Consider the following 55,271-nt stretch of genomic DNA (forward strand, 5'->3'; position numbering starts at 1 on the left):
CGGTCGTCGGTGCGGCCCTGCGGCGGGCGCATCAGGGTGGGCTCACTGCCGGTGATGCCGGAGATGGCCCGTGCGGTGCGGCGCAGTTCGTCGCGGATCTGCGCATCGGAGACATCAGTCAGTACCGCGTGCGTCCAGGTGTGGTCCCCGATCTCGTGACCGTCCCGGGCGATCCGCCGCACCACCTCGGGGAACTTGTGGATGCGTCGACCCTCGAGGAAGAACGTCGACGGCGCCTTGTACTGCTTGAGGAGGTCCATGAGCCGGTCGGTGGGTTCGCCCGGGTTGCCGTCGAAGGTGAGCGCGATGCACTTGGCCTTCCGGCAGTCCACCTGCCCCGACGGTACGACCGCTCCGGCTGCCACGTGGGCACGCGCGTCGCGCGGGGACAACGTCTCCATCCTGTTCGCATGGACGGCTATGGCGATGGTCGCTGTCACGGCTGCCACCACGGCCAGCGTCAGGAGTATGAGCATCCGAGGCCGTTTTCTGAGGATCTTCACACGAAGGAGAAGATTTCCTCATCGCACGGGTTGCCCGGCGGCACCGATAGTGACGTAGCACACATGTACGGAACGCGTACACGCGGAGGTGCGCGGCCGTCCCCTGCGCGGCCGCTCGGCGACGCTGCCAGGTGTCCGCGGCTCGTTCAGAAGCCGGGCGGCGGCGTCAGGCCGTACCTCGAGATGATGTCCGGCAGCCAGGTCGGCCGTCCGAACTCCAGGCCGTACTTCGCCGCGAGCACCTCCACCGCATCCTCCGTCGACGGCGGGCCGTCGCTGAGCATGTCGACCATCTCGCGGAAGCAGTGCTCGAAGCCGGCCGGGCTGATGATCTCGATCATCCGCGCCGGAGCGGCGCCCGCGTTCCACATCGTGTGCAGCTCCCCGCGCGGTTTGGTGATGTAGCCGCCGGGACCCAGGACGGTTTCACGGTCGCCGGAGCGGAATCCGATCTCGCCCTCGGTCACGATCGAGTACTCGTCCTCCCGGGTGTGCAGATGCGGAGGCACCAACGCCCCTACCGGGAAGGGGTGTTCAACGACCGAGAGCGCGCCGTCGGTGTCGTCGCCCCACAGCTTGAAGACGACCCCGATGGAACCGAGGAAACCCTCGGCCCCCTCGCCTGGGCGGACGATCGTGAGTGGCGGGGCCGAGGGCTCTGTCATGGTGATCACTCCTCGTGCATTTTGGAGATACACTGGTGTTCTCTTAAAAAGTCTCCATCGCGAAGCTCGAGGCGTCAAGATTTGAGTGAACAGAAGCGTTCGTCGAAATCGCGCGGTTACGAGATGCGTAAGCGTGCCGAGGATGTGGAGCGGACACGGCAGCGCATCGTCGAGGCCACCGTGCATCTTCACGGCACCGCGGGCCCGGCGTCGACGAGCATCTCGGCGATCGCCGAGCGCGCCGGCGTCACCCGGCTGACCGTCTACCGGCACTTCCCGGATGAGACAGCGCTGTTCGAGGCATGCACGGGGCACTGGCTGTCAATGCACCGGACCCCACAGCCCATGGAGTGGGGCACGATCGAGAACCCCCTCCAAAGGCTGACGGCCGGGCTCGCCGACATCTACCGCTTCTACGGCGAAGGTGAGCAGATGCTGACGCTGGGCCTCCGCGACCAGCATGCCGTACCCGAGCCGATCCGTGCCGCCTGGGAGAACATGACCAGGCAGTACGTCGATGTCCTGGTCCAGGCCTGGCCACAAGCCGACGACTCCGTCGTCCTGCGGGCGGTGATCGGCCATGCAGCAGCCTTCTCGACCTGGCGTTCGCTGTGCCGGGAACAAGGGCTCACGAACGACACGGCGGTCGAGGTCATGGTCACGCTGGCGGAGAGGGCCGGTGGGTCGAGGTCATGGTCGCGCTGACGGAGTGGGCCGGTGGGTCGAGGTCATGGTCACGCTGACGGAGAGGGCCGGTGGGTCGAGGTCATGGTCGCGCTGACGGAGTGGGCCGGTGGCCGGACCCTCGGTCGGCGACACACCGGGTTGCCCTGGATCAGGCGTGCTGCTTCTGCCCGTACAGGTCGACGGTGACGTGCGGGGCGAGGGCGTGCAGGAAGTCGGCGGCGTCGAAGATCTCGCCCGCGGAGACGACCCCGAGGGTCTTGATGCGGTCGGACAGGACGCGTTCGAGGGCCTCCGCGACGAGGGGCGCGGTGACGGCATAGATGTCCTGACCGCGGGCTGCGGCACGGCGTTCGGCTCCTGCGGAACGGACCACGACGTCCACGAGGAAGGTCTGGTCGGAACGCCCGTTCTGGTCCGTGGCCGACGGGGCCGGTGTGTCGGGGTCGGCGATGTCCTGGACGGCCTGGGTGGTCATGTAGGTGGTCACGTCGGGGATGGCGAGATGCTGGGCGACGGTGACGACGTCCGCCATCGTGAACTCCCCGATCACCGGCCGCGATCCCACCGGTTCCGGGAAGTTCCACTGCCCAGTGGGCGCGGCGTCGTCGCGGTGCTCCCACTGTCCGCCGCGGTAGCGCAGGCGCCGCGCACCGCGTCGTTCGCGGGAGACCGAGCCGGAGCGTCGGGTGCCGGCGGTGGGGTGCCAGCTGCTGAGCGCGTAGGCGATGTGTGCCTCGTCGGCCTCGGTCCAGTCGCCCATCGCCGCCGTGACCAGCAGATCGCCCAGGCCGCCGAAGAAGGCCATGGCCGGCACGATCACCGCTGCCGCGTCCCGGGCCTGTTCGCGGTAGTGGGCGAAGGTGTCGAGGTTGGCCTCGAGTTCGGCGGCCACGTCCAGGTACGGAATCTTGGCACGGAGTGCGGCCTCGATCACCGGGCCGGTGGTCGAGGCGAAGGGGCCGGCGCAGTTGATGACCGCCACGGTTCCCGCCAGGGCCCGGTCCAGCGACGTCGCGTCGTCGACCGACGCAGCCCTGGATTCCAGCCCGTGCTCACGGGCCAACTCGTCCAGGGCCTGCCGGTTGCGCCCGGACAGTACCGGGACGAATCCGCGCGCGGTCAGCTCCGCGACCACGAACCGCCCGGTGTGCCCGTACGCGCCGAACACCGCCACCAGCTGACCTGACTCCATGAACCGCTCCCCTGTGCGCAGCTGCCCGCTGCGGAGTCGGTCCGCCGCGGTCTGACCCCCACATCCTGTCGCTCGGCCAACGCTCCGCGAGAGTGTCGGAAACGACATGCCGCGTACAGTTTCGGACATGCCCGCTGTTGCGCTGGCCGTCACCGACGGCATGCTCCACTACGAACTGTCCGTGGCCGTCGAGGTCTTCGGCTCCGATCTGACCCACGTCGTCGATCCCTGGTACGACTTCACCCTCTGTGGGACTGCCCCGGTACGCATCGGCCGCTTCCACCTGGAGCCCGACCACGGACTCGACCACCTCGCGCACGCCGACACGGTGATCGTCCCCGGCTGGGCCGACACCGACATCGCTCCGCCCACCGAACTGGTCGACGCTGTGCGCGCGGCACACGCGGCCGGCGCCCGCGTGGCCTCACTGTGCACCGGCGCCTTCGTCCTGGGTGCGGCAGGGCTGCTCGACGGCAGGCGTGCCACGACGCACTGGGCGCACACGCGGGAACTGGCCCGACGCCACCCGACAGTCACCGTCGACCCGGATGTCCTCTACGTCGACAACGGTGACGTCCTGACCTCCGCGGGCAAGGCTGCCGCCATGGACCTGTGCCTGCACCTGGTCCGTCTGGACCACGGATCGGCGAACGCGAACAAGATCGCCCGGCGCCTGGTCATCCCGCCCCATCGCGAGGGCGGGCAGGCCCAGTTCATCGCCACCCCGCTCCCCGCTCCGGGCAACCACCCGTTGAACGAGCTTTTCCCCTGGGCCCTGGAACGGCTGAACGAGCCGTTGACCGTGGAAGACCTGGCCCGTCAGGCCCGCATGAGCACACGTCACCTCGGCCGCCACTTCAGGCACGTCACCGGCATCACGCCTCTGCAGTGGCTCCACGCCCAGCGCATCCGTCACGCCCAGGAACTGCTGGAGACCACTGACGCCACCGTGGACACCATTGCCGCAGCCACGGGCATGGGCACCGCCACGACCCTGCGCCGCCACTTCCACCGCAGCGTCGGCGTCCCACCCGACACCTACCGCCGCACCTTCCGCCCCTGAGAGGCAACAACTCCCAGCCTCCGGCCGCCCACCAGCCGTAGACGAGCGTCTCATGTCCTTACAGTTGAACTTGAGCATCCAGTCGAACGCTCGACTTCGCCGGTCTCGACTGTGAGGACGACGTCTTCATCGGCTTTCAACGGGTCGACGGCTACCGAGCACCGCAGTGGCCCGGACAGACCGTTCCTCAGCAGCTGCACATCTGCTTCAAGGTCAAGCAGGGACTGGACCAGGTCGAAACCCGGTTGCTCGAGCTCGGCGCGGGCAGACCGGACCATCAGCCGCACGGCGACAAAGCACGCGTTCTCACCGATCCCGTCGGGCACCCGTGTTGCAGCGTGGGGTGACGTTCCCCCTCGCGAGGGATTGCAGGCGTCGAGTTCCTGGAGGAGCGCTAACGGCGGATCGCCGAGATCAGTCCGCCGGGCCGCTCCTCGCGCTGGGGTGGAGTGCTGAGGGGACGGCCATAGGCGGCAGCGCACTCGCGCAGAGTGTGGGGCTGGGCCTCCCAACCGTGCCCGGCCAGCCAGCCCACCGGGTTGTCGGGCATCTCCGAGACCCACATCGACGCCGCAGATCCCGGCGCGGCGTCCGCGCCGAAACGGTCGATCACGCCGCGCGAACCCAACGTCAGCCCCATCCGACTGCCCGCCGCAGACCGCGCACCGACCCGGGACAGCAGCAGGTCCACGGCATCCTCGGGCAGATAGATCAGCAGTCCTTCGGCGATCCACACGGTCGGCAACGCAGGGTCATGCCCTGCTGCGGCCAGCGCGTCAGGCCAGTCGTCACGCAGATCCACGGCTACGGCGATCCGCTCGCAGCGTGCGACGGCCCGTTCCTGGCTCAGCACCGAGGCCTTGAAGTCCAGTGGCGCGGCGGTGTCGACCTCGAACAGCCGGGTGCCGGTGGGCCAGTCCATCCGGAAGGCGCGGCTGTCCATCCCGGCCCCGAGCAGCACGACCTGCCGGACACCGGACGCGGAGGCCTCCCGCAACAGGTCGTCGAGGAACTTCGTCCTGATGACGATGGAGAACGACACCGCCAGCCGACGGCGTCGGGCGGCCTCGTCGTCGGGCAGCGGCGGAGAGGAGGGCCACAGGCCACCGGCAGTCGCGAAGGCCTGTGCCAGCGGGTCGCGGAACAGCGCGTTCTCCCGCTCGGTCTCCAACGCCCGCACCCTGGCCACCCCGACCGCCGTGGCCCACACTCCCGACGGCTGCACCCGCTCCTGCTCATCAGTCACCGCGCCAGCCTAAGCGTTGCGCCGCAACGGCCGGCCAGTGAGCCGGTGGAGCCACCGGTGTCAGGCCAACTGCCAGGGGAAAACCAAGATGCCCGTGGCCGCTCCCGTATTCGACAATGGTGCATGCTGATCGACCACTGGCCCCTTGTGGGACTTCGTCTGCGCACCCCGCGTCTGGAGTTACGACTGCCCAGCGAGGGTGAGCTCGCCGAGTTGGGTGAGCTTGCGGCAGGTGGCGTCCACGAGCCGGACCGCATGCCCTTTCTCGTACCGTGGACCGACCTGCCTCCAGCCGCCCGGGCCCGCTCGGTGGTGCAGCACCACTGGTTGCGCAGGGGGAACTGGTCACCGGAGAACTGGACCCTGAACCTCGTCGTCTTCGAAACCGGCCAGGTCGTCGGCCTGCAGACCATCACCGCCCGGGACTTTGCCGTGCTCCGGCAGGTGAACACCGCCTCCTGGCTCGGAACACGATTCCAGCGGCAGGGAATCGGTACCGAGATGCGTGCCGCTGTGCTTCACCTGGCCTTCGCCGGACTGAACGCCCTCGATGCGATGTCGGGCGCTCTTGAGGAGAACCCGTCCTCGTTCTCCGTCTCCATGAAGCTCGGTTACGAGCTCGACGGTGTCGAGCGACATGTGGTGCGCGGCCAGCCGGCGATCATGCGGCGGTTGAGGCTGACGCGCGCCCACTGGGAGACACACCGGCAGGTTCCGGTCTCGGTCACCGGGCTGTCCCCCTGTCTCCCCATGTTCGGCTTGTCCGACGACAGCCTCCCGGGCCACCGACAGGCGTGCTCGTGACCCGGCCGCACGACTCCGGCAGGCGGCCAACCCGCAGGTCGACCGCGCTGGCGGCCTTCAGATCAGGGGCACAGACCGATGTCGGAGTTGTAGCTGATGTCGATCGAGCCACTCCAGGTCATGCACTGTCCGGGCGCGGGCAGGTCCTTGTACACCGGGCCGGCGTAGGTCGTGTAGGAGCCGGCGTCCCTGGCCGGTGTGCTGCTGGTCGGCCAGGTGTCCAAGGTGACCTCCATGAACACACGGGCGCCGGGCTTGTTGCGCACCGTCACGGCGCACCACTGCTTGTCCGCGGCGCTGTAGGCCACGTAGGTGGTGGCGGCCACGGTCGTCTGCGAGGACTTGATCGGAGTCGACGTGAAGACCTCGTACCCCTTCCCGCACGCTCCGTTGTAGGCCCCGGCCGTGGCGGCCGAAGCCGGTGCGGTCGCGGCGAGCGTGCCACCCAGGGCCAGGACGGCAAGAGCGCCGGCGGTGACTGCCTTGTGACGGATCGACTTCATGATGTTCCCCCTGTTGGTCCTACGACGGGACGGTCGGTCGTCGCCGCCCACGCAGAGTGAGACCGGGCAGGGGTGTCGGCAGTTGTAGGGTTCCTTGTCGCGGTCCTGTCACCGGTGTCACAGGGTTCGTTACGGCAACGCCCAGGTCAGCATGGGGAACACCGAACTCACCTTCACATGAGCGCAGTTGCTTCCTTGTACTCGTGATCCAGCATCGCGTAGACGTACTCGCTGCCCCAGCGGTCTCCGTCGAGGTCGTTGTCGATCAGATGTGCCTCGCGACGCATGCCCAGCCGCTCACACACACGCACCGATCCGGTGTTGAGCACATCGAGCCGCGCGAAGATCCGGTGGACCCGCAGCCGGTCGAAGGCCAGCGACATCACGGTACGCGCCGCCTCGGTGGCGTAACCACGCCCGGAATGCTGCGGGTTGACGATCCAGCCGATCTCGGCCTGCCGGGCGGCAGCACTGCTGAGGGTGAGGACCACCTCGCCGATCACACCTGGCCCGTCCACCCGGCACACGGCCAGCAGTAGCGCATCGCCGTCGGCCTTCCAGTCGGTCCCGCCGGCTCGTACGGCGATCGACTCGGCGCACGCCTGCCGGGTGAGCGGCGGGCGATAGAGGTAGAGCGCGACCTCCGGCAGGGACTGGTACGCGTACCGGTCATCGACGTCGTCCGGCGTGAACGTGCGCAGGACCAGGCGCTGGGTCGCAATGCTCGACGGCACCTGCCGCGAGACGTCCGACATCAAGTCCCCCCCCGTGTCATTGATCCGACGGGCCACAGTATTTGATCTCATGGCGATCAGCAGGAACATTTCTGTCACGCGCGCGGCCACTCACTCGGTGAAGTTGCGCCCCGACGGGTTCCCGACGGGTTCCACCAGCGAGAGCCCGATTCCGAGGGCCAGTTGGTCCCGTGATCGAGGATCATGACCGGCGTCCGGTTCACCTGGGGCAAGCACGCCTGGATCCCGAACAGCGGAGGCAGGTACATCCTCAGAGGTACGGCCGCCACGCACGGAGGCGGTTAGAGACTGCGGCCGGACCGGGCGCGTCCTGACACAGTCAGAGACCGGCGGGCTGCTCCCACCACACCAGGTTGGCGGCCGCCTGGGCCGTCGGCTCGACGATCTCCCAGCCCTCAGCGATGAGCCCCTCGTCGATCCGCCAGATGTCGACGACCGCGATCTCCGGTCCACCGTTGGGCAGTTGTCGCCGCGAGTGCATCACGACGTGATCGCCGTCGGCGAGCAGGTGGTAGATCTCGACCCGCATCTCGGCGAGCGGAACCAGTGCCGCCTGTACGGCGGCGAGCCATTCCTCCTTGGTCGAGGCTGTCGAGTCCGGCCTGTGGTGGACGAAGTCGTCACTCAGCAACGGTGCGAGCGCGTCGACGCTGCCCGTCTCGATGAGCTTCGTCAACGCCCCTTGCACGACAGCCTTGTTGTCCGTGGTCATGGACGCAGTGTTTCCGTGGTTCCACCAGCTGTCGATGACATCGGATTTCATGGCGTGCGGCTCAGCGATGAGTACCCTCCCTGAATGTGCAGACAGTTGGGGAGCTTCTACGGCAGTGGCGGCACCGCCGACGCCTGAGCCAACTGGCCCTCCCACTCGCCGCCGACGTCTCGGCTCGTCACGTCAGCCTGGTCGAGACGGGCAGGTCGAACCCGAGCGCGGACATGGTCCTCCGGCTAGCGGACCAGCTCGATGTACCGCTGCGTGATCGCAACCAGCTGTTGCTCGCGGCCGGCTTCGCACCCCGGTACGCCGAGCGGCCGCTCGATGACGGAGCCCTGTCTGCGGCCCGGGACGCGGTGGCCAGAGTGCTCCGGGCGCATGAGCCGTACCCGGCGGTGGCCTTCGATCGCCGGTGGAACATAGTGATGACCAACCGTGCGGTCGACCCGTTCTTCGCGGAGGTCGATCCCGACCTGCTCCAGCCGCCGATCAACCTCGTACGACTGGGGCTGGACCCGCGAGGCTTCGCCGCGCTGGTCGTGAACCTGTCCGACGTACGTGCGGTGTTCCGGTCTCGCATACGGCGTCAGCTCGCCGTCGCCCCCGACGCCGAACTCACCGCGCTCTACGAGGAACTGCTGGCGCCCGACTCCGAGGACGCGTTGAACGCGACGGTCGAGTCCGATGTCCTGATCCCCATGATCCTTCGTTTCGACGGACAAGAGCTGCGCCTGTTCTCGACCATCACCACGTTCGGCACTCCGACGGACATCACGCTGGACGAGGTCGCGATCGAGTCGTACTACCCGGCGGACGCGGAGAGCGCCGCGTACTTCGAGAGACGGTCCTGCTAGGCGCCGAGCGTGTGGTGAGCCCACCGCCACTCTCTCGCATCACCCACTGAAGGCAGTCCTCGGGTCAAGGCACCTGCGGCATCCACAAGTTGCACAGAATCTGGTGTCCGAGGGCTTGCCGGATCCTCAGCATCAACATTTAAATCAAGACGTGAACTAAGCCGTGGGCCGCACCCGCGCACGTTCGGCAACCCCCCGCACCGCACAGCACTCCCCGCACGGCCTTTCGTGACCACCCTTCATTCACCCCCAGGGGAACATGGCATGGGCCTCAGATCTCTCGGTGTCGCGCTCGCCAGTACGGCGGCGCTGATCACCCTTCCAGTCGTCGCACCACCACCGGCCCTCGCGGCCGACGCCAACCTGTCCCAGGGCAGGACAGCCACATCGTCCTCGACGGAGAACGCGGCAACTCCCGCCACAGCCGCGGTCGACGGCGACACAGCCACCCGCTGGTCCTCGGCCGCAAGCGACGACCAGTGGCTCCAGGTCGACCTCGGGGCCACGGCCTCGGTCAGCCAGGTCGTCCTGAACTGGGAAGCGGCCTACGCCGCCGACTACAAGATCCAGGTGTCGGCGGACGCCCGCACCTGGAGCGATCTTCGGACCGTGAACGGCGGGGACGGCGGCACCGACACCCTCACCGTCTCCGGCCAAGGCCGCTACGTTCGCATGCAGGGCATCCACCGAGCCACCCCGTGGGGATACTCGCTCTGGGAGTTCCAGGTCTTCGGAACCCCCGGCACCACCCAGCCCGCCGCCTGCTCCACCACCAACTCGGCGCAGGGCAAGGCCGCTTCGGCGTCCTCGACCGAGAACGCCGGCACTCCGGCGTCCGCGGCGTTCGACGGCAACGACGCCACCCGCTGGTCCAGCCAGGCCGCGGACCCGCAGTGGCTGCGCGTCGACCTGGGCTCGTCCCAGGACATCTGCAAGATCGACCTGAACTGGGAGGCCGCGTACGGCAAGGACTTCCAGCTCCAGGCGTCCGCCGACGGCCAGACCTGGAACACCCTCAGGACCGTCACAGGTGCGGCCGGAGGACGCGTCTCCTACGACGTCAGCGGCACGGGGCGCTACGTCCGCGTTCTCGGTACTGCCCGTGCGACCGCCTGGGGCTACTCGCTGTGGGAAGTCGCCGTCCACACCACGTCCGGCGGCACCGGTGGCCCGGTCCAGGGCGGCGGTGACCTGGGCCCGAACGTGATCGTCGTCGACCCCTCCATGCCCAACTTCCAGCAGAAGTTCGACCAGGTTTTCGCCCAGCAGGAGTCCGCGCAGTTCGGGTCCGGTCGCTACCAGTTCCTCCTCAAGCCGGGCACCTACAACGGCATCAACGCCCAACTCGGCTTCTACACCTCGATCTCAGGGCTCGGACTGAACCCCGACGACACCCAGATCAACGGCGACATCACCGTGGACGCGGGCTGGTTCAACGGCAACGCGACGCAGAACTTCTGGCGTTCGGCGGAGAACCTCGCGATCACCCCGTCCAACGGCACCGACCGCTGGGCCGTCGCCCAGGCAGCGCCCTTCCGCCGTATCCACGTCAAGGGCGGCCTCAACCTGGCACCCAACGGCTACGGTTGGGCCTCCGGCGGCTACATCGCCGACTCCAAGATCGACGGCACAGTGGGGCCGTACTCGCAGCAGCAGTGGTACACCCGTGACAGCTCGGTCGGCGGCTGGACCAACGGCGTGTGGAACATGACGTTCACCGGGGTCCAGGGCGCGCCCGCGACCAACTTCGACACCGGCCCGTACACCACCCTCGACACGACGCCGATCTCCCGCGAGAAGCCGTTCCTCTACCTCGACGGCAGCGCCTACAAGGTCTTCGTCCCGGCCAAGCGCACCAACGCCCGCGGCGTCTCCTGGCCCGCGAACGCCGGGACCTCGCTGCCGCTCGACCAGTTCTACGTCGTCAAGCCCGGAGCGACCGCGGCCACCATCAACACCGCACTGGCCCAGGGCCTCAACCTGCTCTTCACCCCCGGCGTCTACCACCTCGACCAGACGATCGAGGTCACCCGGCCCGACACCGTGGTGCTCGGGCTGGGCCTGGCCACGCTCGTGCCCGACGGTGGCGTCGACGCGCTGCACGTCGCGGACGTCGACGGCGTCCGGCTCGCCGGATTCCTCATCGACGCCGGCGCGACGCGGTCCGACACCCTGCTCCGGATCGGGCCGGCCGGTGCGGCAGCGGACCATTCCGCCAACCCGACCACCATGCAGGACGTGTTCATCCGCATCGGCGGCGCGGGTCCCGGCCTCGCGACCAACTCCGTCGTGGTCAACAGCGACGACGTCGTCATCGACCACACCTGGATCTGGCGCGCCGACCACGGCGAAGGCGTCGGCTGGGAGACCAACCGGGCGGACTACGGACTCGTGGTGAACGGCGACGACGTGCTCACCACCGGCCTGTTCGTCGAACACTTCAACAAGTACGACGTCCTCTGGAACGGCGAGCGCGGCCGCACCGTCTTCTTCCAGAACGAGAAGGCCTACGACGCCCCCAACGCCGCCGCCATCACCCACGACGGCATCGTCGGCTACGCCGCGTACAAGGTCGCCGACACGGTCGCCGTCCACGAGGCCTGGGGCCTGGGCAGCTACTGCAACTACACCTCGGACCCCTCCATCGTGCAGCGCCACGGCTTCCAGGTGCCCGTCAAGCCCGGCGTCAAGCTGCACAGCGTCCAGGTGATCTCCCTCGGCGGCAAGGGCCAGTACGCCCACGTCGTCAACGACACCGGTGCGCCCACCTCCGGCACCGACACCATCCCGTCCAAGATCACCCAGTTCCCGTGACAGCCGTGACAGCCGTGACAGCCGTGACAGGGAGTCGTTGAGCCGGGTCGCCACCGATCGGACAACGGCCTCGACGTGCTGCGGACCGCGCTCGCGGTCCGCAGCTTCGCCCTTGTCCTGTCCCGCAGAGATTTCTCCACAGAGCGGACGGCGTCGGCGGCGGAACCCCTCCGAGCCGCCCGGCCGACCCGTCGGGCCTCGGGCCTCGGGCCTCGGGCCTCGGGCCTCGGGCCTCGGGCAGCCTTCGCCGCGTTCGGCAAATTGCCGCCACCAGTTTGACAGAAAGCCCTTCCATCGGTCTCTCGGCTTGCCAGTCTCTGTCTGCACACGCGGATGTCATGTCCGCGATCGTCACTTCGCTCTTCGCCACGGAGACCCCATGCCTAGAACCACCAGCAGAAGCTTCCGGCTCGTCAGAGCCGTCGCCGTCACGGGAAGCGGCGCCGCTCTCGCCGTCTCCCTGACAGGCAGCGCTTCCGCGGGCGTGCTGCAGAACCTGCCCGAGAACGCCACTGCGTTCCAGAAGAACTTCGAGCCCGTGTACGACTACGACACGGACTCCTGCTACCCGGCCGCCGCCATCGACGCGAACGGGAACCTCAACGGCGGCCTGAAGCCGACCGGCCCCATCACCGGCGAGTGCCGCGGTGGCCACCTCGGCAACGCCAACACGTACTCGCGGGCCAAGTGCAACAACGGCTGGTGCGGGATCATCTACGCCAGCTACTTCGAGAAGGACGAGGCCTCTCCGGGCATCGGCCACCGCCACGACTGGGAGTGCATGGTCGTGTGGGTCCAGCAAGGCGCGGGCACGCCGTCGTACCTGTCGGCCTCCCGGCACGGCGGCTTCAGCACCCACCCGATCGCCGACGTTCCGATGAGCGGCCAGCGGGTCATGGCCGTCTACCACAAGGACGGAGCCAGCACCCACGCGTTCCGCTTCGCCAAGTGGGGCGAGACGGCCGAGAACGACACGGGCGCCTGGCACCAGGAGAACCTGCTCACCTGGGACAACCTCGCACCCAACCTCCGCACCGTCCTGAACGGCTCGGACTGGGGCGACGCCAACCTGCCGCTCCAGGACTCGAAGTTCAACGACACGCTCAACAGGGCCAAGCCGAGCGAGATCCCGTTCGATCCGTACGCGTGACGGTCAGGGGCGCCGCGTACGCGTGATCCGCGGGCCGGCAGGACGCCGATACGCGGGGCGGGAAGGCCGCTGCCCCGCGTGTCGGGGCGGCGGCCGACGACCAGGGTGCCGGACGCCCCGAGACGGTGCGGCCCCGTCGCCACCCGCCACCCTGGCACCCGGCGCCCGGCGCCCGGCACCAAGCCTTGGGACACGTTTTACGCGAAGCATGCAACTGCCACCGACGTGATCGCTGTCTGATAGGGAGATGGGCCCTTCAGGGCCGAGGAGCGAGCAGACCGGGGCAGTTCGTGGGACGGCGCAAGACCAGCATATGGATCGCATTCGTCACAGGGGTGACGCTGATGGGCGCGAGCGCCTGCGGCGCAGGCGGCAGCGACAAGGCGAGCGGGGACGACGCTAAGGCGTCGACGCAGCCGAGTGCGAGCGCCTCTCCGTCACCGACCAAGCCCGCGGGCCCGCCGATGCTACTGGAGACGATCACTCCGCAGACGGGGACCACCGTCGGCGTGGCCATGCCCATCTCGGTGATCTTCACGAACCCCGTGGCGGCCAAGGCACGGGCCACCGTCGAGAAGCACATGAAGGTGAGCGCCTCGCAGCCGGTGCTCGGCGCCTGGCACTGGATGGGCGACCAGCGCGCCGACTGGCGCCCGAAGACGTACTGGCCCTCCGGCACGACGGTGAAGATCGACGCGGACATGACGGGCGTCAGCAACGGCAACGGACGCTACGGCGTCCACAGCTACACGCACACGTTCAAGATCGGTGACGACGTGCGCGCGGACGTCTCGGTGACCGGCCACACCATGAAGGTCACCCGGAACGGCGCGCCGGTACGCACCTTGTCGATCAACGCGGGCAGCGCGGAGTTCCCCACCTGGGACGGCACCATGGCCGTCATCGACAAGCAGGAGAAGGTCCACATGACCTCCTGCAGCGTCGGAATCAGCTGCGACAAGGGCAGCCCGAACTACTACGACCTGACCCTGCCCTGGGACATCCACCTCACCCAGTCCGGCACCTACGTCCACTACTCGACCGGCGACCCGAACCCGGGCAGCGGCAGCGCCCGCGGCTCGCACGGCTGCGTCCACCTCTCCCTGGCCGACGCCAAGTGGTTCTACGGCCAGGTCAAGCAGGGCGACCCCATCACCATCACCGGTTCGCCGCGTGGCAAGGCACCGGCCGACAACGGCTACGCCGACTTCAACCTGGACTGGCCGCAGTGGCTCGCGGGCAGCGGCTCAGGCGAGACGACGACCGCCGCTCTCTGATCGGCGTCGGCGTCGGCGTCGGCAGTGCGGGGGCTCCCCGGTCCGGTCCAGGACACGAACCGGGGAGCGACTCTCCCCGTAAGCCCCTCTCGGGTCTAATGTCGGTCAAATGACCACAGACGATGCGAACCGGCGATGGACACGATCCATGCCCGATGCCTACGAGCGTCACCTCGTGCCGGTCTTCTTTCGCCCCTTCGCCGTCGACCTGGCCACCAGGGCGGCGGCGCTGCGGCCACGCACGGTGCTGGAGCTCGCCGCCGGGACCGGCGCGCTGACCTCGGCCCTGCTCACCGCCGTGCCCATGGCTTCCGTCGTGGCGACCGACCTCAACGAATCGATGGTCACCGCGGGATCGGCGCGCGAGCCCCGAGCGCAGTGGCGGCAGGCGGACGCCCAGGAACTGCCGTTCGAGGACGGTGAATTCGACCTCGTGCTGTGCCAGTTCGGGGCGATGTTCTTCCCCGACAGGCCCGCGGCCTACGCCGAGGTGCGAAGGGTCATGGCCCCGCAGGGGACTTTCCTGTTCAACAGCTGGGGTCCACTGGCCTCGCACGGGTTCGGGGCCGCCTTCCAGGCCGCCTTGGAAGATGCCATGCCGGATTCGGCTCCCCCGTTCCTTAGGAACGTGCCCCACGGCTACACCGACCCTGCCGCAGTCGCCGCCGACCTGGCAGCCGCCGGCCTGACGCTGGCCGCGACCGAGGAGGTGACACTGAAGGGCACCGCGGAGTCGGCCGCGTCCGTCGCGAACGGCTTGCTCACAGGGACACCGGTGAGCGCGGCACTGGAGGGCCACGAAGACGCGCAGGCCATCCAGGCCGCCGTCACTCAGGGAATGACGGCCCGTCTCGGCACGGGGTCGGTGACGGCGCCGATGACGGCGACGGTGTATCTGGCGCAATGAGGAGTATGACCGCTATGGGCGGGGCAGGCGGCCCAACACTGCACGGAACCTCTCCCGCCCTGACGCGACGCTCGCGTCCCACAGGCCTGAGACGTCACCGCTCAGTGAGAGGGACTGGAGCCGTTGTTCCTCGGCAAGAAACTCGGCACCCGCCATGTTCTGATCCAGCATCCCCATCGCGGTGAGTGCCGCATGGCCGCAGGACACGGCGTCAGCCGCGCTTCCCGAGCCGTGAGCCGACAAGGCGTACCGCAGGCAGAGGACAGCGAAGAAGGCGTAGGTGTCGGCGACACCGGTGATCCCGTCCTCGTGCGGCTGAAGTTCGGGAAACCGCTCCAACAGGCGTATGCGTTCGACGGCGTCCGCTAGCGGCCGATCGGCATGCCAAAGATCGCGCACGGACGCCGCATACCGGTCCAGGTCGGCTTCCCGTCCATGTGATCCCGCCCGGAGGCCCACGAACAGTGGCGCCATACGTTCGACGCAGGCGGCGACGTAAAGGCGGATCGTCTCGGCTCCCCGGTCATGAAGTGCCTGCGCGACGTCCCCCTCCACCAAGCTCTCCACGTGCTACCCCAACCCAGTTCGAACAGACCAACAGGCTACACAGCAGCCTGAGAGCCACAGCTTGACGAAGTAGGACCTCGGGGTGCCCGAATAGCCCCCTTCACCAGGCTGACCTCTGGCCTGTTCGGCAAGTTGGTCAGCCCCCTGCGGCCCGAGGCCACGTACTCCGTGCAACGGCGCCGGAGTCTCATCGTCGGCTAGGGAGTCGTCGTCGGCGACACCGAGTAGCCCGCCCGCTGGGCCATGGAGCGGTAGGTCATCCCGCCCGTCTGCGCCCTCAGCGCGCGCAACTCGGACGCGAACCGCTGCACCGGTCCCGCCGCCGGATCCACCGGCATCTCACGGCGTCCCGCCACCTCTGCCCCCCGTTTGTTGTTAGGCCGCCAGAACGGTACTGCCGAACAATGCCCCAGCCGGTGAAGTCGGTGATCAGCGCGACCCCGATCCGGGGCCCGTCCGATCCAAGAGGACTCTGCTCACGCATGGAACCCCCCACTACCGGCACCGCATCACCGCGTCCGTCATCGCCCGTTGCCGCACGATCACTTGGAGCCCTCGCGGTGGCGGGCCAGGCGCGGCTGGGGTGGCTGGACGCCTTGCGTGGTGTGGCCGCGCTCGTCGTGGTGTTCGACCACTCGTCGTACACCTTCATGCCGGACTTCCGGCAGGACCTGATGCCGCACTTCAATACCAGTCGCTACGGCATCATGGTGTTCTTCCTGGTGAGCGGCTACATCGTCCCCCACTCCCTGGAGCGGCGGGGGTGCGTCCGCACCTTCTGGGTCGGGCGGATCTTCCGGGTGTACCCGTTGTGGGCTGCGGTCGTCAGCGCGCTGCTGGCCCTGCACGCCCTCGGCGTCGCGGACCTTCGCGACCTCGGATCACACAGCACCGCGACCGTGGTGATCGCCCATGTCACCATGCTCCAGGAGCTGTTGGGCACACCCAGTGTGCTGCTCGTGCTCTGGACGCTCTCCTACGAGATGTCCTTCTACCTCCTGGTCGTCGGCCTCTTCACGGTCCGTCTCCAACGGCGATCGGCGGCCGTCGCCGTCCTCCTGGCCGTGCTCGCCGCGGGCAGTGTGACGGCCGGGGTCACGCTGCATCCCTCCGCCCTCTCCGTCGGATTCGGCACCGGCCCGGTGGTCGCGTTCGCCGCGATCGCCATGGGAGCGGCTCTGGTCTGTGCCGGCGCCGAGACCGCCGTGTTCCGGGTGTTCGGTGGCATGCTGGGCGGAGTGCTGGCGCTCGTGCTCGTCGCGTTCAACGGCACGGTCCCGCTGTGGGAGGGCCTGGTGATTCTCGCCGTGATGTTCCTGGGGACCACCGTCCACCGTGCGGAGGCCGGTCAGTGCAGCTGGGTCTTCGCTGTCGGTACCGCCCTCATCGTGAGCGTCTGTGCTGTGGGGAGTGCGTACTGGTGGGGCGACGGCGACCACTTCACGAGGCGCGGCTGGATGACGGCCTTCCTGCTGGCCGTGATCACTTTCGGCGCCGGAACGGCCGTACGCAACGGATGCCTGCCGCGTGTTCTGACCGGGCTGGGAACCATCAGCTACTCGGTCTACCTTGTCCATCCGGTCCTGCTGACCGTCGTCGACAGTACGGTCGGGCGACGGCGTCACGACAGTCCCGTACTGGAGGCGGCGTTCTTCGTCGTCCTGCTGCCCGTGTGTCTGCTCACCTATTGCTGGATCGAGGCACCGAGCCAGGAGTGGGGGCGCGGGCTGGCACGCCGTCTGATCCGTCGCAGGCCTGTTGCGGAGAACGAAGTACTCATGCCGTGAGGTCGGTCGATCGGCGTACGGGGTCGATCAGTTGCGCGTGGTGGTCGGTGGGCCGGTGACGGTGGTGAGGTGGAGCTTGGTCTCGTCCTCGCTGCCGGGCTCGGCGGTCATGATGACGATCTTGAGTTCGGAGTCGCCGTCGGTCAGGACGTCGCAGTCGACCATGACCGGGCCCACCGACGGGTGGTCGATCGTCTTGCGGTCCTCGCGGTGCGCGGCCACCGCTCCCGTGGCCCACAGCTCGGCGAACCGCTCGTTGCCCGCGATCAGTTCACGGATCAGCGTGGCCAAGCGCCTGTCCTGCGGGAACCGGCCGGTGGCGCGGCGCAGGTCGGAGACGACGGCGGCATCGGTGGCGTCGCGGTCCGCCTCGGCCACCGGCCACTGCGCGAGGTGGGCTGGGCCGGCGTCCACCGGGAACCTGTCGCGGGCGAAGTTGCGCAGCCGGGGCGGCGAGGCCGCCGGGTCGCCCAGCAGGGCAGCCCACGGACGGTTCCACCACACCAGGTGCCAGTCCGCCGCGAAGACGGCTGCGGCCACGTCTGCGAGGCGGGTGAGCACCCGCTGGACGCCGGGCGGAAGATGGTCGGAGATCGTCCCGTCCACCGGCGCTACGAGCTGGGCGAGACGGTACAGGTGGTCCCGCTCGGCAGCGGACAGTTGCAGGGCGCGCGCGAGGGACGCCACCACCGACGCCGAGGGTGTCGTGGCCCGTCCCTGTTCCAGGCGCACGATGTAGTCGACCGACACTCCTGCGAGGTCAGCCAGCTCCTCGCGCCGCAGTCCGGCGGCCCGGCGCCCGCGGGCCACCGGCAGTCCGGCGGCCGACGGGGGCAGCCGGTCGCGCCATGTGCGGATGGTCGTGCCCAGTCCGGTTCCGGGTGTCGTCGACATGATCTCCATCCTCTTGCACACCGACTCGTGTGTGCAGGGACGAGGGTGGTACTGGTTGTCCTACCGTCGAGGCGTCCCTGGCCCGGCGCCCTCGTCGGGGCCAGCATCGAACGCATGACGATCACCTTCATCACCGGAGCCAACAAGGGGCTCGGCCGCGAGACAGCCCGTCGCCTGATCGAGTGCGGCCACACCGTGCTCGTCGGGGCACGCAACCGGGAGCAGGGCGAGGAGGCCGCCGCCGCGCTCGGCGCACGTCACGTCCCCATCGACGTGACCGACGACGCCTCTGTGGCCGCCGCGGCCGCGAATGTCGCCGCGCACGAGGGCAGGATCGACGTCCTGATCAACAACGCCGGTGTGCACGGCCCCGTCGGCGATCCCGGTGACCTCACCGCCGCGGACGCTCTCGCCGTCCTCGACGTGAACGTCATCGGTGTCGTCCGCACCACCAGCGCGTTCCTGCCGCTGCTGCGCCGTTCGGACGACCCCGTGATCGTCAACGTCAGCAGCGGCATGGGCTCCCTCGCCCTCACCCACGGCCCCGGCCGGCCCGAGTCGCGCGTCGTCGCGCCGCTGTACACGTCCTCGAAGGCGGCGCTGACGATGCTGACCACGCAGTACGCCAAGGGGCTCAGAGGGATCCGCGTCAACGCCGCCGACCCCGGCTACACCGCGACCGACCTCAACGGTCACAGCGGCCCCCAAACCGTCACGGAGGGCACGGACGCGATCGTCGCCCTCGCGACGGAGGGGCCTGGGGCGGGGACCGGGCGCTTCGTCTCACGCGATGAGGAGATCGCCTGGTCCTGATACCGGCTGGGCGGGGCCGGGCCTGGCCGAGGGCTTGGCAAGCTGGGCGGGCTGGGCGGGCTAGGCGGGCTAGGCGGGCTAGGCGGGCTGGGCGAAACTTTGGCGGTCTGCTGGTCCGGCTCTCTCAGTTTGCGCACCTGCAGCCATGTCGTGGTCACGGACCGGCAGGGCATCGTCCTGGCCGACTCCGGGCCGGCCGGCCGGCCGCGTCGGCGTCAGCGTCGCCGCCGAGCCGGACATCGCCCGCGCCCTGCGCAACCGGCGCACCGTGACCACCACGACCGACAGCAGCGGCCGTGACGTCCTGTCCGCGACCATGCCCGGCGCATCGGGCACCACCGTCCGCAGAACACTGCGTCTGACGTACCCACTGGACCAGGTCGACGCGCGGGTGCACCGCATCTGGGGCGCTCTCGCCCTGACCGGGGCCTGCATCCTCGCCGCGGTCGCCCTGGCGGCGGTCGCCCTGGCCCGCTGGATCACCCGCCCCCTGCGCACACTGGAAGCAGCGACCACCCAGCTCGCCGAGGACGCCTGACCAACCCGCCCGACGACACCACCGGGCCGCCCGAACTGCGCCGTCTCGCCGCGTCCTTCACGCACACCGCGACGCGGCTCCAGCACCTGCTCAAGGCACAGCAGGCGTTCGCCTCGGAAGCCTCCCACCAGCTGAAGACCCCCCTCACGGGACTGCGGCTACGGCTGGAGAACTTCGAGCCCTACCTCGATGCGCGTGCCCACCCGAGCCTGGAAGAGGCGGTGGGCGAAGTCGAACGCCTCGGCCGCATGGTGCAGGGCCCGCTCGCTCTGGCCCGTCTGGAGAACACGGCGACCACCCCCGAGCCCGTCGACATGGACACCGTCCTCACCGACCGGGTCGCGATCTGGGAACCGCTCGCCGCCGAGCAGTATGTGGCGCTCGACATCACCGGGCCGCCCACAGGCCAGGTGTGGGCCATCCCCGGCGCGTTGGAGCAGATCATCGACAACCTCCTCGCCAACGCCCTCCGCGTCTCCCCGCCCGGCACAAGCATCACCCTGCACCGCATCCCGGGCACCGAACTGCACATCGTCGACCAGGGCCCGGGGATGAGCGCGGCGGATCGCGAGCGGGTCTTCGACCGCTTCTGGCGCTCCTCCGACTCCCACCACGACGGCACCGGCCTGGGGCTGCCCATCGTCCGCCACCTCGTCGACGCGTCCGGCGGCGCGGTCACCCTCCGCCCCGGCCCGGGCACCGGCCTCGCCGCCCGCATCCGCCTACGCCCCGTCGCCGCGGGACCGCGAGCAGCGCGTGCGGGCGGGGAGGACTTCGGGTCCCGTCGATCCATCGGCATGGGGATCTGACGACTCGTGGAGCCGCATATGAAACGCTGCTTCTACTTGCTCAATTCAGCGTTTCCCCAGGCAGCGTAACCAGCGTTGCTGCACAGCCCCATGTCCCCCTCGGCGAACACCATGTTGAGCTTGAGCTCAATAGCCCCCGAAACATCGACCGGCTTGGGGACCGCGGCCTTGAACTTTGTTGCGCGGTACTGTTCACCAACTTGCTTGCCATCGACATAGATCCGAAAGTAAACAACTGCATCGGAATCCGTATCCGAGGTCAGCCCCAAGGTCGTATTGAATTCACGCCAATCCCCCTTCAAGGCATAGGTGACGTCCTCCTCCTTTTCACACCCGCCGATCCCCGTGTAGATACTGTTCGTGAAATCGGTTCCAGCAAGATTTACGCTCCCGCTGGAGATGGAGCCGTCTGTTCTGTCCTCATCCATCTCGGACAGATATTGCTTTGCTTGACCGAGGGAGTCTGTCGGCAAGGGCGAATCGCTACTGTTCTCGCCGCCCTCTCCCGACACTCCCTCAACATTTTGACTGGAAGTAGGGGGTACTGGAGAAAGCTCGGTCGGTGACGCGGAGCCACTCGGCGTCCGCGAGGGCGAAGCCGCAGAGGAGGGTTTGGAGTCATCCAGGAAGCGTGGAACGACAACTCCGAGAAAACCAATAAGCGCAACGACAACAGCAAAACATCCCGCAATAATGGCAGCCATGTGCTGCTTCCACCATGGATCAGGGTTCTGGCTGGCAGGAGGGTCAGGTGGAGGATTCGTCACGTCTTTTACCTTGCCACTTCGGAACTGAGACTCCTTCAGATTGGTCGCGACAGTACGCGCCCCTAGAGCGCGGTGATCCAGAATCACGGGCGCCGTTACAAGGCCGTTACGTCGGGGCAGTCGCCACACCCCCAAGAGTGACAGGACGAACAGACTGATCATTTGTGCGATCGAGCACCTTGAAGTCGAGTTTCGGGCTAAGGGTTGTCTTGAGAATGCGGCGCGCTCAGTCGCCGCTACGGTGGTCCGGGTGTGGCGAGTACGCGTTTTTGGGGGGGGACCCACCTGGCAACATGCCTTGCTCAGGTCGCCCACAGCGGTCGATCATTCACGGATGAGACCCGAAGTTCAGGCCTTCGTCGCCGGCGGACCTCTGCCCGACCGGGATGCCGACGAGGAGGAGATCGACCGGCGAGTCAAACAACTCGAAGCCATCTCCGGGCCTGTCACATCCGATGAGGCGCATGCTTTGGCTGGCTGCTTCGGCCCCGACGACTGCTACGGCGTCGCCTGGTCACTGCTGCACCTGATCGCGACCAGCCCGGGGCCGGTGCCGCCGGTGCCGCCACCCGGCACCGCTTCCGGCGAATGGCATCGCACGCTCTACAACCGCTGGGGAGCAACACTTGACGCGTCAGGGCCCTGAGGTGTGTGGATAGCCCCGCTTACTGGGATGAGCCCCGCGCTGGCTCGGCAACCGCAGCGACCACGGCCGCCGCCGCAACGTGCCGTTGCCACACCGCTCCCGCACCACGCAAGGCCCTTGTCACGCCAGGGAGATGACCAGATCAGAGCCTTGTGCCCCACCCTTCAGGCAACGGCGCAGAACCCCGCCAGACTCTACGCACAGGCCGCCGGAGTCCTCCCAGCCGGTACGAACTGCATCGTCGGCATCCCCGCGGCGTCGAAGTCGGCGGTGTTCGCGTCGATCAGAGTCATGTAGCCGGCCAGTCGCTGGCTGTCTCGCGAGGGCGGTTCCCCTTTGACCTGCCCAGTGCCGGGGAACACGGTGTCCAACACCCACCAACGGCCGCCGAAGCGGACCCACTTGACGCCGCAATGGGTGTAGATGTCGTACGGATACGGCGTGTGCAGCTCGGGCTTTGGCGGCCCCTGTTGCCACTTGCCCTCGGCGACCGTACGGGCGGGCAGAGTGGGGCCCGTGCTGTCGCCTCGTTCGTCCGACGATGACGAGCAGCCCGAGAGCAACAAGCCGGCACACAGGAACAGGGCGGCCGCTTGGCGATACACCTTCATGTACCTGAGACGCCGTGGGTACGTGTTCCGTTCGGTCCCCGCCAGTACGCGACCGGGTCAGTCGCCCCGGACGAGGTCCTTGCCGTAGCAGATGTCGATGTACGGGCCCGTGCAGTAGGCCGGGATCTCCTGGTAGCCGTGGCGGACGTACAGCGAGCGGGCTTCGACCAGGTCGAGGCGGGTGTTGAGGACCATCCGGGCGGCGCCGAGCAGGCGTGCCTCACGCTCCAGCAGTTCCAGCAGGAGGCCGGCGCCCTTCTTGCCCCGGTAGGCGGGACGCAGGTAGACGCGGGTGAGTTCGGTGCGCTCGGAATCCAGCATCAGCAGTCCACCGCAGGCGGCGGCCTCGCCGTCGAAGCGACCCACGACGAACTGGCCCGTGGGCGGCCTGAGCAACTCCACGCCGTCGTTGGCCAGGCCTTGGTCGATCTCCTCGCCGGTCGCGCGTCGTTTCCAGTAGCGGCTGGCGACTTCGTCGTAGTAGTCGCGGCGCAGGCTGGTCGCGTCCACTGTGTCGACGGCTTCGGGAGCGAGCTGCCAGGTGGTCATGGGAGATCTATAGCCGAGGTGCACCTGCTCCACCTATTGATTTTCGGCGGCAGAGCAACTGCCGGCGATCGAGCATCGACCACATACAAGGTGTGCGCCCCTGACTGGGGAGCATCAGCCGTACGCAACCACGATGCACGCGGGTCACAATGGCCGTAGGAGATCTTGCCGTACGCCCAAAGCCTGCGGCGGACAAGGAGATTGCGTCATGTCGATGATCCGGCTCACGGTACCGGCAGGTTCCCTCACTCCGGAGGGTCGCAAGACCGTTCAGCGCGAGCTGGCCGACGCGCTGCTGCGTTGCGAGGGAGCGCCCGACGCGGCCTTCTTCCGGGCCCAGTTGTGGAGTTACCTCGTCGAACTTCCGGACGGGGCGCAGACCACCGCCGCGGACGACTCCCCGCGTTTCCTCGTCGATGTGACGGTCCCTCAGCTCGTCCTCTCCGAGGAGGGCAGGGCCCGTCTCGTGGCGGAGGCCACCGCAGTCGTGTTGTCCGCCGCCGGACTGCCCCAGGCCGAAGCGCCGCGTGTCTGGGTACTGGTGCACGAGCAGCCCGACGGCACCTGGGGTGCGGGAGGCTCGATCGTCCGGCACGCCGATCTCGTGGCCCTGGCGCAGCAGCAGCACGCGGCCGAGTGACATGACGCTTCAGTTCTTCCGGAGGTAGAGGTCACGCAGCAGGGAGATCTCCGCGCCGTGATGGATCAACTCCCTGTTGACGTGCAGGATCCTGTTCTCCATGGGAAACCGCTCGGGACCCGCCGTGGGCGGAGCGTCCAGGGCGGCGTCCGAGAGGGCGCGGACCCCGGCGTTCCAGCTGCCGTACATCTCGTCGAGCTGTTTCAGCGCCTCGTCGGCGGTTCCCGCGTAGGCGAAGGTCCGGCTGTCGACGTCCTGGCCGCCGAAGTACCAGCCGACCCGATAGCCCAGACACGAGACGATGATGTGCGCGAGCCGCCAGGCAATCGTGGTCACCGGCGCCGGCTCCGGGGCGGGGGACTCGAAGTCCATCGTCCACTCCCCCGGACCTGACGGCTCCGATCCGGCCGACGTGTCCCGTGGACGGATGCTCCAGCAGCCGCGCACCGGCTCCCAGAAGTACTCCTCGTCGGTGAGACCGTCCAGCCGGGGCCGCAGGTTCTTGTGCCAGTGCCAGTCCAACTGCTCGGCGAGCCGCTCGCTTCTTGTCATTTCCGCACACTATCTCCGAGGGCGGCCTGGCTACTCGGTCGGTCCGCGGAGTCGCTCCACTCGGTGGTCAACCTGCGACCCTGTGCGGAGCGCCATGATGCATCACGTTCTGAATGATGCATCATCCACCTATCATGTCCGCATTCGAGCCCCCTGTGATCGGAGCCCGATGAACGCGCTGCCTCTTGCCGGGATCACGGTGGTGGCCTGTGAACAGGCCGTGGCCGCGCCGCTGGCGACCCGTCAGCTGGCCGATCTCGGGGCCCGGGTCATCAAGGTGGAGAGGCCGGGCACCGGAGACTTCGCGCGTGGTTACGACGAGACGGTCCGGGGCATGTCGAGCCACTTCGTGTGGCTCAACCGGTCGAAGGAGAGCATCACCCTCGACCTGAAGCACCCGGAAGCCGCGGCGGTGATGGAGCGCCTGATCGGCCGGGCCGACGTGTTCATCCAGAACTTCGCGCCCGGCGCGGCGGAGCGCCTCGGCCTCGGCGCCGAGGAACTCCGTGCCCGCCACCCCCGGCTGATCACCTGTTCCGTCTCGGGATACGGAAGCAGTGGGCCGTACCGCGACGCGAAGGCCTACGACCTGCTCATCCAGGCCGAGGCGGGCCTGCTGTCGGTGACCGGCAGCGAGGACGCGCCAGCCAAGACCGGCATCCCCACGGCCGACATCAGCGCGGGCATGTACGCCTTCTCGGGAATTCTCGCCGCGTTGTACGAACGAGAGCGCACCGGCCGCGGCAGCGCGGTGGAGGTCAACCTCCTCGACTCGCTGGTGGAGTGGATGGGATACCCCTTCTATTACACCGAGTACGGCGGCACTCCCCCGGTGCGCGCGGGGACCAGCCATGCCGCCATCGCCCCGTACGGCACGTTCACGGCCGGAGACGGCACCGAGATCGTCCTCGCCGTGCAGAACGAACGCGAGTGGGTGTCCTTCTGCCGGACCGTGCTCGATCGCCCCGGACTCGCGACCGACGAGCGGTTCCACAACGGCAGCCAACGGGTCGCGAACCGCGGCGCTCTGGAGGAACACATCGCCGAAGTCCTCTCGGGCCTGACCGGCGAACAGCTCGAACAGCGCCTGGCCGAAGGGCGGATCGCCCATGCCCGGCAACGAGACGTCGCCGAGCTCAGCACGCACCCACAGCTCCTGGCACGCGACCGCCTCGCCGAAGTGCAGTCGCCTGTCGGTCCGTTCACCGCCGTACGTCCGGCCATCGGCCTGCATGGACGTACGGCACGGATGGACCCGGTCCCCGCGCTCGGCGAGCACACGGACGCCGTTCTCGAGGAGCTGGGCTTTGACCGTTCGACGCGGGCCCGGTTGCTTCACAGGTCAGCCGACCGCAGGGACGCGCAGTGAATCGACCCGCACCTGTCGGCCGGCGTCAGCTGTGGTGGTCACCTCGTCAAGGCGGCCACCACAGAACTGATGTATTCATCAGGACTGCAATCTCCATCGCCCGGCGGTTACAATCGGCGCATGTCTACGTCAGCCCCGTCCACCAACCGCTTCGAGCGGCGCCGCGCCGAGACCCGCAGGGCTCTCGTCCGGGCGGCCCGGCAGATACTCGCCGAGACCGGGGACACCAGCGCCAGTATCCAGGCGATCGCGGAGCGCGCCGACGTGGGCTTCGGCTCCTTCTACAACCACTTCGACTCCAAGGCGGACCTGTTCGACGCGGCGGTGGTGGACGCCTTGGAGGAGTACGGCCAGAACTTCGACGAGCGCCTCGCGGGCATCGAGGACCCCGCGGAACTCGTCGCGGGGGGCTTCCGGCTCAGCGCCCTCATGGCCGACTCGCACCCCGAGCTGATGCAGGTCCTGCGGCGCCGCGGCCTCGGCCACATCCACTCCGACAACGGAATGGTGCGCCGAGCCGTGCGCGACATCCAGGCCGGAATCGCCTCCGGCCGCTTCGACACCGTCGATCCGGTCGTCGCGCTGACCGCACTGGGCGGAACCCTGCTGTCCCTGGTGGAAATGAGGTTCGCCCGCCCCGACCTGGACGGCGAGAAGGCCGCGGTGAACCTCGCCGAGATGGTCCTGCGCATGCTGGGCGTGCCACCGGACGACGCCCACGAGGTCGCCCGGCGCCCCCTCCCCGCGCCCGCCCCGCCGGCCACCCCCGCGCAGCCCGCCTGAAGGTGACCGACCGGCTGGTGAAGGCGTCCGGTCGCCTTCCCTGTGGTGGTCGGCGAGGCCTGCCGCCCGGGTTGCCGAAGCCCACGAACCGCCGGCTCCGATCTCCTCGAGGAGCCGACCGTCTTGGTCAGCCCGCTCCGTCACCCGTGTGCGGCGAAGTACCGTGCGATGCCCGCGATTCCTTCGCCCACGGCTCGCTCGACGATCGGCGCGAGGGCCTCCGGGAGGATCTCCTGGCTGTAGACCACGCGTGAACCGCTCGCATCGGGGAGCACGTCGATGGTGCCCAGGTGGAAGTCGATGGGCTGGGGCATGCCCTCGACGAACCGGTACTGGAAGCGGCGCAGGGCGTCGTCCTTGGTGACCACGAGGGATGTCAGGGTGCCGTCGGATGTGGTCAGGTGGCGGTGCGTCCCGTCGAAGTGCGCCTCCTGCACGGCCGGGAACCACTGCGGAATCAGGCTGACGTCGGTCAGCACGGCCCAGACGCGGTCGGGGTCCTGTGCGACGCGGGTGTCGAAGCGGAACGTTGCCATGGCAACTCCTTGATGGTGGTGGACGGTTGCGGTCAAGTGCCGTGCGCGGCAGGTTCAGAAGGGGTAGCAGGCGTGCTCGGTGGAGAGGGTGATCCAGCGGGTGTTGGAGAAGGCCTCGATGCCCCAACGTCCGCCGAAGCGGCCGTAACCGGAGGCCGCGAAGCCGCCGAAGGGGGCCTGCGGTTCGTCCCCCACCGACTGGTCGTTCACGTGCGCGATGCCGGTGCGGATACGGCGTGCCACCTTCAGGCCGTGGGTGGCGTTCTCGGTGAGGATGCCGCAACTGAGGCCGTGTTCGGTGTCGTTGGCCAGGGCCACCGCCTCGTCGTCGTCCGTGAAGGCCCTGATGGCGACGAGGGGGCCGAAGGCCTCGGTGTGGTGCAGTTCCGCGTGCTCGGGCAGGTCGGTCAGGACGGTGGCCGGGTGCAGGGCGCCCTCCGGCGTGGTGCCACCGGTCAGGACGCGGGCGCCCTTGCCGACGGCGTCCGTGACCAGGGCGGCGACCCGGCGGGCGGCGGCTTCGTCGACCAGCGGGCCGACGACCGTGGTGGGCAGGTTCGGGTCGCCGCTCGGGAGTCCCGCGGCCTTCGCGGTGAAGCGCCGGGTGAACTCGTCGACGAGCGAGGTGTGCACCAGGATGCGGTCGGCGCACATGCAAATCTGCCCCGAGTTCATGAAGGCGGCGAACGCGGCGGCGTTCACGGCGTGGTCGAGGTCGGCGTCCTCCAGCACGATCACGGAGTTCTTGCCGCCGAGTTCGAGCACGGCCGGCTTGAGGTGCTCGGCGGCAAGGGTGCCGATGACGCGTCCGACGCCGGTGGAGCCGGTGAAGTTGACGGCACGCACCCTCGAATCCGCAATCAGCTCTCGCGCGACGACCGCGGCGTCCGCCTTGTCGTTGGTGATGACGTTGAGGACGCCGTCGGGCAGGCCCGCGTCGCGCAGCACGTCGGCGACGAACAGGCCGCAGGCGATCGGGGCGTCCTCACTGGCCTTGACGACGACGGTGTTGCCGACCGCGAGGGGGGCCGCCACCGCACGGGTACCGAGAATGACCGGCGCGTTCCACGGGGCGAACGCCGCCACGACACCGAGGGGTTCACGGACGGCTAGGCTCAGTCCGCCCGGCTCCCGGGTGGTGAGCACGTCCCCGCGTGGGGCGGTGATCGCGGCGGCCGCCTCGCGCAGGATGCCGGCAGCCACCTCGACATTGAACAGGGCCCAGCCCCGGGTCGCGCCCACCTCTCCGGCCATCAACTCCACGACCTGCTCGGCGCGTTCGTCCACGAGGTCCGCCGCGCGCAGGAAGACGGTCCGCCGGGCGAAGGGCTCCAGCGCCGCCCACTCGGTTAAGGCGGCGTCCGCCGCGTCCACCGCGGCCCGCACGTCCTCGGGTCCGGCCGCGGCGACCCTGGCGTAGGGCCTGCCGGTCCAGGGGCTGATGTCGGCGGTGGTCCGCCCGGAGACGGCCGGGGTCTCCTTGCCGCCGATCAGAAGGTCACGGTCAGGTGGCACGGGGGCGTCTCCTTGTGCTGCTCGGGTCGGTACACGTCCTGCGGTTCAGGCGCCGATCATGTTGAAGCCGCCGTCGGCGTTGAGGTAGGCGCCGGTCATGTGGGCGGCGTCGTCGGTGGCGAGGAAGAGGGCGGTGCCCGCGAGTTCGGCGGGGCCCGGGATGCGGCCCATCGGGGTCTTGGTGATCATGTCCTCGCGGCGGCCGGCCTTCCAGTCAGCGCGGCTGAGGAGCATCTCCGTCTCGATGAAGCCGGGGGCGAAGGTGTTGACCCGCACGGTGGGGGCGAACGCCTGGGCGTAGGACTTGGTGATGCCGAGGATGCCGTACTTCGCGGCGGCGTACTGCGGGGCGCGGGCGCTGCCGCGCACGATCACGGTGGAGCCGATGTTGACGATCGCGCCGTGGCCCTGCTCCAGCATCCGGGAGCCGAACTCGTGGACGCACAGCATCGTTCCCTTGATGTCCACGGCGAGGACGTGGTCGATGGACTCCTCGGTCACGTCCCGCCAGGACATCTGGTCGCCCGCCACGTCACCGACGTTGTTGACCAGCACGTCCAGGCCGCCGAGACGGTGGAACACCTCCTCGGCCATGCGGATGACGTCGGCGTGGACGGCGATGTCGGCCTGCACCGTGAAGGCCTCGCCGCCGGCCTCCCTGACGCGGGTGGCCGTCTTCTCGGCTCCGGCGGCGGAGCTGCGGTAGTGGACGGCGACCCGGGCGCCCTCCTGGGCGGCACGGACGGCTATCTCGACGCCGTAGCCGGTGCCGGCACCGGTGACCAGGACCGAACGGCCTTCGAAGCGGCGGGGGATGCTCTGTTCTGCCATGGGAGGTCCCTTCAAGGGTGTACGGCTCAGGGATGTACGGCCGTGAAGCGCTGGCGGATCTCGCCGACGCCTTCGACGCGGCTGACGAGTTCGTCGCTCTCGGTGAGGTAGCGGGGCGGGTCCATCCGGTTGCCGACCCCGGCCGGGGTTCCGGTGAAGATCAGGTCGCCCGGGAAGAGCGGCACGACGGCCGACAGGCGGGCGATGAGCTCGGGCACCGGGAAGATCATGGACTTGGTGCGGTCGTGCTGGACGGCCTCGCCGTTGAGCAGTCCGGTGATCTCCAGGTCGTCGGGGTCGTCGAACTCGTCCGGGGTGACCAGGACCGGGCCGATGGGACCAAAGCCGGGGAAGGACTTTCCCAGGCTGAACTGGGCGGGCTTTCCCTGGAGTTGGGTGACGCGTTCGGAGAGGTCCTGGCCGACCGTGAGACCGGCGACGGCCTCCCAGGCCCGGTCCTCGCTCACCCGGTACGTGTCCTGCCCGATGACGGCGACGAGTTCGGCCTCCCAGTCCACCTTGCCGTGCGGGAGTGCGACGGTGGTGTGCGGGCCGGTGATGCAGGCCGGGAACTTGGTGAACACGAGAGGTTCGTCGGGCGGAGTGAAGCCCGCTTCGGCGGCGTGCGGCGGGTAGTTGAGGGCGATGGCGAACACCTGCCGTGGGCGCGGTACCGGTGCGCCGAGTGCGGCGGGGTCGACCGGGATGTCGTAGGCCGAGTCGGGCAGTCCTGCCGCCCACTCGCGGAGTCGGGCCCAGTCCGCCAGCAGGAGCATCGGGTCGACGGGCAACCGTCCTTTCGAGGCCCATCGGGTGTCCGCGGCCCGGTCGCCGCGGATCACGACGGCTCGCTCGTCGATGACGCCGAACCTCACCAGTCCACCTTCTTCGGTACGGGCGTGCCGTGGCCCTGCTCCCAGCTGACGATGGGGTTGCGCAGCACCCCGAGGCGCTCGACCTCGGCCTCGACGACGTCACCGGGCTTGAGGTACATGTCCGGGTCGCCGCTGAAGCCGGCCACGCCCTGCACGGTGCCGGTGGTGACCAGGTCGCCCGCGCTGTAGCCCTGCGGGGAGTGGTAGGCGACCAGGTGCGGGATGGGCACCGACATCCGGTTCGTGTTCGACTTCTGCCGCACCACCCCGTTGACCCGCAGCTCCATGTCGAGGTTCTGCGCGTCGGGGATCTCGTCGGCGGTCACGATGTACGGGCCGACGGGGCAGAAGGTGTCGATGGCCTTGCAGAAGGAGAAGACGCCCGACTCCATCTCGCGGCGCTGGATGTCGCGCGCGGTGATGTCGTTGAAGACGACGTACCCGGCGATGTGGTCGGGCGCGTCGTCCACCCCGAAGAACTTGCCGGGTCTGCCGATGACGACGGCGATCTCCAGCTCGTAGTCGAGTTCGCTCGTCAGGTGCTCCGGGTGGATCACCGGTTCGTCGGGGCCGACGATCGCGTCGACGTTCTGGAAGAACACGATGCCCTTGTGCATGGGGTGCGACCAGTCGACGTTCTTCGACTCGTCCTCGTGCTCACGGAAGTTGCCGGAGGTGTGGAAGAACTTCTTCGGCACGATCGGCGCGCGCAGCGTCACGTCGTCCAGGCCCAGGCGCTCCCCCGTCTCCGGCACCCGGCCGTCCCGCTCGAAGTACTCCCGCGTACTGGCCGCTTCAAGTGGAAGCACCAGCCGCTCGTCGAGTTCGAGCCTTCCTACGCGTCCGTCGTCGAACGTGACCAGCTTCATGATGTCCCGCTTTCGGTCTGGGGTGGGGCGCTGAGGTCTGCGGGTGCTTCTCCCGCGAAGACCCGCAACTGGAGGGCGAGCAGGGCGTAGTAGCCGACCAGGGCCGTGAGTTCGAAGAGTCCTCGTTCTCCCCACTCGGCCACGGCGTGGTAGTACTCCCGGTCGTCGAGGACACCGGTGCGGGTCAGCGCGAGCGCCGCGCGGATCGCGGCGCGCTCGGCAGGGTCCGAGAGGGCCGGCAGTTCGCCTGCGCGCAGCGCGTTCAGCTCGGCGTCGGTGAGGCCGCAGGAGCGGCCGACCGCCTCGTGGGCCTCTCGCTCGAAGGAACTGTTCCAGTGGGCGGCGACGACCAGGATCGCCATCTCGCGCACCCGGTCGGTCAGGAGCGACGCGTAGCGCACGGCCGCCCCCACCTCCTGTACGGCCATGCCGACCGGCGGGCTGAGCAGCATGGCGTTGAAGGGGCCGTGCAGTCGGCCCTTTTCGTCGGTGAGCGGGAACGCCTGTGGTCCTGCGGCCCGGGGACCGCCCGTGATGGCGCGGTACACCTCTGCCTGCTGCTCGTCGAGTTCACCGGGCAGGCGGCCGGCGACGCGTGCGGGCATCCGCACTCCCTTCCGGGTTCGGCCAAGGGGGGCAGGGCGTCACACGAGCGTGCGGCCGCCGTCCACGTAGAGCACCTGGCCGGTGATGTACGCGGCGCGGGCGGAGGCGAGGAACAGCACGGCTCCGACCACGTCCTGCGGCCGGCCCAGGCGTCCGGCGGGGACCAGGGCGGTCATCTCCTCCCGCATACCGGGCTTCGCTAGGTAGGCGCGGGTCAGTTCGGTCTCCGTGTAGCCCGGGGCGACGGCGTTCACCGTGACGCCGTCCGTGGCCCATTCCCGCGCCATGACCTTCACCAGCTGGTCCAGGCCGCCTTTCGAGGCGGCGTACGGGCCGTGATGGCGGTGGGCGAGCAGGGAGGAGACGGAGGAGAAGAACACCATGCTGCCGTGTCCGGACTCGCGCATCAGCCGGCCCGCGGCGCGTCCCGTCCAGAACGCGGTCGACAGGTTCAGGGTCAGGATGCGGTCCCACACCTCGTCGGGCGTGTCCACCACGGGACGCCGGTCGTTCGTGCCCACGGCGTGCACCAGCACGTCCAGGCCGCCGAGTTCGGCGGCCGCCGTGGCGACCGCCCGCTCACAGGCATCGGACGAGGTCAGGTCCATGGACAGGGTCCGTACGACGGCGGCCGCGCAGACCGGATCGTCGCGCAGGGCCTTGAGGCGGGCCTCGTCGGCGTCGACGACCGTCAGCCGGGCACCGGCCTCCGCCAGGCCCCGGACGCAGGCGGTGCCCAGTCCGCCGGCTCCCATGACGAGTACGCCGCGTCCCTCCAGGCCCAGCCAGCCGAACGGCGCACTCGGTGTCGGAGCGGCCATCACACCGGCTCGAATCCGGCCGCGGCAGCCATCCGCCGGTAGTCGGTCCCGATGTCCTGGAGGCACCCCTGGAGCATGTGGTCCGCCAGCCCGTTCCCGCTCTCGCTGAGACCGCCGTCGTGGATCGACACGGCCCTGCGGGCCTTGACCTCGCGGGCGTAGTCGATGACTTCGCCCGTCTTGGACCACGGGCCGTGCACGGGCAGCAGGAGGGTGTCCACGGGGCGGGCGGGCACGGTGAAGGCGTCGCCCGGGTGGAAGACGGTGGCGTCGCCGTCTCCCACGAGGAAGCCGGTGTTGGTGACCTGCGGCAGGTCGGGATGGACCACGGCGTGCAGTTCCCCGTGCGCCTCGACGGCGATGCCCTCGACGGCGAAGGTGTCCCCGTCGCCGACCGCGGTGACCCGACTGCCGCCGAGCCCGGTGAGCTGCGCGGCCACGGACCGGTCGGCCCAGATCCGCAGGCCGGGGTCGGCTTCGGCCGCCGCGCGCAGGAGGGGCTCGGCGAAGTGGTCCGCGTGCTCGTGGGTCACGAGCACGGCGTGGGCGCCGTCGAGGGCGTGCGGGTCGGTGTAACTGCCGGGGTCGACGACGATGACGACACCGTCCTGCTCCAGCCGGACGCAGGCGTGGCCGCACCTGGTGATGCGCATGGCGTGCTCACTTTCCCAGTTCGTCGGCGGGCACCCAGGTGCCGTGGAAACCGTAGCGGAGCCGGAAGGGGATCTTCACGGTGGCGATCGGGCCGGCGGCGATGTCGAGGGCGTCCAGGACGACCAGGTCGTGCCGCATCTGGTCGCGCCGGCCGACCAGCGCCAGCAGATAACCCTCGCCCTCGGCGGCATCCGCCGACTTGGGCACGAACACGGGCTCCTCGGGCGCGGAGTGCTCGCCGGGGGTCCAGAAGGCCGTCGCGCCGGTGGTGTCGTCGCGGTGGATGAGGGAGTTGAACGGCGGGCCCATGGGGCCGATCGGGGCCATCGGCACATCGGGGTGCATGCCGCCGACCCAGGAGTGCCGGTTCTTCTCCATCAGCACGCGGGGGTCGACCCGGGGCATGTCGCCGGGCGAGGAGAGGAGCTTCTCGCTGCGGTAGGTGTCGGTGGCGTCGTCCCAGTGGGCCGCGCCCTGGGTGAGGTCGAACGTCCAGCGGTGCAGGAACGGCGGCTGTTCGGGCAGGTAGCCGGCGGTCGTCTTGGGGAACTGGGAGAACCAGCCGGACTTGGTGGTGAAGTGGTCGCCGACGAGGGTGTCGCCGTCCGTCCAGGCGTTCAGGGTGTGGGTCTCCAGGAGCCGCTCGCTCGCGAACCACTTGATGCCGCTCACGCCCTCGTCACGCGGAATGATCGCGACGTAGGTCTCCCGGTTCGGGTCCCAGACGAAGTACTGCTCCTCCGTCTTCAGCTGCTCCGCATCGGTCACCATGGGCGAGATCGTGAAGACCAGGTGGTCCCGGGTGACCAGCCAGTCGTGCACCATCGACGCGTACGGCACCTCGAAGGTCTGGGTCCGGGTGACCTTGCCGTCCGCGGCGATCTCGTGGATGTGGATCTGTGTGTCCGGCAGTCCGCTCGCGTTGTAGGCGAAGGCCATCAGCTGGCCGGTGCGCGGATCGTGCTTGGGGTGCACGGTGAAGGTGCGGCCCGGGATCTGGCCCGAGAAGTCGTAGATGCCCTTCGTCTCCAGCGTGACCGGATCCAGCTCGTACGGGAGGGCCGCTTCCTTGAGTGCGAGCAGCTTGCCCGCGTGCCAGATGATCGCGGTGTTGGCGTTGCTGTCGTCGATTCCGGCGACGGAGGGGTCGTCGGTGTAGGGGTTGCGGTAGGCGCCGAACAGGGCTTTGCGCGCCTGGCGTTCGAGCTGGAAGCGCCGGGTGCGGACGTAGCGGGTCCTGAGATCCGCGTGGCCGTTGTCGAACCGCACCATGTGGATCATGCCGTCGCCGTTGATGTACACGTCGTTCGCGAACCGCGGCGGGTACTGGGTGTCCGCGGCGGCACGGTAGAAGGCGCCGTTCAGTTCGGGGGGTATACGGCCCTCGACCTCGAGGTCGTAGACGTCGGCCTCGATCCGCGAGGGGGCGAAGAACCCCTGGAAGTGCCGCGTGTCCGGGAACTGCATGGTGTCCGGAGGCGGCTGGGTGCTGACGGGCTCCCTTCCAGGCATCCCGTCGGACTGCGTCGTTGCAGTGGCCATGGCTCTCTTCCCTGTGGCAAGGTCGGATCAAGCGAAGAATGTGATGGATTCCCCGGGCGACGGCGTCACGAATTCCGCTGAACGGGAGGGGACGGCGCCCTGTGCTGGCCATCATGGCCAGGCGACACCTTCGGCGTCCAACACTGAAACACGCACGAAATGATCGGAGAATGCGATGGATCTGCGGCAGATGGAGTACGCGGTGGCCATCGCCGACGAGCTCAACTTCACCCGGGCCGCGGCACGCTGCCGCATCGGGCAGTCCGGGCTCAGCCACCAGATCACCCAGCTCGAGAGGGAGGTCGGGGCGCTGCTCTTCGAGCGGACGAGTCGCAGCGTCCGCGTGACGCATGCCGGGCAGATCTACGTCGCCTGCGCGCGGCGGGTGCTGAGAGCGGTCCAGGAGATGCACGCCGAGATCTCCGCACTCGACGGGCCGGTGCGGGGACGGCTGCGGATCGGCTCGGTGACGCTCACGGCGGGGAACATCGACCAGCTCGGTCTGCTGCGGGAGTTCCAGGAGGCCTATCCCGCGGTCGAGGTCACGCTCTTCGACTCCGACGGGGTGCGCGCCACCTCCCAGCTCCTCACCGGTGAACTGGAGGTCGCCGTGGTCGCCGTGCACGAGCACCAGTTGCCCCCGGGCATCGCGTACCACCTGCTGAGCGTGGTGCCGCTGGTGGCCGTCGTGGGCCGTCGGCACCGGCTGCGGGGGGCCGGCGTCATCGGCCTGGCCGAGCTGGCCGACGAGCGCTTCCTCGAATGCGTTCCCGACACGGGCCTGCGCGCGCAGGTGGATGCCGCGTTCGACCGGGCGCGGGCCCGTCGGCGAGGTGTCTGCGCGCTGCGCAGCGCGGGTGATCTCGTCTCGCTGGCGTTCGAGGACATCGGGGTGACCGTCGTACCCCGTCCGGCGGCGGACGCGATGGTCCCGGCGGATCACGCCGACTGCGTCCTGCGGCTCGACGATCCGCAGGCACTCCAGCCCCTGGCCCTGGTCCACCGCGATCCGGCTCCGGCCTCTCCCGCCGCGCAGGCGTTCCTGCGTCTCGCGCTCACCCGGCTGCCCGGGCCGGGGGCACCCGAGTTGGCGGAGGCGCCGGCTCCGACCGGGTCCGGGGAGGGGTAACGAGCCGTCGGCGGCGCAGCTCGTTTCCGCGTCCCCGGCATCCAGAGCCCTGATGATCCGCATGACCGATCTCGATCGGACGAGGGCTAGGCAGGCCCTTCCCGGTGCCCGATAGTCGTCTCAGCCCGACGTGCGGACCGCAGGGCCCGGCCGCTGCCGGGACCGCGCCGAGCTGTCCCACCGTGACATCGGGCTGTCATCGGTACCGCCGCCGCGAGCCCGTTCACGGGCATCCGGCGGCCCGGCCGTCGCGGCCGCCGACACCTCCCGCTTTCCCTCCCGACACGCCCCGTGGAGATCTCGCATGCCTGCACCCCTGCCTCCGCTCCCGCCTCCGCCGTCCACGGCGGACGCGGCCGCCCCCGCCGAGCAGACCGTGTCCGGCCCCGGACACCGGCTTCGCCTCACGCTGCTGATGGCGGGCGCCTGTCTGCCCATCCTGGGCGCCGTGCTGATCGCGCCCGTCCTGCCGCAGATGAAGGAACACTTCGCCGACGTCCGGGGCGTCGACGTGCTCGTCCCCATGGCGCTGACGGTCCCCGCCCTGTCGCTGGCGCTGCTGGCCCCCTTCGCCGGCGTCCTCGTGGACCGGCTCGGCCGCAAGCGGCTGCTCGTCGTCGCGACCGTGGTGTACGCCATCCTCGGCACCGCTCCCCTGTGGCTGGACTCCCTCGTCGCCATCGTCGCCAGCCGTGCCCTGGTCGGCGTCACCGAAGCCGCCATCATGACCTGCTGCACCACGCTGCTCGGCGACTACTACTCGGGCCGACAGCGCGACCGCTACCTGGCCATGCAGACGATGTGCGCCGCGATCTCCGCCACGGCCTTCTTCGCCCTGGGCGGTGCGGCCGGATCGGCGGGCTGGCGCGTGCCGTTCTGGGCCTACGCCGTGAGCCTGCTGCTCGCCCCCGCCATGGCCGCCTTCCTGCCCCGGCCGCAGCCGGCCGACCGCGTCGGCGAGACCGCACCCGCCCTCGCGCAACCGACGGCCAAGCGCCCCTTCCCCTGGCGTCCGCTGGCCGGTACCTGCGCGCTGACCGTCTTCGGCGCGGTCCTCTTCTACACCCTCCAGGTCGAGATGGCGTTCCTCCTGGACGACATGGGCGTGAGCAGCTCCGGCGTGATCGGGCTGGCCACCGCCGTCACCAGTGCCGCGATCGTGGTGGGTTCAGCCACCTTCGCCAGGACCGGCCGCAGTCCGCAAGCCTGGCTGCCCGCCGCGTTCGCCCTGTGCGCCCTCGGCTTCACAGTGGTCTGGCTCGCCCCCAATCCCGTGCTGCTGACCCTCGGCGCCGTCATCACCTGTCTCGGCGGCGGCATCATGCTGCCGAGCCTGCTGACCCTCGCCATGTCCAAGCTCCACTACGCCGACCGCGGCCGCGGCACGGGGCTGTGGACGGGATCCTTCTTCCTCGGCCAGTTCCTCTGCCCCCTCGTGGCCCTCGCCCTCACGTCCGCGGTCGGCACGCTGACGAACGCGATGGGCGTGCTCGCCCTCGCCGGAGCCGTCGCCACGGGTGCCCTCGGCCTCGCCGCCCGGCGTCGGACGGCGGCCGTCCCGGAGCCGGTACGGCAGATGGCCGGCTGACCGCCCGTCCAGGGCCGGTACCGCATGACTCCCCGCCTGCGGTACCGGCCCGCCGCCTTCCCGAACGGAGAACGACGCTGACCCTCATCGGCGCCGTCCGCCGCAAGTCGGGCATGACACACCGGGCGTTCCTGCGGCACCTGCACCAGGTCCACGGACCGCTGGCCGCCGCGAATCCCGGTGAAGGCCGGAAGAGTGCGCGGGTGGGTCCAGCACCGTCAGGTCCCGGGCGCCGAGGAGGCGTTGCGTACGAAAGCTCCCTGCGGGAACGGTCCGACGAAGCGGGCGGCTTCTACGACTCCTCCCGCTCGTTCGCCCTCTACTGCCGCGAGGTGACCGTTTTCTGAGCGGCCCTGTCCTCACGCCCCGTCACGGGGGCGCAGGCCAACTGCCGCAGTTTCCTGACCGGCATCGAGTGGTTCACGCTCGCCGCCGCGCCGCCCGACCAGCGCAGGAGCATCGAGCCGGCGGCGACCTCGGCCTGATCCGGTTCACCGAGCCCGCCCGGTTCACCGGCGACTTTCACGTCGACGCCGAACTGGTGGGTCCAGAAGTACGAGGGGAGCGACACGCCGCCCACGTCCTGCCCGAGCAGCGCGTCCGCCGCGACCCGCGCCTGTTCCACCGCGTTGGTCCAGTGCGGACGGCGACCTGTCCCGCGGACGACCGCCGCGTCCCCCGCCGCGACGATGCCGTCCGTGACACGGCCACGGGAGTCGGTGACCACACCGCGGTCGAGCGGCAGGCCGGAACCGGTGAGCCAGTCGACAGCGGGTACGTCCCCGACCGCGGACACGATCACGTCGGCCGTGAGAAGGTCGCCGTCGGCGTCGACACCCTCCAGGGTGCGGGATCCGACCAGCCGGACACCGCCGGGCACCCTTCTGAGCACCGCTCCGTGCTCACGCGCGGCATCCGTGACCACCTCGGCGAGCAGCGGACCGAGCACCCGGCGCAGGGGTGGTTCCCGGTCGACCACCGTGACCTCCAGGCCGAGGGTGCGGCACGTCGATGCGATCTCCATGCCCAGCAGTCCCGCTCCCACGACCAGGACGCTGCGGGCGCGGGTCATGTCCTCGCGCAACGCCGTGCAGTCGGCGAGCGTGCGCAACACCCGCTCTCCCGACATGCCGGGAGGGCTCAGCCGCCGGGCCCGTCCTCCGGTGGCGATCACGAGGCCGTCGTAGGGCACCGGGTCGCCGTTGTCGATGATCACCCGGCGCGCCCTGGTGTCCAGCGCGACGGCCCGGGTCCCGAGCCGCACGACAACGCTGTCGTCGAGGGGCGGAAGCGCGGTGGACGCGTCGTCCGCCGCACCGGACAGCACGGTCTTGGAGAGGGGTACGCGGGTGTAGGGCTGTTCCGTCTCGGCGCTCAGGAGGGTGACCTTCCCGTCGAAGCCCCGCACGCGCAGCCAGCTCGCGGCGGTCACCGCCGCGATCGAGCCACCCACGACGACGATGCGCTTCACGACGTGGCCCGCAGTGCCGCGACCGGGCAGGAACGCGCCGCCGCGAGGGCCGCCGCGTCCGCGTGGTCGCCGCCCGGGACCAGCTGCACCATCCCGTCGTCGTCCACGCGGAACACCTCCGGTGCGATGGCCTCGCACACACCGTGTCCCTCACAACGGCCAGGAATGAGTTCGATGCTCACGGTCACACCTTTCTGGTGGTCACGGTGACCGGCAGGCTGTCGAGCCCGCGGATCACGTTGTTCAGGTGCCGGCGCGGCGGGCCGGCGAGTTCGATGCGCTCGACGCGGTCGAGGAGGGACAAGAGGACCGCCTGCGCCTCGATGCGGGCCAGGCCCTGGCCGGCGCAGCCGTGGACGCCGTAGCCGAAGCCGACGTGGCCCCTCGGCGCCCGGTCGACCTGGAAGCGCTCGGGGTCGGTCCACTCGCGGGGATCCCGGTTCGCCGAGCCGAAGAGCAGACCCACCTGAGCCTGCTCCGGGATCACCACGTCGCCGTACCTGACGGGGCAGGTGGTTCTGCGGAAGAAGACCTGCACGGGCGACTCGTAGCGCAGGATCTCCTCGAACACCGCGGGCACCAGACTCCGGTCCTCCCGCAGCGCCCGCCATGCCCCGGGTCGCTGCGCGAGCAGCCACAGACCGCTGCCGATCGCGTTGATGGTGGTGTCCATGCTCGCCACGAGGTAGGCCCGCAGCAGCGGGACGACCTGATGCCCGCCGATCACGCCCCGGTCGGCGGCGCGGTGCACGGCCTCGCCCCAGCCGCCCGGTTCGAGGTTGTCCCGGCTCATCATCGCGGCGAGTTCGTCGAACAGCGTCTCGGCGACCGGGAGGGATCGTCTGGTGCGCTCGTTCAGCGGGCCGAAGGTGTTGAAGAACGCGTCGGCGAACCGCAGGACGTGCTCCCGTGCCGCCAGGGGCATCCCGATCAGGTCGGCGACGACGCTCACGGGGAACACCCGGGCCAGGTCCCGGACCACGTCGAAGGTGCCGCGTTCCACGAGCGGGGCGACGAGTTCCTCGGCCCGGCGGTCGATGTCCTTCCGCAGTCGGGCGAGGGCGCGCGGTGCCAGGCTCTCCGACAGGACACCGCGCAGCACGTCGTGTTCGGGTGGGTCCGACGCGAGAACCCCGCCGCGGCGACGCTCGTTCAGGACCGGGTCGAGGCCGACGCTGTCGACCGAGGAGAACCGTCCGTGGTCGCCGGACGCCGCGCGCACCTGCGCATACCGGGGCAGCACCCAGCAGTTGTGGCGGGACAGGTGGACGGCGGGCCCGAGTTCGCGCAGCTCTTCGTAGACGGGGTACGGGTCGTTGAGCACCTCGTCGTCGAAGATGTCCACATCGGAGACGGGGGTGGTGGTGGAGAGCATTCCTGGTTCCTGTCCGCTGTGTGGCCAGCGTGCCGGCGACGGGTTTTCGTGCCGGCGACGGTCTTCGTGTCGGCGGCGGTTTCTCGTGTCGGCGGCGGTTTCTCGTGCCGGCGGCGGGCCTTCAGAAGGGGTAGGTGGCGTGCTGGGTGGCCAGCGTGATCCACCGGGTGTTGCTGAAGGCCTCGATGCCCCAACGGCCCCCGAAACGGCCGTAACCGGAGGACCCGACGCCACCGAACGGCGCCTGGGGATCGTCGGCCACGGACTGGTCGTTGATGTGGACCATGCCGGTCCGCAGCCCGCGGGCCACGCGCAGACCGTGCGTGGCGTTCTCGGTGATGATGCCGGCGGTCAGCCCCTGGTCGGTGTCGTTGGCCATCGTGACGGCCTCGTGGTCGGTGGCGAACGTGTCGACGACGCAGAGCGGCCCGAACGTCTCCGCGCTGTGCAGATCGGCGTGGGCCGGGACCGATGTGAGGACGGTCGCCGGGTGCGAGGCGTCCTGGACCTCGCCGCCGACGAGCACGGTGGCACCCTTGGCGACCGCGTCCTCGACCAGCGCGGCGACCCGGCGAGCCGCGAAGAGCCCGCACCGCTGCTCGGGGTCGGTGTTGACCAGCGGGCCGATCACCGTGGCCGGGTCGGCGGGGTCACCGGACGGCAGTGCGGCGACCTTGGCCGAGAACTTGGCGACGAACTCCTCGGCGAGCGACTCGTGCACGAGGATGCGGTCGGCGGACATGCAGATCTGCCCGGAGTTCATGAACACCGCGAAGGCGGCGGCGTCGACCGCGTGGTCCACGTCGGCGTCGTCCAGGACGATGACCGCGTTCTTGCCGCCCAGTTCGAGGAGCGCGGGCTTGAGATGGCGCGCGGCATGGGCGCCGATGATCCGGCCGACCTGCGTCGAACCGGTGAAGTTGACCACCCTCACCGCCGCGTGGGCGATGAGGGCTTCGGCGATCTGCGGAGCGTCGGCGGGGTCGTTGGTGATGACGTTGAGGACGCCGTCGGGCAGTCCGGCTTCCCGCAGCACGTCCCCGATGAGCAGGCCCGCGGACATGGGAGACACTTCGCTCGGTTTCAGTACGACCGTGTTGCCGGCGGCGACCGCGCGGGTCCCGAGAATGACGGGGGCGTTCCAGGGGGAGAACGCGGCCACCACGCCCAGGGGTTCGCGGACGGCGAGGCTGAGAGCGCCGTCCTGCCGGGTGGCGAGCACGTCGCCGCGCGGCGCGGTCACCAGGGCCGCTGTCTCGCGGAGTATCTCTGCCGCCAGGGTCACGTTGAACGAGGCCCACAACCGGGTCGCGCCCACCTCACCGGCCATCAGGTCCACGATGCGCTCGCGCCGCTGCTCCATCAGGTCGGCGGCCTTGACGAAGACCGCCCGACGAGCGGACGGGTCCAGCCGCGCCCAGTCCTCGAACGCGGCCTGTGCGGCGTCGACCGCGCTGCTGACGTCCTCGACGCCGGCCGCGGCCACGGTGGCGTACATCTGTCCGGTGGCGGGGTTGATGACGGGTGTGGTGCGCCCGGACTGCGCACCCTTCTCCTTGCCGTCGATCAGCAGTTCACGGGTGATGACCATGGGGCGGCTCCATTGTCGGGAAGGTCGCTGCGCGAGCACGGTCCACGAGGGTGATGCGGGTGGCTCTGTCGTGGAGGCGAGGGACGGCGGGCCGGGGCCGCCGGAGCGGTCGATGCCTGTGGTCCGTCTTCGAACGGCCGGAACCGGACTCCCTGCGGAGCGAGGCGAAAGCCCCCGTCCACGGATCCCGTCGGCCGTCCGTGCGTTGTTGCTGTCCCTCGCTGATGATGCTGCTCACCAGTCATGTGGGTCCAACACTGATGCTGGTACACAGCCATCGAAGATGACGATCGACCATGAATCGAAACCGTCGATGACTGCGTGCGCGATTCGGTGTTGGACCCCGGCGCACGGCGACGCGCATGATCGAGGGAACAGTGAGCGCCGTGTGAAGCGGCCTGCTTTCCCGTGCCGCCACCTCTGCGACAGGGACCGGAGCGATGACCCGCCGGCCGGCCGCAGGACCGCCCGAGCCGAGGACCACGCGGGCTCCGCACACACCAGGGCGCTCACCGCGGATGCACACCGTGACAGCCGCACCGGCTGGCACGGCGGCCGTCGACCTCGGAGCCAACGATGCCTTCAACAACCCTGCCCTCAAGCGACGTCGACCTTTTCGCCACCGACACGCTCGTCGATCCCTATCCGGTGTACGCGCGCCTCCGGGACGCGGGACCGGTGGTCCGGCTCACCCACTACGACGTGTGGGCGCTGCCCCGCTACGAGCAGGTCGGTGCCGCGTTGCGTGATCACGAGACCTTCAGCTCCGCGTCCGGCGTGGGCTTCGGGGCCGGGATGAACGAGCTCATGGCCGGCGGCGTGCTGGCCGCCGACCCCCCGCACCACACCACCCTGCGCGTCATCCTCTCCCGGATGCTGATGCCGCGGGCGCTGCGGGACCTCGGTCCCTCGGTGACCGCCGCCGCGGAGGACATCGTCGACCGCCTGGCGACCGGTGCGGAGTTCGACGCGGTGTCCGACCTCGCGGAGGCGTTCACCCCGCGGTTCGTCGCCGATCTCATCGGTCTCCCCGAGGAGGGCCGCGACCAGCTCCTCGAGTTCGGCGCCTCCACGTTCGAGGGTCTGGGCCCCGTGGGAGAGCGGACGCCTGCCGCGATGCGACAGCAGCAGGCCCTGCTGCAGTACGTCACCACCACGGCCGCCAAGGACCGGCTCGTCGAGGGCGGGCTCGGCGCCCGCGTCTGGGAGGCGGTCGACGCGGGCGAGATCGACGAGGCCGCCGCGATCACCCTCATGATGGCGTTCCTGGCCACGGGCATGGACACCACGATCCTGTCGCTGGCGGCCGCCGTCCGGCTGTTCGCCCAGCACCCCGACCAGTGGGACGCGCTGCGGGCCGACCCGTCGCTGGTGCCCAACGCCTATCTGGAGGTCCTGCGCATCGCGTCTCCCGTCACCGTCTTCAGCAGGGTGACCACCCGGGACTGGGAGTGCGACGGCGTCACCGTCCCGGCAGGTGATCGTGTCGCCGTCATGTACGCCTCCGCCAACCGCGACGAACGCAAGTGGGGCGACCCGGAGCGCTTCGACATCACCCGGAAGCCTTCCGATCACCTGACCTTCGGCGTCGGCATCCACGCCTGCGTCGGTCAGAACCTGGCCAAGCTGGAGGCGCACGCCCTGCTCACCGCACTCCTGGCACGGGTGCGCCGGTTCGAGATCGGCAAGCCCGAGTTCCTCGTGAACAACACCCTGCACGGGCTGAGCAGGCTGCCGTGCCGGATCGTCACCTGAGCGAGCCGCGCGGTCGAACGGCCCGGGCGGGGTCGGCACCACCCGGGCCGTCCGGATCACGTAGATCACGCAGATCACTCAGATCACGCCTCCGGACAGCGCGGCGACGACAGACAAGGTTGACCGTGATTGAATCAGACCTGATACTTCCATCAGTATTCTCTTGCGGTCAGCCCCTCGTCACCCCCTGCACTCACTGAGGCCCCATGATCACCACCACCCACCAGGACGAAGCGGCCCCCGTCGCCACCGGCCGCGCCGGAACCCGCGGTGTGCTCGTCTCGATGTGCCTGTCACTCGTCCTGGTCGTCGCGTCCGTCTCCGCCCTCAACCTGGCCCTGCCCGACCTGGCCATCGACCTGTCGGCCTCCAACGGCGCCCTGACCTGGATCGCCGATGCGTACACCGTCGCCCTGGCCGCCTTCGTGCTGCCGCTCGGCGCCATCGGCGACCGCCTGGGTCGCCGCAACGTGCTCGTCGTCGGCACGGTCGTGTTCGGCGGCGCCTCCCTGGCCGCCTCCTTCACCGATTCCACGAGCACACTGATCACCTGGCGCGCGGTCATGGGTCTCGGCGCCGCGATGATCATGCCGGGAACGCTGTCGACGATCACTGCGGCCTTCCCCGCCGAGCAGCGCGCCAAGGGCGTGGCCACCTGGTCCGGCTTCGCGGCCGCGGGCGCGATCATCGGCATGCTGGCCGCCGGAGCCCTGCTGGAGCAGTTCTCCTGGCGCTCGATCTTCGTCGTCAGTGCCGCCACCGCCCTGGCCGCCGGACTGGCCGCCGCCCTGCTGGCCCCCAACACCAAGGACGCCCACCCGCACCGCCCCGACGTGGCCGGAGCGGTCACCACCGCCGTGGCCATCGGCTCCCTGGTCTACGCCATCATCGAGGGCAACGAGCGGGGCTGGACCGAGCCCGTGGTGATCGGCGCCTTCGTCGTCACGGTCGTGCCTTCGCCGCCTACGCATTCCTCGGCCTGCGCACCGAACACCCCCTGCTCGACCCCGCCCTTTTCGGCATCCGGGGCTTCCGGGCGGGGGCCGTCACCGTCCTGGTGCAGTTCATGGCCGTCTTCGGCTTCTTCTTCGTGGGCCTGCAGTATCTGCAACTCATCCTGGGCTACAGCCCGTTGAAGGCCGCCCTGGCCCTGGTCCCGGTCGCGCTGGCGGTGCTGCCCACGTCCCAGCTCACCCCGCACCTGGTGACCCGGGTCGGCATGAAGGCAGTCATGTCCGTCGGCCTGTTCCTGCTCGCCATCGGCCTGTACGTCATCTCCTTCCTCGGCGTCGACTCGGGCTATCTGCCCTTCCTCGGCGGACTGGTCCTGGCCGGCTTCGGCATCGGCCTGAGCGGCGCCGTCGGCACGGCGGCCATCACCGGCTCCCTCGGCCGGGGGCAGCAGGGCGTCGCCTCCGCGATGAACGACACCACCCGCGAGGTCGGTTCCGCGATCGGCATCGCCCTCATGGGCTCGATCTACGGAAGCCACTACCGCTCCTCCCTGCCCGACTCCGTCGACCGGCTCCCCGCCGACGCGGCCGAATCCGTACGCCACTCGGCGGCCGCCGGTCTCCACGTCGCCGACCATCTCGGCGCCGGGGGCGCGGCCCTCGCCGACGGCGTCAAGAGCGCCTTCATGGACGGCCTGTCCGCTTCCCTGATCGCCGTGAGTGCGGTCGTCGCCGCCGCGGCGATCGGCGCCCTCCTGCGCGCACCGAAGACACCGCCGACAGCCGACTGACTCCGGCGCCGGCCAGGGCGGCGAGGAGCGGGACGGACTCATGAAAAACGAGTTGAACTCGCCGCCCCCGGACAAGGCCGTTCGCCCGCGACGCTCGGGGCCCGCACTTGACACGACCATTTATCGGTAACAGTGTATCCGTTATGAGTTCCTGGTCTGAGCCGCAGTCCGATTCCCGGTTCGTCGCGGTGGACGGTCTCCGCGTCCACTACAAACGCGCCGGACAGGGCCCGGCACTCCTGCTCCTGCACGGCAGCGGTTCGTCGCTCCAGCACTTCGACCGTGCGACGGACCTGCTGTCCAGGTCGTTCGACGTGATCCGCCCCGACCTGCCCGGGTTCGGCCTCACCGGCCCCCGCGAGGACCGCGACTACCGGATTCCCGCGTACGCCGCGACGATGGCGGCCTTTGTTGCGGCACTGGGCGTGGAGCACTACGCGGTGGCCGGCAACTCGCTGGGCGGCAACATCGCCTGGAACCTCGCACTGGACCACCCCGAGCGGCTGACCGGCCTGGTGCTGGTCAATGCCACCGGATACCCGGAGAAGGAGATGCCCGCGGGCATGCGCCTGACCCGCAACCCGCTGTTGCGGCCGGTCCTGCGCCGCGTGATGCCGCGCGGCGCCATCGAGCGCAACCTGCGCGCGAACGTCGGCCCGCACTCGACGATCGTGGACGACGCCATGGTGGACCGGGCCTACGCGCTCATGAGCCGGCCCGGGAACCGCTCGGCGTTCGTCGACTTCTGCAACACCGACCAGCCCGACCGCAGCGCGCAGATCCCCCGCATCGGCGTGCCCACGCTGGCGCTGCGCAGCGCGGGCATCGACGGCCAGCACTTCGCCCGCGACATCCCCGGCGCGCAGGAGCTGGTGCATCCCCACGGCGGCCATCTGCTGCCGGAGGAGGAACCGCAGTGGGTCGCCGACGCGATCACGACGTTCCTCGCCCCCCTCACCGACACCCCCGCACACTGAGGCCTGGAGGCCCGTTCCCATGAAGTACTTCGTCGCAGCGGGCGAGGACCGCCGGCTCACCGCCGACGCACGGCAGGAACTGCCCGGCAGTTTCATCGAGCTGTCCGACGGCGTCACCCACTACGAACTGAGGGGCCCCGAGGACGGCGAGCTCGTCGTCATGGCCGGCGGGCTGACCATCCCGCTGTTCTACTGGGACAGCCTCGCCACCGAACTCAACGCCCGCGGACTGCGGACCCTGACCTGCAGCGCGTACGGCCGCGGCTATTCGGACCGGGTACGGACGCGCTACGACGAGACCCTGTTCGCGCGTCAACTGGCCGAGCTGACGGAGCGGCTCGGTCTGACGGGACGGCCCCTGCACCTCGTCGGCACGTCCATGGGCGCGCTGGTCGCCATGACCTACGCCGCCGAGGACCCCGCGACGGTGTCCACGCTCACCGTCGTCGGCCCCGCCGGGCTCGCCGAACCCCGGCTGACGTCCCCTCACCGGCTGCTGCGCAACGACCTGCTGGCCGGCTTCGTCGCCCGGCGGCGCGGCCGTCAGATACTCCAGGGACACCTCGGACACAACGTCCGCGACCCCGAACTGGGCGCGGAACTCACCGAGATGGTCCTCGACTCGTTCCGCTTCGAGGGCTCGCTGTACGCGGTCTTCGACACGCTCCAGCACCTGCCGGTCTCCGGCCGGGACGCCCTCTTCCGGCAGACCGGGGCTCTGGGCATCCCGACGCTGCTGCTGTGGGGCGACGAGGACGCGGTCACGCCCCTGGCGCACTTCGACACGGCGCGCACACTGCTGAGGCCCCGGCACCATCACGTGATTCCCGAGTGCGGTCACATGGCCTCGTTCGAACGCCCCCGTGACGTGGCCGATCAGATCGTCCCGTTCGTGGCGGCGTGCACCGAAAGGCTCGACTCATGAGCGGCCCGCAGCCCATCGACGTCCTGGTCGTCGGCGCCGGTCCCTCGGGCTCCGCGCTGGCGATCGACCTGGTACGGCGAGGACTCGTCGTACGGATCGTCGACAGGTCTCCGCACGCCTTCGACGGCTCCCGTGCCAAGGGCGTCCAGCCCCGCAGCCTCGAAGTCCTGGAGGACCTCGGTGCCTTGAAGGACGTGCTGGCCGGCGGCAGCGTCTACCCCAGGCTCGGGATCCACGCGGGACCGCTCGCCGTGCCGTGGAGGATGTTCCCCCACAAGGAGGCGACCTCGGACGTCCCCTACCCGAACACCTGGCTGATCCCTCAGTTCCGCACGGACCGCGCCCTGCACGCACGGCTCGCCGAACTCGGCCGCGATGTCGAGTTCGGCAAGGAACTGACCGGGCTGACGCAGGACGAGCACACGGTGGTCGCCAAGGTGGTGGGCGCGGACGGGGCCGAGGAGATCGTCGCCAGTTTTGTCGTGGGCGCCGACGGTGGCTCCAGTGCGGTGCGCAAGCAGCTCGGCATCGGGTTCGTCGGGACGACGCACGAGAGCGACCGGATGCTCATCGTCGACGCCTCGGTGACCGGTCTGGCCCGGAACCGCTGGCACATGTGGCCCGGCCTGGGCGGCAAGTTCGTCGGCGCCTGCCCGCTGCCCGACAGCGACATGTTCCAGTGGATGATCCGTCTCGCGCCGGACGAGGAACCGCCGTCGGAGAAGGACCACATCCTCCGGCGGATCCACGACCACACCCGCGACCGGCGCATACAACTGCACGACATCCACTGGACGTCGGTGTTCCGGCCCAACATCCGCCTGGCGGAGAGCTACGGCCGCGGACGGGTCTTCCTCGCCGGTGACGCCGCGCACGTCCACACCCCGGCCGGCGCCCAGGGCCTGAACACCGGCATGCAGGACGGGTACAACCTCGGCTGGAAGCTCGGTCAGGTCCTCGCCGGAGCGGACCCGGCACTGCTCACCACCTACGAGGCCGAGCGGCAGCCCATCGCCGCCGGGGTCCTGGGCCTGTCCACGGAGAAGTGGGGCGGCCTCGCCAAGCTGGATCCGTCGAGCATGAAGCGCGGCAAGGACGAGCAGCAACTCGCCCTGACCTACTACGGCGGCCCGCTCGCCCCGGCCGACGGCACACGCACCGAGACCCTGCGCGTGGGTGACCGCGCCCCGGACGCCGAACTGCGCGGACCGGACGGAGCCGGGGTCCGGCTCCACGAGGTCCTCCACGGGCCGCACTTCACCGCTCTCGCCTACGGCCCCCGCGCCGCCCGTGACCTCGAACGCATCGACTGGCCCACGACGGGCGCCCAGCTGAAGCGTCTCGCCGTGGGACCGGCAGCCGTGGACGGCTCCGCCTTCTCCGACGCCGACGACACGCTGCGGCGGTCGTACGGCCTGACCGGCGACACACTGCTGCTGATCCGGCCGGACGGCTACATCGGGCACATCGCCACTTCGGACTTCCTCGCCACCACGCAATCCGCCGCGCGCGCAATGACGCCGTAGCCAAGGAGCCGCACCATGATTCAGCCGAGCCGCAGCAACCCCGCCCGGGGAGCCACCGTATGAGCCGCGTACTGCTGCGCGGAGCGCGGGTCGTCACGATGGTTACGGGCCGACCCGACGCCGAGCACCTCGACATCCTCGTCGACGGCGACCGCATCGCGGCCGTCGACGAGGGCATCGACGCCTCGGACGCCGAAGTCGTCGACCTCTCCGGCCGCATCGTCATCCCAGGGCTGGTCAACGCCCATCTGCACACCTGGCAGACGGCACTGCGGTCCGCGGGCGCCGACTGGACCCTGGTGCAGTACCTCACCCACCTCCACGGCGAGTGCGTCGGGCACTACACCCCGGCCGACATGCACATCAGCAATCTGGTGGGGGCTCTGAACCAGATCAACTGCGGTACGACCACGGTCGGCGACTGGTGTCACAACGTCCTGTCGCCCGAGCACGCCGACGCAGCCGTCGAGGGCCTGGCCCGGGCCGGTATCCGGGCCGTCTTCCTGCACGGCACTCCCTACCGGTCGCCGGACACACCCCACCCCCTCGCCGAGATCGACCGGTTGCTCGACGGACCCGTGCGCGATCATCCCCTCCTCACCCTGGGCATGGCACTCCAAGGGCCCCAGTACTCCTCGCCCGACACCGCCGTCGCCGACTTCCGGGCCGGCGCGGAACGCGGTCTCGTCGTCTCGATGCACCAGAGCGGCGGAGCACCCTCGCCCGGCTGGGAAGCCGTGCGGGACGCCGGGCTCTTCAGCCCCCTGACCAACGTCGCCCACGGGATCGACCTGCCCGACGACTGGATCAAGACGCTCATCGAGGCGGGCGTCACCTTCACCACCACCCCGGAGAACGAACTGGGCCAGGGACACGGCACCCCCGTCACCGGCGCCCTGCTGCGCCAGGGGGCGGCCCCCTCCCTCGGGACGGACATCGACACCGCCGTCCCCGGCACGGTGCTCACCGCAGCCCGCATCGCCCTGGCCCATCAACGCTGTCTGGACCACGCCCAGCACCGGCAGTCGACCGGTATGCACGCCGACACCGCTTCGATCACCGCCAAGCAGGCACTGGCCTGGGCCACGGTCGAAGGGGCCAGGGCGCTCGGCCTGGCCGACCGGGTGGGCCGTATCGAGGCGGGCATGCAGGCCGACCTGGTCGCCGTCGACGCCCGGGCACTCAATCTGTGGCCGGCACACGACCCCGTCGCCACGGCCCTGCACGCCGACATCGCCAACATCGAGGCCGTCATGGTCGCCGGCACCTGGCGCAAACGCGATCACGCCCTGCTCGCCACCGGCCTCGACGACCTCGGACAGCAACTCCTCGCGTCCGGCGAACGCCTGCTGAGCCATGTCCGACCCACGGCCTCCGCCGCCTGACGGGCAGCGACAGTCAGGCCCCGCGCAAGCGCTCAAGCCCGCTGAGGAGGAGTTCGAGGCCGAAGGAGAACTCCTCCTCGATCGGAACCGGCATCTCGGAGGCGACAGCGAGGGTGGCCGGGAACAGGTCCGGATCCACGCTCCGGAAGGCGGTCGCCGCCTGTGCGTCCGCGGCGGCCGGACCTGCTCCCTCGTGCCTGTTGACCTGCACGGCGAACCCGAGAACATAGCGGGCCAGCGTCGCATACGCCTGCGCGGCCGTCCGCGGCGGAAACCCGCTCTCGAGCAGCAGCGCCACACAGCGCTCCCGCAGTGCCATGGCGTTCGGCCCCAGCGGAACCTGCTCGACCAGCAGGCGAGCCGCGTTCCCGTGCCGGGCGAGGGCGTCGAACATGGCGTGCGCACCCGTGCGCAGTGCCTGCTGCCAGCCCACCGAGGACAGTTCGTCGGCGTCGAACGCCACGAAGCCGAACATGCGGTCCACGACATGGGCGACCAGGTCCGCCCGGTTGTCGAAGTGCCGGTACAGCGTCGCCGTACCCGATCCCAGACGCTGGGCCAGCGTCCGCATCGAGAGCGCGTCGGCGCCCTCCTCGTCCACGATCTGCAACGCGGTGGCGACGATGCGCTCCAACGGAACGGGCGGCCGCCCCGGAGAACGCCGAGCCGTCGCGGCGCCCGTTTGGGCACGACCAGGTTCTGCCACGGGACGTCTCACTCTCTCCACTCGACCAGCGCCATAACAGCAACACCGTAGCCGATTCGACACCTCGACGGAGCCGCAGCTCTAGAGGACGAACGGACGCGTCTCCCCCGGGGTGCAGCCGAAACGGTCCCGGAAGACGCGGGTGAAGTGAGCCTGGCTGGCGAAGCCCCACCGGTGGGCGACCTCGGCGATCGTCAGATGGCGGGAGGCCGGATCGGCGAGCACCTGCCGGGCCCGGGAGAGCCGCTGTTCGAGGATGTACCGGGAGGGGCTCACCCCGGTCGGCTGGAAGATACGGCTCAGGTGCCGGGCGGACACACCGATCGCCTCGGCGACCCGACCCGCGCTCAGCCCGGGATCGGCGAGGTGCCGGGCCATGTAGTCCTTGGCCACCTCCAGTTGGGAGACCAGGGCGGGCGACGCGGAACCGCCCAGCTGTGCCGCCGCCAGCGTACGGACGAGGTCCAGCACGGTGGCCTGGGTACTGACCGGGCTCACGCCGCGCTGCCCCGTGACGTATTCGGCCAGCACGGCCTCCAGGGCAGACGCCTGGGCTCCTTCGGCGGCCGACCCCCTGCCGAGCAGTATCGGCGCGGACACCTCGTCGGCCGTGCATTGCGCGGCGAACACCTCTCGGGGGATGTCCACGAGCAACTGACGCATGGGGGACGGGAATCCGAACAGATACGGTCGTCGTGTGTCGTAGAGGATCAGGTCGCCCGGCTGGAGACTGACGCAGCCGTCCTCGTGGAAGAAGACCCCACAGCCCGCCGTCAGCACGGTGACGAAGATCGAGTCCTTGGGCAGGGACCGACAGGTTCGTGGGCTGCGTTCGATGATGTGCTCGTTGCCGGCGATCTCGGCCAGCCGTAGGTCTCCCAGCTCCAGGTTCGTCTGGGTGGCCACCAGACCGTGTCGCGAGTACGTCGAACAGGTCAGACCCACGAGAGCCCGTCGGTTGTACTCCTCCCAGAAGCCGATGCGATCCACCGGATCGATCGGTTCCGTGGACACGCGGGAGACAATAGGCGCGTTCACCTGAATCTCCTTTCCGGCCCACGGTGGTGCAGGGCCGCCCTGCCCCGTGGGGGCAGGGGGCTGTCGCGGCCGCTGGGCCGACCCTCGTGCTCCGCCGTGCGGGACCGCCGGAGTGCCTGGTGCTGCTTCGAGGCGAGGCTACCGGCCGGTGCACTGCTGCGTCACTGGTCGCGCACGGAGCCCGAACCCCGGATTCCGGTCGGGGCCCGCCTTGCGGCTCACTCCGGGCGTTCACGGTGCGCCGGCGGCCTCGACCCCTCCTCCCGCGGCGGGGTCGACAAGAATTTTGATCTGGTCTCCCGGGCCGTCCAGCAGCGCCCCGAAGCCGTCGCGGACCAGGTTGTCGAGGGCGATCGTCGAGGTGACGAGCGGTGACAGGTCGAGCCCTCGTTCCGCGACGAGCCGTATGAGCTCTGGATAGGTGTCGCGGTAGCCGACGCTGGCGACGATCGACTGCTCGTTGTTGACGAGCGCGAAGGAGTCCAAGGACACCTCCTGGGCCAGACCCACCAGGACGACCCGCCCGCCCCGCCGCGTCGCGTCCAGGCAGGTGCGCAGGGTGCTCCCGGACCCGACCACCTCGAAGGCGACATCGACGCCCTCGCCGTCGGTCAGTTCACGGACCCGATCCCCCACCCCCTCCTCCAGGCGGGCGTCGACCAGATCGGTCGCGCCCAGTGCGGCGGCGCGGTGCAGCCGGGCCGGCGAGACGTCGACGGCGATGATGCGCCGCACCTCGCGTTCCACAGCGAGCCGCACGGTGAGCAGGCCGACCGGGCCGAGGCCCACCACCGTCATGGTCTCGGGTGTGGTCCCGGCGCGGCGCAGCGCGTGCAGGGCGACCGACGCGGGTTCGAAGAGCGCGGCCTGTTCCAGCGACACGTTCTCCGGCAGGCGGTGTGCCATGTAGGCGGGGACGGCGGCGTACTCGGCCATGCCGCCGTTTCCCATCAGCCCCGCGAATCCGAAGTGCCGGCAGATGTTGTACTCACCCGCCCTGCACCGCGGGCACTGCCCGCACCGGTAGTTGGGTTCCACGGCCACCCGGTCACCGCTCCTCAGACCGGTCACCGACGGCCCGAGCGCCACCACCGTGCCGCAGAACTCGTGGCCGAGGACGAGCGGAGCGGTGGCGCCGGAGGCCGGATGCGGCTCGACGACGGGGATGGCGTGCGGCCCGTCGGCGTATTCGTGCAGGTCGCTGCCGCAGATACCGCAGTACGCGACCTCGATGAGCACCTCGCCTGGCCCGGGTGCGGGTACGTCCACCTCGGATATGCGGACGTCCTTGGCTCCGTGCCAGACGGCGGCGCGCATACGCTGCGGACCGGGAGCGCTCGTACGCCGCGTACCGGGGGCGTGGATATCCTGCGTGCGGCGCGGCTCGGCGCTCATTCGGCCGCTCCCGCAACCAGGGCGTCCGGTCCGAGCGTGGCTGCGGTCCGCCGGGCCCGTCGGCGCAGCACCCGGGGCGCGGTCTCCCGCAGGCCCAGGGACAGCACGGCAACCACGACGGCGCCGCCTGCGGACATGAACATGGCCGTCTGCAACCCCCAGGCGTCCGACGCGCGCCCGGCGATCACCGGGGCGAGGAAGCCGCCAGCGAGTTCACCGACTCCCATGACCAGTCCGAGGGCGGTGGCCAGCGCGCCGCGGGGCACCGTCTCGGCGGGGATGGTGGCCATGAACAGGGTGAAGCAGCCGAGTCCGGTGTAGGTGAGCACGACGGCCACGCCCAGCAGTACCGGATCGCTGACATAGACCATCGCCAGCGGGCACAGGGCCGCTGTGGCGGAGAAGGCGATCATGGTCGGTTTGCGGCCGATGCGGTCGGAGACGGCGGGGGTGAGGAAACCCCACAGCACCCATCCGACACCCAGGCAGGTCATGACCCCGCTCATGGTGCTCGGGGAGAAGCCTTTGACGTTCAGCAGGTAGGAGGGGGTGAAGGTGATGATGACGATGAACCAGGTGAGGAAGCAGCAGGCCACCGCCATGCACAGGACGATGTTGCGATGCCTCAGAACCTCCCGCACGGACGGCTTGGGACCCACTGCCGCGTCGGGCCCGCCCTCACCGCCGTCGGCGACGGCCTGGACACGGCCGCCGGGCGGCACTTCCCTGACCGCCTTGGCGATCCAGGCCGCGATGAGCAGGCCCGGCACGATCGTCACGAGCAGGGCCGTCCGCCAGCCGTGGGCCTCGGCGACCCACACCACCACCAGCGGGGCGAGTATCCCGCCCATCAGACCTGCCGAAGAGCCCTGCAGCAGCCCCATGTTGAGACCGCGACGGCTCTCCCGGGAGGCCTCCACCATGAGTGACTGGGCCAGCGGCAGCACGGCTCCCTCCGCCACGCCCATCAGGGCCCGGGCGAAGAGCAGTCCGAGGAAGCCGGTCATCAGGCCGCCCGCGGCGGAGAAGCAGGAGAAGAGGACCACGGCGGCGATCAGAATGGGTTTGCGTCTGCCGAGCTTGTCCGACAGACGGCCGGCGACCAGCCCGGACAGGGCCCAGGTGAGGGCCAGCACCCCGGACAGCGTGCCGAGTTCGGTGTTGGAGAGGTGGAAGTCCTTGCCGATGTAGGGGGCGAGGAAGGGCAGTGCCTGGCGGTCGAAGAAGACGAATCCGAAGGCCAGGAAGAGGACCAGCAACAGCCGGTTCTCATAGCGGTGTGCGTCTCCGTCGATGAGGACGGGTGCTTCTGCGTCGGGCCGGACCCGGGTACGGATACGTGGCATCGGAACCTCGTGCGAGCGGGGGACCCGGGATCACCGGAAGAGGGAGTTGACGTAGTCGGCGCCGATGCCGACCTTGTCGTAGTGGTTCCGGCACAGCTCGATGTAGTCGTGGACGTCGAAGTAGCCGACCGTTCCGCCGTCCTCGTCCAGCCAGATCAGCGGCCCCTTGACGATGAAGAACGCCTTCATCGGCTCATCGCTCTCGTAGGCCACCAGCGTGTGTCCCTCGCCCGGCGCCTCGTAGACGAAGTCACCGGCCTGGGCGGTCCAGGGCCGCTCCAGGTAACCCCACTTGCCGGAGATCGTGTACGCGAAGACCTCATGCGGGTGGTAGTGCCGGTTGACGAGCCCGGCCTGCCTGGCGCAGAGGATGTCGGCCCAGGAGTTGTCCTTGACGTTGATCCACAGCGGGCGCGATCCGACGGTCTCGCTGAGCGGCGCGTAGTACCGCTCGTCGTCGGTGGCCACCTGGGACAGGTACACCTCCGGCTGGGCATCGGGCTTCACCGAGTCGGTGATCGGCTTGAGGCCCTTCCAGAATTCCGAGCTGGCTTTCTCGGGCATGTTGCGGCTCCTTTCATCGAGGTGGCCGCCAGTGAACCTCCAGAGCC

Annotated in this window: 57 protein-coding genes and 1 pseudogene (1 of these 58 running past the window's edge); 26 read left to right on the forward strand and 32 right to left on the reverse strand. The window is 69.7% G+C overall.

The features are described from left to right. Positions 1-476: the 5' portion of a polysaccharide deacetylase family protein gene (locus H295_RS0139945; protein WP_020140969.1), read on the reverse strand. The gene continues 274 nt to the left of window position 1, outside the view; 476 of the gene's 750 nt are visible here — the first part of the coding sequence; it begins with the start codon at positions 474-476; its stop codon lies beyond the left edge, outside the window. Positions 477-649: 173 nt separating this feature from the next. Next, positions 650-1,168: a cupin domain-containing protein gene (locus H295_RS0139950; protein ID WP_020140970.1), complete on the reverse strand. Its 519-nt coding sequence runs from the start codon at positions 1,166-1,168 to the stop codon at positions 650-652. Positions 1,169-1,291: 123 nt separating this feature from the next. Here H295_RS0139950 and H295_RS0139955 point away from each other — a divergent pair, with 123 nt between their 5' ends. Further along, the gene (locus H295_RS0139955) at positions 1,292-1,873 is read left to right on the forward strand and encodes a TetR/AcrR family transcriptional regulator (RefSeq protein ID WP_020140971.1); all 582 of its coding nucleotides are present in this window, start codon (positions 1,292-1,294) and stop codon (positions 1,871-1,873) included. Positions 1,874-2,003: 130 nt separating this feature from the next. On the opposite strand, the gene H295_RS0139960 is transcribed toward H295_RS0139955, so the two are convergent. Next, on the reverse strand, positions 2,004-3,047 hold the full coding sequence (locus tag H295_RS0139960) for a saccharopine dehydrogenase family protein (protein WP_020140972.1): 1,044 nt from the start codon (positions 3,045-3,047) through the stop codon (positions 2,004-2,006). Between the two features lie 127 nt (positions 3,048-3,174). Between H295_RS0139960 and H295_RS0139965 the strand changes: the two genes are divergently transcribed. Together H295_RS0139965 and H295_RS46285 are read left to right on the forward strand one after the other, a co-directional pair. Continuing rightward, complete coding sequence (locus H295_RS0139965) at positions 3,175-4,110, forward strand: helix-turn-helix domain-containing protein (protein ID WP_020140973.1); 936 nt, start codon at positions 3,175-3,177, stop codon at positions 4,108-4,110. A 92-nt stretch (positions 4,111-4,202) separates the two neighbouring features. Continuing rightward, positions 4,203-4,457: pseudogene (locus tag H295_RS46285) on the forward strand (VOC family protein); the annotation flags it as partial. Positions 4,458-4,504: 47 nt separating this feature from the next. Here the strand turns inward: H295_RS46285 and H295_RS0139970 are convergent. Continuing rightward, positions 4,505-5,320: an SAM-dependent methyltransferase gene (locus H295_RS0139970; RefSeq protein ID WP_020140974.1), complete on the reverse strand. Its 816-nt coding sequence runs from the start codon at positions 5,318-5,320 to the stop codon at positions 4,505-4,507. A 93-nt stretch (positions 5,321-5,413) separates the two neighbouring features. Here H295_RS0139970 and H295_RS44350 point away from each other — a divergent pair, with 93 nt between their 5' ends. Then, on the forward strand, positions 5,414-6,160 hold the full coding sequence (locus H295_RS44350; RefSeq protein ID WP_324606104.1) for a GNAT family N-acetyltransferase: 747 nt from the start codon (positions 5,414-5,416) through the stop codon (positions 6,158-6,160). 62 nt (positions 6,161-6,222) lie between these two features. Here H295_RS44350 and H295_RS0139980 read toward each other — a convergent pair whose 3' ends face one another. The 3 genes from H295_RS0139980 to H295_RS0139995 all read right to left on the reverse strand — a co-directional run bounded on the left by H295_RS0139980 (position 6,223) and on the right by H295_RS0139995 (position 8,130). Next, the gene (locus H295_RS0139980) at positions 6,223-6,663 is read right to left on the reverse strand and encodes a hypothetical protein (protein WP_020140976.1); all 441 of its coding nucleotides are present in this window, start codon (positions 6,661-6,663) and stop codon (positions 6,223-6,225) included. Between the two features lie 173 nt (positions 6,664-6,836). Continuing rightward, positions 6,837-7,418, reverse strand: a complete 582-nt coding sequence (locus tag H295_RS0139985; RefSeq protein WP_020140977.1) for a GNAT family N-acetyltransferase — start codon at positions 7,416-7,418, stop codon at positions 6,837-6,839. Between the two features lie 319 nt (positions 7,419-7,737). Then, the gene (locus tag H295_RS0139995) at positions 7,738-8,130 is read right to left on the reverse strand and encodes a nuclear transport factor 2 family protein (RefSeq protein WP_020140978.1); all 393 of its coding nucleotides are present in this window, start codon (positions 8,128-8,130) and stop codon (positions 7,738-7,740) included. Between the two features lie 86 nt (positions 8,131-8,216). Between H295_RS0139995 and H295_RS0140000 the strand changes: the two genes are divergently transcribed. The 5 genes from H295_RS0140000 (at position 8,217) to H295_RS0140020 (ending at position 15,135) form a co-directional block, all read left to right on the forward strand. Further along, a complete protein-coding gene (locus H295_RS0140000; RefSeq protein WP_028810188.1) occupies positions 8,217-8,987 on the forward strand; it encodes a helix-turn-helix domain-containing protein in 771 nt (256 codons plus the stop codon). Between the two features lie 264 nt (positions 8,988-9,251). Then, positions 9,252-11,801 carry a discoidin domain-containing protein gene (locus tag H295_RS0140005; RefSeq protein WP_020140980.1) on the forward strand — a complete coding sequence of 850 codons (2,550 nt, stop codon included), beginning with the start codon at positions 9,252-9,254 and terminating at the stop codon, positions 11,799-11,801. Between the two features lie 379 nt (positions 11,802-12,180). After that, positions 12,181-12,951: an NPP1 family protein gene (locus H295_RS0140010; RefSeq protein ID WP_020140981.1), complete on the forward strand. Its 771-nt coding sequence runs from the start codon at positions 12,181-12,183 to the stop codon at positions 12,949-12,951. A 344-nt stretch (positions 12,952-13,295) separates the two neighbouring features. Further along, positions 13,296-14,228, forward strand: coding sequence for a L,D-transpeptidase (locus tag H295_RS0140015; RefSeq protein ID WP_234021779.1), 933 nt, complete (start codon positions 13,296-13,298; stop codon positions 14,226-14,228). A 148-nt stretch (positions 14,229-14,376) separates the two neighbouring features. Next, positions 14,377-15,135, forward strand: coding sequence for a class I SAM-dependent methyltransferase (locus H295_RS0140020; protein WP_020140984.1), 759 nt, complete (start codon positions 14,377-14,379; stop codon positions 15,133-15,135). Between the two features lie 12 nt (positions 15,136-15,147). Here the strand turns inward: H295_RS0140020 and H295_RS0140025 are convergent, their stop codons facing one another. Together H295_RS0140025 and H295_RS47375 are read right to left on the reverse strand one after the other, a co-directional pair. Continuing rightward, positions 15,148-15,690 (reverse strand): hypothetical protein, encoded by a 543-nt coding sequence (locus H295_RS0140025; protein WP_020140985.1) that lies wholly within the window; start codon positions 15,688-15,690, stop codon positions 15,148-15,150. A 209-nt stretch (positions 15,691-15,899) separates the two neighbouring features. After that, a complete protein-coding gene (locus tag H295_RS47375) occupies positions 15,900-16,058 on the reverse strand; it encodes a hypothetical protein (protein ID WP_158691123.1) in 159 nt (52 codons plus the stop codon). 204 nt (positions 16,059-16,262) lie between these two features. Between H295_RS47375 and H295_RS44355 the strand changes: the two genes are divergently transcribed. Further along, complete coding sequence (locus H295_RS44355) at positions 16,263-17,489, forward strand: acyltransferase family protein (RefSeq protein ID WP_020140987.1); 1,227 nt, start codon at positions 16,263-16,265, stop codon at positions 17,487-17,489. Between the two features lie 27 nt (positions 17,490-17,516). Here the strand turns inward: H295_RS44355 and H295_RS0140040 are convergent, their stop codons facing one another. After that, positions 17,517-18,383 (reverse strand): helix-turn-helix transcriptional regulator, encoded by an 867-nt coding sequence (locus tag H295_RS0140040; protein WP_106961067.1) that lies wholly within the window; start codon positions 18,381-18,383, stop codon positions 17,517-17,519. A gap of 114 nt (positions 18,384-18,497) precedes the next feature. On the opposite strand from H295_RS0140040, the gene H295_RS0140045 reads away from it, so the two are divergent. The 3 genes from H295_RS0140045 to H295_RS48290 all read left to right on the forward strand — a co-directional run bounded on the left by H295_RS0140045 (position 18,498) and on the right by H295_RS48290 (position 20,543). Further along, positions 18,498-19,196 (forward strand): SDR family NAD(P)-dependent oxidoreductase, encoded by a 699-nt coding sequence (locus H295_RS0140045; protein ID WP_020140989.1) that lies wholly within the window; start codon positions 18,498-18,500, stop codon positions 19,194-19,196. Between the two features lie 145 nt (positions 19,197-19,341). Further along, complete coding sequence (locus tag H295_RS48285; RefSeq protein ID WP_051135696.1) at positions 19,342-19,734, forward strand: HAMP domain-containing protein; 393 nt, start codon at positions 19,342-19,344, stop codon at positions 19,732-19,734. 86 nt (positions 19,735-19,820) lie between these two features. After that, positions 19,821-20,543 carry a sensor histidine kinase gene (locus H295_RS48290; RefSeq protein WP_267974106.1) on the forward strand — a complete coding sequence of 241 codons (723 nt, stop codon included), beginning with the start codon at positions 19,821-19,823 and terminating at the stop codon, positions 20,541-20,543. Between the two features lie 32 nt (positions 20,544-20,575). Here H295_RS48290 and H295_RS46295 read toward each other — a convergent pair whose 3' ends face one another. Next, positions 20,576-21,472, reverse strand: coding sequence for an NPCBM/NEW2 domain-containing protein (locus tag H295_RS46295; RefSeq protein WP_078616887.1), 897 nt, complete (start codon positions 21,470-21,472; stop codon positions 20,576-20,578). Between the two features lie 172 nt (positions 21,473-21,644). Here H295_RS46295 and H295_RS46300 point away from each other — a divergent pair, with 172 nt between their 5' ends. Then, entirely contained in the window at positions 21,645-21,956 is a 312-nt protein-coding gene (locus tag H295_RS46300) for a hypothetical protein (protein WP_078616888.1), read from the forward strand. Positions 21,957-22,150: 194 nt separating this feature from the next. On the opposite strand, the gene H295_RS0140065 is transcribed toward H295_RS46300, so the two are convergent. Together H295_RS0140065 and H295_RS0140070 are read right to left on the reverse strand one after the other, a co-directional pair. Beyond that, entirely contained in the window at positions 22,151-22,567 is a 417-nt protein-coding gene (locus H295_RS0140065; protein ID WP_020140992.1) for a hypothetical protein, read from the reverse strand. Between the two features lie 57 nt (positions 22,568-22,624). Next, complete coding sequence (locus tag H295_RS0140070) at positions 22,625-23,116, reverse strand: GNAT family N-acetyltransferase (protein ID WP_020140993.1); 492 nt, start codon at positions 23,114-23,116, stop codon at positions 22,625-22,627. Positions 23,117-23,324: 208 nt separating this feature from the next. Here H295_RS0140070 and H295_RS0140075 point away from each other — a divergent pair, with 208 nt between their 5' ends. Beyond that, positions 23,325-23,756, forward strand: a complete 432-nt coding sequence (locus H295_RS0140075) for a tautomerase family protein (RefSeq protein ID WP_020140994.1) — start codon at positions 23,325-23,327, stop codon at positions 23,754-23,756. 9 nt (positions 23,757-23,765) lie between these two features. Here H295_RS0140075 and H295_RS0140080 read toward each other — a convergent pair whose 3' ends face one another. Continuing rightward, positions 23,766-24,308, reverse strand: coding sequence for a DinB family protein (locus tag H295_RS0140080; protein ID WP_020140995.1), 543 nt, complete (start codon positions 24,306-24,308; stop codon positions 23,766-23,768). A 169-nt stretch (positions 24,309-24,477) separates the two neighbouring features. Here H295_RS0140080 and H295_RS0140085 point away from each other — a divergent pair, with 169 nt between their 5' ends. After that, the gene (locus tag H295_RS0140085) at positions 24,478-25,677 is read left to right on the forward strand and encodes a CaiB/BaiF CoA transferase family protein (protein ID WP_020140996.1); all 1,200 of its coding nucleotides are present in this window, start codon (positions 24,478-24,480) and stop codon (positions 25,675-25,677) included. 120 nt (positions 25,678-25,797) lie between these two features. Beyond that, positions 25,798-26,460, forward strand: coding sequence for a TetR/AcrR family transcriptional regulator (locus tag H295_RS0140090; RefSeq protein WP_020140997.1), 663 nt, complete (start codon positions 25,798-25,800; stop codon positions 26,458-26,460). Between the two features lie 140 nt (positions 26,461-26,600). Here the strand turns inward: H295_RS0140090 and H295_RS0140095 are convergent, their stop codons facing one another. The 9 genes from H295_RS0140095 to H295_RS0140135 are packed head-to-tail and all read right to left on the reverse strand — an operon-like array spanning position 26,601 to position 34,709. Beyond that, positions 26,601-26,996 (reverse strand): SRPBCC family protein, encoded by a 396-nt coding sequence (locus tag H295_RS0140095; RefSeq protein ID WP_020140998.1) that lies wholly within the window; start codon positions 26,994-26,996, stop codon positions 26,601-26,603. Between the two features lie 54 nt (positions 26,997-27,050). Beyond that, positions 27,051-28,511, reverse strand: coding sequence for an aldehyde dehydrogenase family protein (locus tag H295_RS0140100; protein ID WP_020140999.1), 1,461 nt, complete (start codon positions 28,509-28,511; stop codon positions 27,051-27,053). Between the two features lie 45 nt (positions 28,512-28,556). Next, positions 28,557-29,342, reverse strand: a complete 786-nt coding sequence (locus tag H295_RS0140105; protein ID WP_020141000.1) for an SDR family NAD(P)-dependent oxidoreductase — start codon at positions 29,340-29,342, stop codon at positions 28,557-28,559. 26 nt (positions 29,343-29,368) lie between these two features. Further along, positions 29,369-30,217 carry a fumarylacetoacetate hydrolase family protein gene (locus tag H295_RS0140110; protein WP_020141001.1) on the reverse strand — a complete coding sequence of 283 codons (849 nt, stop codon included), beginning with the start codon at positions 30,215-30,217 and terminating at the stop codon, positions 29,369-29,371. Beyond that, a complete protein-coding gene (locus tag H295_RS0140115; RefSeq protein ID WP_020141002.1) occupies positions 30,214-31,086 on the reverse strand; it encodes a fumarylacetoacetate hydrolase family protein in 873 nt (290 codons plus the stop codon). The genes H295_RS0140110 and H295_RS0140115 overlap by 4 nt, the downstream gene beginning before the upstream one ends. After that, entirely contained in the window at positions 31,083-31,691 is a 609-nt protein-coding gene (locus H295_RS0140120; protein ID WP_020141003.1) for a carboxymuconolactone decarboxylase family protein, read from the reverse strand. The genes H295_RS0140115 and H295_RS0140120 overlap by 4 nt, the downstream gene beginning before the upstream one ends. A 39-nt stretch (positions 31,692-31,730) precedes the next feature. Then, positions 31,731-32,513: an SDR family NAD(P)-dependent oxidoreductase gene (locus tag H295_RS0140125; RefSeq protein ID WP_020141004.1), complete on the reverse strand. Its 783-nt coding sequence runs from the start codon at positions 32,511-32,513 to the stop codon at positions 31,731-31,733. Further along, positions 32,513-33,166 carry an MBL fold metallo-hydrolase gene (locus H295_RS0140130; RefSeq protein ID WP_020141005.1) on the reverse strand — a complete coding sequence of 218 codons (654 nt, stop codon included), beginning with the start codon at positions 33,164-33,166 and terminating at the stop codon, positions 32,513-32,515. The genes H295_RS0140125 and H295_RS0140130 overlap by 1 nt, the downstream gene beginning before the upstream one ends. Positions 33,167-33,173: 7 nt before the next feature. Then, positions 33,174-34,709 (reverse strand): carotenoid oxygenase family protein, encoded by a 1,536-nt coding sequence (locus tag H295_RS0140135; RefSeq protein WP_106961062.1) that lies wholly within the window; start codon positions 34,707-34,709, stop codon positions 33,174-33,176. A 175-nt stretch (positions 34,710-34,884) separates the two neighbouring features. Here H295_RS0140135 and H295_RS0140140 point away from each other — a divergent pair, with 175 nt between their 5' ends. Both H295_RS0140140 and H295_RS0140145 read left to right on the forward strand, forming a co-directional pair. After that, a complete protein-coding gene (locus H295_RS0140140) occupies positions 34,885-35,838 on the forward strand; it encodes a LysR family transcriptional regulator (protein WP_020141007.1) in 954 nt (317 codons plus the stop codon). Between the two features lie 304 nt (positions 35,839-36,142). Continuing rightward, the gene (locus H295_RS0140145) at positions 36,143-37,426 is read left to right on the forward strand and encodes an MFS transporter (protein ID WP_020141008.1); all 1,284 of its coding nucleotides are present in this window, start codon (positions 36,143-36,145) and stop codon (positions 37,424-37,426) included. A 319-nt stretch (positions 37,427-37,745) separates the two neighbouring features. Here H295_RS0140145 and H295_RS0140150 read toward each other — a convergent pair whose 3' ends face one another. From H295_RS0140150 to H295_RS0140165, 4 genes are all read right to left on the reverse strand, one after another. Further along, positions 37,746-38,897: an NAD(P)/FAD-dependent oxidoreductase gene (locus tag H295_RS0140150; RefSeq protein WP_020141009.1), complete on the reverse strand. Its 1,152-nt coding sequence runs from the start codon at positions 38,895-38,897 to the stop codon at positions 37,746-37,748. Beyond that, on the reverse strand, positions 38,894-39,079 hold the full coding sequence (locus H295_RS44365; protein WP_043218760.1) for a ferredoxin: 186 nt from the start codon (positions 39,077-39,079) through the stop codon (positions 38,894-38,896). The genes H295_RS0140150 and H295_RS44365 overlap by 4 nt, the downstream gene beginning before the upstream one ends. Positions 39,080-39,081: 2 nt before the next feature. Next, on the reverse strand, positions 39,082-40,272 hold the full coding sequence (locus H295_RS0140160) for a cytochrome P450 (protein WP_020141011.1): 1,191 nt from the start codon (positions 40,270-40,272) through the stop codon (positions 39,082-39,084). A 121-nt stretch (positions 40,273-40,393) separates the two neighbouring features. Beyond that, complete coding sequence (locus tag H295_RS0140165; RefSeq protein WP_020141012.1) at positions 40,394-41,863, reverse strand: aldehyde dehydrogenase family protein; 1,470 nt, start codon at positions 41,861-41,863, stop codon at positions 40,394-40,396. A 576-nt stretch (positions 41,864-42,439) separates the two neighbouring features. Between H295_RS0140165 and H295_RS0140170 the strand changes: the two genes are divergently transcribed. The 7 genes from H295_RS0140170 to H295_RS0140195 all read left to right on the forward strand — a co-directional run bounded on the left by H295_RS0140170 (position 42,440) and on the right by H295_RS0140195 (position 50,175). Further along, entirely contained in the window at positions 42,440-43,618 is a 1,179-nt protein-coding gene (locus H295_RS0140170) for a cytochrome P450 (RefSeq protein ID WP_020141013.1), read from the forward strand. Positions 43,619-43,824: 206 nt separating this feature from the next. Beyond that, positions 43,825-44,754: an MFS transporter gene (locus H295_RS48295; protein ID WP_234021780.1), complete on the forward strand. Its 930-nt coding sequence runs from the start codon at positions 43,825-43,827 to the stop codon at positions 44,752-44,754. Next, on the forward strand, positions 44,685-45,362 hold the full coding sequence (locus tag H295_RS48300; RefSeq protein WP_020141014.1) for an MFS transporter: 678 nt from the start codon (positions 44,685-44,687) through the stop codon (positions 45,360-45,362). The genes H295_RS48295 and H295_RS48300 overlap by 70 nt, the downstream gene beginning before the upstream one ends. 143 nt (positions 45,363-45,505) lie before the next feature. Beyond that, positions 45,506-46,339 (forward strand): alpha/beta fold hydrolase, encoded by an 834-nt coding sequence (locus H295_RS0140180; protein WP_020141015.1) that lies wholly within the window; start codon positions 45,506-45,508, stop codon positions 46,337-46,339. Positions 46,340-46,358: 19 nt separating this feature from the next. Further along, positions 46,359-47,264 (forward strand): alpha/beta fold hydrolase, encoded by a 906-nt coding sequence (locus H295_RS0140185; RefSeq protein ID WP_020141016.1) that lies wholly within the window; start codon positions 46,359-46,361, stop codon positions 47,262-47,264. Continuing rightward, on the forward strand, positions 47,261-48,790 hold the full coding sequence (locus H295_RS0140190) for an FAD-dependent oxidoreductase (RefSeq protein ID WP_020141017.1): 1,530 nt from the start codon (positions 47,261-47,263) through the stop codon (positions 48,788-48,790). The genes H295_RS0140185 and H295_RS0140190 overlap by 4 nt, the downstream gene beginning before the upstream one ends. Before the next feature lie 59 nt (positions 48,791-48,849). Further along, entirely contained in the window at positions 48,850-50,175 is a 1,326-nt protein-coding gene (locus H295_RS0140195) for an amidohydrolase family protein (RefSeq protein WP_020141018.1), read from the forward strand. Between the two features lie 13 nt (positions 50,176-50,188). Here the strand turns inward: H295_RS0140195 and H295_RS0140200 are convergent, their stop codons facing one another. The 5 genes from H295_RS0140200 to H295_RS0140220 all read right to left on the reverse strand — a co-directional run bounded on the left by H295_RS0140200 (position 50,189) and on the right by H295_RS0140220 (position 55,224). Then, positions 50,189-50,809 (reverse strand): TetR/AcrR family transcriptional regulator, encoded by a 621-nt coding sequence (locus H295_RS0140200; protein ID WP_020141019.1) that lies wholly within the window; start codon positions 50,807-50,809, stop codon positions 50,189-50,191. A gap of 153 nt (positions 50,810-50,962) precedes the next feature. Next, a complete protein-coding gene (locus H295_RS0140205) occupies positions 50,963-51,895 on the reverse strand; it encodes a helix-turn-helix domain-containing protein (protein ID WP_020141020.1) in 933 nt (310 codons plus the stop codon). Between the two features lie 255 nt (positions 51,896-52,150). After that, the gene (locus H295_RS0140210) at positions 52,151-53,236 is read right to left on the reverse strand and encodes a 2,3-butanediol dehydrogenase (protein WP_020141021.1); all 1,086 of its coding nucleotides are present in this window, start codon (positions 53,234-53,236) and stop codon (positions 52,151-52,153) included. 74 nt (positions 53,237-53,310) lie between these two features. Further along, entirely contained in the window at positions 53,311-54,660 is a 1,350-nt protein-coding gene (locus H295_RS44375; RefSeq protein WP_020141022.1) for an MFS transporter, read from the reverse strand. A 30-nt stretch (positions 54,661-54,690) separates the two neighbouring features. Beyond that, positions 54,691-55,224 carry a 2,4'-dihydroxyacetophenone dioxygenase family protein gene (locus tag H295_RS0140220; protein WP_020141023.1) on the reverse strand — a complete coding sequence of 178 codons (534 nt, stop codon included), beginning with the start codon at positions 55,222-55,224 and terminating at the stop codon, positions 54,691-54,693. Positions 55,225-55,271 lie beyond the last annotated feature (47 nt).

The organism is Streptomyces sp. 351MFTsu5.1, from assembly GCF_000383655.1.
GTDB lineage: Bacteria > Actinomycetota > Actinomycetes > Streptomycetales > Streptomycetaceae > Streptomyces > Streptomyces griseorubiginosus.

What these genes read in the sequence shown, in the direction of transcription:
- H295_RS0139995 (WP_020140978.1), bottom strand. Translation starts at nt 8,130, where the DNA reads ATGACCACGGACAACAAGGCTGTCGTGCAAGGGGCGTTGACGAAGCTC.
- H295_RS0140165 (WP_020141012.1), bottom strand. Translation starts at nt 41,863, where the DNA reads ATGGTCATCACCCGTGAACTGCTGATCGACGGCAAGGAGAAGGGTGCG.
- H295_RS0139955 (WP_020140971.1), top strand. Translation starts at nt 1,292, where the DNA reads ATGCGTAAGCGTGCCGAGGATGTGGAGCGGACACGGCAGCGCATCGTC.
- H295_RS0140010 (WP_020140981.1), top strand. Translation starts at nt 12,181, where the DNA reads ATGCCTAGAACCACCAGCAGAAGCTTCCGGCTCGTCAGAGCCGTCGCC.
- H295_RS0139980 (WP_020140976.1), bottom strand. Translation starts at nt 6,663, where the DNA reads ATGAAGTCGATCCGTCACAAGGCAGTCACCGCCGGCGCTCTTGCCGTC.
- H295_RS0140085 (WP_020140996.1), top strand. Translation starts at nt 24,478, where the DNA reads ATGAACGCGCTGCCTCTTGCCGGGATCACGGTGGTGGCCTGTGAACAG.
- H295_RS48295 (WP_234021780.1), top strand. Translation starts at nt 43,825, where the DNA reads ATGATCACCACCACCCACCAGGACGAAGCGGCCCCCGTCGCCACCGGC.
- H295_RS0140130 (WP_020141005.1), bottom strand. Translation starts at nt 33,166, where the DNA reads ATGCGCATCACCAGGTGCGGCCACGCCTGCGTCCGGCTGGAGCAGGAC.
- H295_RS0140075 (WP_020140994.1), top strand. Translation starts at nt 23,325, where the DNA reads ATGTCGATGATCCGGCTCACGGTACCGGCAGGTTCCCTCACTCCGGAG.
- H295_RS0139965 (WP_020140973.1), top strand. Translation starts at nt 3,175, where the DNA reads ATGCCCGCTGTTGCGCTGGCCGTCACCGACGGCATGCTCCACTACGAA.
- H295_RS0139960 (WP_020140972.1), bottom strand. Translation starts at nt 3,047, where the DNA reads ATGGAGTCAGGTCAGCTGGTGGCGGTGTTCGGCGCGTACGGGCACACC.
- H295_RS0140090 (WP_020140997.1), top strand. Translation starts at nt 25,798, where the DNA reads ATGTCTACGTCAGCCCCGTCCACCAACCGCTTCGAGCGGCGCCGCGCC.
- H295_RS48300 (WP_020141014.1), top strand. Translation starts at nt 44,685, where the DNA reads ATGGCCGTCTTCGGCTTCTTCTTCGTGGGCCTGCAGTATCTGCAACTC.
- H295_RS0140220 (WP_020141023.1), bottom strand. Translation starts at nt 55,224, where the DNA reads ATGCCCGAGAAAGCCAGCTCGGAATTCTGGAAGGGCCTCAAGCCGATC.
- H295_RS46300 (WP_078616888.1), top strand. Translation starts at nt 21,645, where the DNA reads ATGAGACCCGAAGTTCAGGCCTTCGTCGCCGGCGGACCTCTGCCCGAC.
- H295_RS0140120 (WP_020141003.1), bottom strand. Translation starts at nt 31,691, where the DNA reads ATGCCCGCACGCGTCGCCGGCCGCCTGCCCGGTGAACTCGACGAGCAG.
- H295_RS0140145 (WP_020141008.1), top strand. Translation starts at nt 36,143, where the DNA reads ATGCCTGCACCCCTGCCTCCGCTCCCGCCTCCGCCGTCCACGGCGGAC.
- H295_RS0140160 (WP_020141011.1), bottom strand. Translation starts at nt 40,272, where the DNA reads ATGCTCTCCACCACCACCCCCGTCTCCGATGTGGACATCTTCGACGAC.
- H295_RS0140080 (WP_020140995.1), bottom strand. Translation starts at nt 24,308, where the DNA reads ATGACAAGAAGCGAGCGGCTCGCCGAGCAGTTGGACTGGCACTGGCAC.
- H295_RS0140065 (WP_020140992.1), bottom strand. Translation starts at nt 22,567, where the DNA reads ATGAAGGTGTATCGCCAAGCGGCCGCCCTGTTCCTGTGTGCCGGCTTG.
- H295_RS0140040 (WP_106961067.1), bottom strand. Translation starts at nt 18,383, where the DNA reads ATGTCGACGACACCCGGAACCGGACTGGGCACGACCATCCGCACATGG.
- H295_RS0140015 (WP_234021779.1), top strand. Translation starts at nt 13,296, where the DNA reads ATGGGCGCGAGCGCCTGCGGCGCAGGCGGCAGCGACAAGGCGAGCGGG.
- H295_RS0140180 (WP_020141015.1), top strand. Translation starts at nt 45,506, where the DNA reads ATGAGTTCCTGGTCTGAGCCGCAGTCCGATTCCCGGTTCGTCGCGGTG.
- H295_RS0140095 (WP_020140998.1), bottom strand. Translation starts at nt 26,996, where the DNA reads ATGGCAACGTTCCGCTTCGACACCCGCGTCGCACAGGACCCCGACCGC.
- H295_RS0140005 (WP_020140980.1), top strand. Translation starts at nt 9,252, where the DNA reads ATGGGCCTCAGATCTCTCGGTGTCGCGCTCGCCAGTACGGCGGCGCTG.
- H295_RS0140140 (WP_020141007.1), top strand. Translation starts at nt 34,885, where the DNA reads ATGGATCTGCGGCAGATGGAGTACGCGGTGGCCATCGCCGACGAGCTC.
- H295_RS0140185 (WP_020141016.1), top strand. Translation starts at nt 46,359, where the DNA reads ATGAAGTACTTCGTCGCAGCGGGCGAGGACCGCCGGCTCACCGCCGAC.
- H295_RS0140115 (WP_020141002.1), bottom strand. Translation starts at nt 31,086, where the DNA reads ATGAAGCTGGTCACGTTCGACGACGGACGCGTAGGAAGGCTCGAACTC.
- H295_RS0139985 (WP_020140977.1), bottom strand. Translation starts at nt 7,418, where the DNA reads ATGTCGGACGTCTCGCGGCAGGTGCCGTCGAGCATTGCGACCCAGCGC.
- H295_RS0140125 (WP_020141004.1), bottom strand. Translation starts at nt 32,513, where the DNA reads ATGGCCGCTCCGACACCGAGTGCGCCGTTCGGCTGGCTGGGCCTGGAG.
- H295_RS0140210 (WP_020141021.1), bottom strand. Translation starts at nt 53,236, where the DNA reads ATGCGCGCCGCCGTCTGGCACGGAGCCAAGGACGTCCGCATATCCGAG.
- H295_RS0140105 (WP_020141000.1), bottom strand. Translation starts at nt 29,342, where the DNA reads ATGGCAGAACAGAGCATCCCCCGCCGCTTCGAAGGCCGTTCGGTCCTG.
- H295_RS0140070 (WP_020140993.1), bottom strand. Translation starts at nt 23,116, where the DNA reads ATGACCACCTGGCAGCTCGCTCCCGAAGCCGTCGACACAGTGGACGCG.
- H295_RS0140170 (WP_020141013.1), top strand. Translation starts at nt 42,440, where the DNA reads ATGCCTTCAACAACCCTGCCCTCAAGCGACGTCGACCTTTTCGCCACC.
- H295_RS0140195 (WP_020141018.1), top strand. Translation starts at nt 48,850, where the DNA reads ATGAGCCGCGTACTGCTGCGCGGAGCGCGGGTCGTCACGATGGTTACG.
- H295_RS48285 (WP_051135696.1), top strand. Translation starts at nt 19,342, where the DNA reads ATGTCGTGGTCACGGACCGGCAGGGCATCGTCCTGGCCGACTCCGGGC.
- H295_RS44375 (WP_020141022.1), bottom strand. Translation starts at nt 54,660, where the DNA reads ATGCCACGTATCCGTACCCGGGTCCGGCCCGACGCAGAAGCACCCGTC.
- H295_RS46295 (WP_078616887.1), bottom strand. Translation starts at nt 21,472, where the DNA reads ATGATCAGTCTGTTCGTCCTGTCACTCTTGGGGGTGTGGCGACTGCCC.
- H295_RS0140190 (WP_020141017.1), top strand. Translation starts at nt 47,261, where the DNA reads ATGAGCGGCCCGCAGCCCATCGACGTCCTGGTCGTCGGCGCCGGTCCC.
- H295_RS0140135 (WP_106961062.1), bottom strand. Translation starts at nt 34,709, where the DNA reads ATGGCCACTGCAACGACGCAGTCCGACGGGATGCCTGGAAGGGAGCCC.
- H295_RS0140020 (WP_020140984.1), top strand. Translation starts at nt 14,377, where the DNA reads ATGCCCGATGCCTACGAGCGTCACCTCGTGCCGGTCTTCTTTCGCCCC.
- H295_RS0140045 (WP_020140989.1), top strand. Translation starts at nt 18,498, where the DNA reads ATGACGATCACCTTCATCACCGGAGCCAACAAGGGGCTCGGCCGCGAG.
- H295_RS0139950 (WP_020140970.1), bottom strand. Translation starts at nt 1,168, where the DNA reads ATGACAGAGCCCTCGGCCCCGCCACTCACGATCGTCCGCCCAGGCGAG.